Origin of the sequence: Phosphitispora fastidiosa (genome assembly GCF_019008365.1) — a bacterium.
Lineage (GTDB): Bacteria > Bacillota > Thermincolia > Thermincolales > UBA2595 > Phosphitispora > Phosphitispora fastidiosa.
The window spans coordinates 57672-115342 of record NZ_JAHHUL010000008.1 but is presented as its reverse complement, the minus strand read 5'-3'; the positions used below and the strand labels follow the sequence as shown (position 1 = coordinate 115342).

The 57671-nt window shown below is 46.9% G+C and carries 54 protein-coding genes and 2 pseudogenes (2 of these 56 cut by a window edge); 24 read left to right on the top strand and 32 right to left on the bottom strand.

The features are described from left to right. Positions 1–1223: the 5' portion of a class I adenylate-forming enzyme family protein gene (locus tag Ga0451573_RS09425; RefSeq protein ID WP_231683681.1), read on the bottom strand. It extends 412 nt beyond the left edge of the window; the window shows 1223 of its 1635 coding nt (coding positions 1–1223); it begins with the start codon at positions 1221–1223; the stop codon falls past the left edge of the window. Positions 1224–1413: 190 nt separating this feature from the next. Then, on the bottom strand, positions 1414–2502 hold the full coding sequence (locus Ga0451573_RS09420) for a cytochrome c3 family protein (protein ID WP_231683679.1): 1089 nt from the start codon (positions 2500–2502) through the stop codon (positions 1414–1416). A gap of 282 nt (positions 2503–2784) precedes the next feature. On the opposite strand from Ga0451573_RS09420, the gene Ga0451573_RS09415 reads away from it, so the two are divergent. Both Ga0451573_RS09415 and Ga0451573_RS09410 read left to right on the top strand, forming a co-directional pair. Continuing rightward, positions 2785–3786, top strand: a complete 1002-nt coding sequence (locus tag Ga0451573_RS09415) for an RNA-guided endonuclease TnpB family protein (RefSeq protein WP_231683678.1) — start codon at positions 2785–2787, stop codon at positions 3784–3786. 87 nt (positions 3787–3873) lie between these two features. Continuing rightward, a pseudogene (locus Ga0451573_RS09410) lies at positions 3874–4035 on the top strand (zinc ribbon domain-containing protein); the annotation flags it as partial. Positions 4036–4187: 152 nt separating this feature from the next. Here Ga0451573_RS09410 and Ga0451573_RS09405 read toward each other — a convergent pair. Continuing rightward, a complete protein-coding gene (locus Ga0451573_RS09405; protein ID WP_231683675.1) occupies positions 4188–4793 on the bottom strand; it encodes a hypothetical protein in 606 nt (201 codons plus the stop codon). A gap of 192 nt (positions 4794–4985) precedes the next feature. Here Ga0451573_RS09405 and Ga0451573_RS09400 point away from each other — a divergent pair, with 192 nt between their 5' ends. Continuing rightward, the gene (locus Ga0451573_RS09400) at positions 4986–7019 is read left to right on the top strand and encodes a thioredoxin domain-containing protein (RefSeq protein ID WP_492207354.1); all 2034 of its coding nucleotides are present in this window, start codon (positions 4986–4988) and stop codon (positions 7017–7019) included. A gap of 70 nt (positions 7020–7089) precedes the next feature. Here the strand turns inward: Ga0451573_RS09400 and Ga0451573_RS09395 are convergent, their stop codons facing one another. From Ga0451573_RS09395 to Ga0451573_RS09380, 4 genes are all read right to left on the bottom strand, one after another. Next, complete coding sequence (locus Ga0451573_RS09395) at positions 7090–8424, bottom strand: hemolysin family protein (RefSeq protein ID WP_231683673.1); 1335 nt, start codon at positions 8422–8424, stop codon at positions 7090–7092. 218 nt (positions 8425–8642) lie between these two features. Further along, the gene (locus tag Ga0451573_RS09390) at positions 8643–11327 is read right to left on the bottom strand and encodes an FAD-binding and (Fe-S)-binding domain-containing protein (protein WP_231683672.1); all 2685 of its coding nucleotides are present in this window, start codon (positions 11325–11327) and stop codon (positions 8643–8645) included. A 184-nt stretch (positions 11328–11511) separates the two neighbouring features. After that, a complete protein-coding gene (locus tag Ga0451573_RS09385) occupies positions 11512–12162 on the bottom strand; it encodes a response regulator transcription factor (protein ID WP_231683671.1) in 651 nt (216 codons plus the stop codon). A gap of 12 nt (positions 12163–12174) precedes the next feature. After that, positions 12175–12810 (bottom strand): TetR/AcrR family transcriptional regulator, encoded by a 636-nt coding sequence (locus Ga0451573_RS09380; protein ID WP_435052289.1) that lies wholly within the window; start codon positions 12808–12810, stop codon positions 12175–12177. A 231-nt stretch (positions 12811–13041) separates the two neighbouring features. Here Ga0451573_RS09380 and Ga0451573_RS09375 point away from each other — a divergent pair, with 231 nt between their 5' ends. After that, positions 13042–14547 carry a methyl-accepting chemotaxis protein gene (locus Ga0451573_RS09375; RefSeq protein ID WP_231683669.1) on the top strand — a complete coding sequence of 502 codons (1506 nt, stop codon included), beginning with the start codon at positions 13042–13044 and terminating at the stop codon, positions 14545–14547. A 263-nt stretch (positions 14548–14810) separates the two neighbouring features. On the opposite strand, the gene Ga0451573_RS09370 is transcribed toward Ga0451573_RS09375, so the two are convergent. Next, entirely contained in the window at positions 14811–15476 is a 666-nt protein-coding gene (locus Ga0451573_RS09370) for a hypothetical protein (protein ID WP_231683667.1), read from the bottom strand. 154 nt (positions 15477–15630) lie between these two features. On the opposite strand from Ga0451573_RS09370, the gene Ga0451573_RS09365 reads away from it, so the two are divergent. The 4 genes from Ga0451573_RS09365 (at position 15631) to Ga0451573_RS09350 (ending at position 18428) form a co-directional block, all read left to right on the top strand. After that, entirely contained in the window at positions 15631–15963 is a 333-nt protein-coding gene (locus Ga0451573_RS09365) for a hypothetical protein (protein ID WP_231683666.1), read from the top strand. 245 nt (positions 15964–16208) lie between these two features. Further along, positions 16209–16991, top strand: a complete 783-nt coding sequence (locus Ga0451573_RS09360; RefSeq protein ID WP_231683664.1) for an ATP-binding cassette domain-containing protein — start codon at positions 16209–16211, stop codon at positions 16989–16991. 62 nt (positions 16992–17053) lie between these two features. After that, positions 17054–17764, top strand: coding sequence for a GTP-binding protein (locus tag Ga0451573_RS09355; RefSeq protein ID WP_231683662.1), 711 nt, complete (start codon positions 17054–17056; stop codon positions 17762–17764). Position 17765: 1 nt separating this feature from the next. Further along, complete coding sequence (locus Ga0451573_RS09350) at positions 17766–18428, top strand: (Fe-S)-binding protein (protein WP_231683660.1); 663 nt, start codon at positions 17766–17768, stop codon at positions 18426–18428. Positions 18429–18533: 105 nt separating this feature from the next. Here the strand turns inward: Ga0451573_RS09350 and Ga0451573_RS09345 are convergent, their stop codons facing one another. From Ga0451573_RS09345 to Ga0451573_RS09330, 4 genes are read right to left on the bottom strand one after another with little or no spacing between them, the layout of a single operon-like run. After that, the gene (locus Ga0451573_RS09345; protein ID WP_231683658.1) at positions 18534–19055 is read right to left on the bottom strand and encodes a 2-oxoacid:acceptor oxidoreductase family protein; all 522 of its coding nucleotides are present in this window, start codon (positions 19053–19055) and stop codon (positions 18534–18536) included. Next, positions 19052–19903 (bottom strand): thiamine pyrophosphate-dependent enzyme, encoded by an 852-nt coding sequence (locus Ga0451573_RS09340; protein ID WP_231683656.1) that lies wholly within the window; start codon positions 19901–19903, stop codon positions 19052–19054. Before Ga0451573_RS09340 ends, Ga0451573_RS09345 begins: the two co-directional genes overlap by 4 nt. Further along, a complete protein-coding gene (locus Ga0451573_RS09335) occupies positions 19903–21027 on the bottom strand; it encodes a 2-oxoacid:acceptor oxidoreductase subunit alpha (RefSeq protein ID WP_231683654.1) in 1125 nt (374 codons plus the stop codon). The genes Ga0451573_RS09340 and Ga0451573_RS09335 overlap by 1 nt, the downstream gene beginning before the upstream one ends. Positions 21028–21029: 2 nt before the next feature. Continuing rightward, positions 21030–21230, bottom strand: a complete 201-nt coding sequence (locus Ga0451573_RS09330; protein ID WP_231683653.1) for a 4Fe-4S dicluster domain-containing protein — start codon at positions 21228–21230, stop codon at positions 21030–21032. A 199-nt stretch (positions 21231–21429) separates the two neighbouring features. Here Ga0451573_RS09330 and Ga0451573_RS09325 point away from each other — a divergent pair, with 199 nt between their 5' ends. Then, entirely contained in the window at positions 21430–21813 is a 384-nt protein-coding gene (locus Ga0451573_RS09325; RefSeq protein ID WP_231683651.1) for a YckD family protein, read from the top strand. Between the two features lie 1229 nt (positions 21814–23042). On the opposite strand, the gene Ga0451573_RS09320 is transcribed toward Ga0451573_RS09325, so the two are convergent. Together Ga0451573_RS09320 and Ga0451573_RS09315 are read right to left on the bottom strand one after the other, a co-directional pair. Next, positions 23043–23777, bottom strand: a complete 735-nt coding sequence (locus tag Ga0451573_RS09320) for a class I SAM-dependent methyltransferase (RefSeq protein WP_231683649.1) — start codon at positions 23775–23777, stop codon at positions 23043–23045. 108 nt (positions 23778–23885) lie between these two features. Beyond that, positions 23886–25220, bottom strand: a complete 1335-nt coding sequence (locus Ga0451573_RS09315) for a B12-binding domain-containing radical SAM protein (RefSeq protein ID WP_231683647.1) — start codon at positions 25218–25220, stop codon at positions 23886–23888. A gap of 240 nt (positions 25221–25460) precedes the next feature. On the opposite strand from Ga0451573_RS09315, the gene Ga0451573_RS09310 reads away from it, so the two are divergent. Next, entirely contained in the window at positions 25461–27413 is a 1953-nt protein-coding gene (locus tag Ga0451573_RS09310) for a beta-propeller domain-containing protein (protein ID WP_231683645.1), read from the top strand. Between the two features lie 86 nt (positions 27414–27499). On the opposite strand, the gene Ga0451573_RS09305 is transcribed toward Ga0451573_RS09310, so the two are convergent. From Ga0451573_RS09305 to Ga0451573_RS09255, 11 genes are all read right to left on the bottom strand, one after another. Beyond that, positions 27500–28570, bottom strand: a complete 1071-nt coding sequence (locus Ga0451573_RS09305) for a uroporphyrinogen decarboxylase family protein (protein WP_231683643.1) — start codon at positions 28568–28570, stop codon at positions 27500–27502. A 289-nt stretch (positions 28571–28859) separates the two neighbouring features. After that, a complete protein-coding gene (locus Ga0451573_RS09300; RefSeq protein WP_231683641.1) occupies positions 28860–29666 on the bottom strand; it encodes an ABC transporter permease in 807 nt (268 codons plus the stop codon). After that, complete coding sequence (locus Ga0451573_RS09295) at positions 29653–30681, bottom strand: ABC transporter ATP-binding protein (protein ID WP_231683639.1); 1029 nt, start codon at positions 30679–30681, stop codon at positions 29653–29655. The genes Ga0451573_RS09300 and Ga0451573_RS09295 overlap by 14 nt, the downstream gene beginning before the upstream one ends. Before the next feature lie 154 nt (positions 30682–30835). After that, the gene (gene nikC, locus Ga0451573_RS09290) at positions 30836–31747 is read right to left on the bottom strand and encodes a nickel transporter permease (RefSeq protein ID WP_231683638.1); all 912 of its coding nucleotides are present in this window, start codon (positions 31745–31747) and stop codon (positions 30836–30838) included. A gap of 11 nt (positions 31748–31758) precedes the next feature. After that, entirely contained in the window at positions 31759–32763 is a 1005-nt protein-coding gene (locus tag Ga0451573_RS09285) for an ABC transporter permease (protein ID WP_231683635.1), read from the bottom strand. A 200-nt stretch (positions 32764–32963) separates the two neighbouring features. Beyond that, the gene (locus Ga0451573_RS09280) at positions 32964–34571 is read right to left on the bottom strand and encodes an ABC transporter substrate-binding protein (protein WP_231683634.1); all 1608 of its coding nucleotides are present in this window, start codon (positions 34569–34571) and stop codon (positions 32964–32966) included. Positions 34572–34649: 78 nt separating this feature from the next. Beyond that, complete coding sequence (locus Ga0451573_RS09275; protein ID WP_269438188.1) at positions 34650–35621, bottom strand: ABC transporter ATP-binding protein; 972 nt, start codon at positions 35619–35621, stop codon at positions 34650–34652. A gap of 7 nt (positions 35622–35628) precedes the next feature. Then, positions 35629–36615: an ABC transporter ATP-binding protein gene (locus Ga0451573_RS09270; RefSeq protein ID WP_231683632.1), complete on the bottom strand. Its 987-nt coding sequence runs from the start codon at positions 36613–36615 to the stop codon at positions 35629–35631. 110 nt (positions 36616–36725) lie between these two features. Beyond that, positions 36726–37337 carry a response regulator gene (locus Ga0451573_RS09265; protein WP_231683631.1) on the bottom strand — a complete coding sequence of 204 codons (612 nt, stop codon included), beginning with the start codon at positions 37335–37337 and terminating at the stop codon, positions 36726–36728. Next, positions 37318–38694 carry a HAMP domain-containing sensor histidine kinase gene (locus Ga0451573_RS09260; protein ID WP_231683629.1) on the bottom strand — a complete coding sequence of 459 codons (1377 nt, stop codon included), beginning with the start codon at positions 38692–38694 and terminating at the stop codon, positions 37318–37320. The genes Ga0451573_RS09265 and Ga0451573_RS09260 overlap by 20 nt, the downstream gene beginning before the upstream one ends. Before the next feature lie 13 nt (positions 38695–38707). Beyond that, complete coding sequence (locus Ga0451573_RS09255; protein ID WP_231683627.1) at positions 38708–39295, bottom strand: DUF6305 family protein; 588 nt, start codon at positions 39293–39295, stop codon at positions 38708–38710. 280 nt (positions 39296–39575) lie between these two features. Between Ga0451573_RS09255 and Ga0451573_RS09250 the strand changes: the two genes are divergently transcribed. The 4 genes from Ga0451573_RS09250 to ablB are packed head-to-tail and all read left to right on the top strand — an operon-like array spanning position 39576 to position 42659. Beyond that, a complete protein-coding gene (locus Ga0451573_RS09250; protein ID WP_231683626.1) occupies positions 39576–40022 on the top strand; it encodes a MarR family winged helix-turn-helix transcriptional regulator in 447 nt (148 codons plus the stop codon). Next, positions 40012–40413, top strand: coding sequence for a hypothetical protein (locus Ga0451573_RS09245; RefSeq protein ID WP_231683625.1), 402 nt, complete (start codon positions 40012–40014; stop codon positions 40411–40413). The genes Ga0451573_RS09250 and Ga0451573_RS09245 overlap by 11 nt, the downstream gene beginning before the upstream one ends. A gap of 56 nt (positions 40414–40469) precedes the next feature. Next, entirely contained in the window at positions 40470–41729 is a 1260-nt protein-coding gene (kamA, locus tag Ga0451573_RS09240; protein ID WP_231683624.1) for a lysine 2,3-aminomutase, read from the top strand. 12 nt (positions 41730–41741) lie between these two features. Beyond that, on the top strand, positions 41742–42659 hold the full coding sequence (gene ablB, locus Ga0451573_RS09235) for a putative beta-lysine N-acetyltransferase (RefSeq protein WP_231683623.1): 918 nt from the start codon (positions 41742–41744) through the stop codon (positions 42657–42659). A gap of 84 nt (positions 42660–42743) precedes the next feature. On the opposite strand, the pseudogene Ga0451573_RS09230 reads toward ablB, so the two are convergent. After that, positions 42744–43457: pseudogene (locus tag Ga0451573_RS09230) on the bottom strand (alcohol dehydrogenase catalytic domain-containing protein); the annotation flags it as partial. A gap of 211 nt (positions 43458–43668) precedes the next feature. On the opposite strand from Ga0451573_RS09230, the gene Ga0451573_RS09225 reads away from it, so the two are divergent. From Ga0451573_RS09225 to Ga0451573_RS09215, 3 genes are all read left to right on the top strand, one after another. After that, positions 43669–44064, top strand: a complete 396-nt coding sequence (locus tag Ga0451573_RS09225; RefSeq protein WP_231683621.1) for a hypothetical protein — start codon at positions 43669–43671, stop codon at positions 44062–44064. A gap of 196 nt (positions 44065–44260) precedes the next feature. After that, positions 44261–44950, top strand: a complete 690-nt coding sequence (locus Ga0451573_RS09220; RefSeq protein WP_231683619.1) for a manganese catalase family protein — start codon at positions 44261–44263, stop codon at positions 44948–44950. Between the two features lie 306 nt (positions 44951–45256). Continuing rightward, on the top strand, positions 45257–45766 hold the full coding sequence (locus tag Ga0451573_RS09215; protein ID WP_231683618.1) for a stage V sporulation T C-terminal domain-containing protein: 510 nt from the start codon (positions 45257–45259) through the stop codon (positions 45764–45766). A gap of 137 nt (positions 45767–45903) precedes the next feature. Here Ga0451573_RS09215 and Ga0451573_RS09210 read toward each other — a convergent pair whose 3' ends face one another. Further along, complete coding sequence (locus tag Ga0451573_RS09210) at positions 45904–46632, bottom strand: demethylmenaquinone methyltransferase (protein WP_269438187.1); 729 nt, start codon at positions 46630–46632, stop codon at positions 45904–45906. A gap of 233 nt (positions 46633–46865) precedes the next feature. On the opposite strand from Ga0451573_RS09210, the gene Ga0451573_RS09205 reads away from it, so the two are divergent. The 3 genes from Ga0451573_RS09205 to Ga0451573_RS09195 are packed head-to-tail and all read left to right on the top strand — an operon-like array spanning position 46866 to position 50328. After that, positions 46866–48056, top strand: coding sequence for a spore germination protein (locus Ga0451573_RS09205; RefSeq protein ID WP_231683616.1), 1191 nt, complete (start codon positions 46866–46868; stop codon positions 48054–48056). Positions 48057–48071: 15 nt separating this feature from the next. Next, entirely contained in the window at positions 48072–49196 is a 1125-nt protein-coding gene (locus Ga0451573_RS09200; protein ID WP_231683615.1) for a GerAB/ArcD/ProY family transporter, read from the top strand. Continuing rightward, complete coding sequence (locus Ga0451573_RS09195; RefSeq protein ID WP_231683614.1) at positions 49189–50328, top strand: Ger(x)C family spore germination protein; 1140 nt, start codon at positions 49189–49191, stop codon at positions 50326–50328. Before Ga0451573_RS09200 ends, Ga0451573_RS09195 begins: the two co-directional genes overlap by 8 nt. A 254-nt stretch (positions 50329–50582) precedes the next feature. Here the strand turns inward: Ga0451573_RS09195 and Ga0451573_RS09190 are convergent, their stop codons facing one another. After that, positions 50583–51119 carry a YeeE/YedE thiosulfate transporter family protein gene (locus Ga0451573_RS09190; RefSeq protein WP_231683613.1) on the bottom strand — a complete coding sequence of 179 codons (537 nt, stop codon included), beginning with the start codon at positions 51117–51119 and terminating at the stop codon, positions 50583–50585. 3 nt (positions 51120–51122) lie between these two features. Then, positions 51123–51644: a YeeE/YedE thiosulfate transporter family protein gene (locus Ga0451573_RS09185; RefSeq protein ID WP_231683612.1), complete on the bottom strand. Its 522-nt coding sequence runs from the start codon at positions 51642–51644 to the stop codon at positions 51123–51125. A gap of 176 nt (positions 51645–51820) precedes the next feature. Here Ga0451573_RS09185 and Ga0451573_RS09180 point away from each other — a divergent pair, with 176 nt between their 5' ends. The 4 genes from Ga0451573_RS09180 (at position 51821) to Ga0451573_RS09165 (ending at position 56107) form a co-directional block, all read left to right on the top strand. After that, positions 51821–53224 (top strand): Gfo/Idh/MocA family protein, encoded by a 1404-nt coding sequence (locus Ga0451573_RS09180; RefSeq protein ID WP_231683611.1) that lies wholly within the window; start codon positions 51821–51823, stop codon positions 53222–53224. A 95-nt stretch (positions 53225–53319) separates the two neighbouring features. Next, positions 53320–54669: a peptidoglycan DD-metalloendopeptidase family protein gene (locus Ga0451573_RS09175; protein WP_231683610.1), complete on the top strand. Its 1350-nt coding sequence runs from the start codon at positions 53320–53322 to the stop codon at positions 54667–54669. A gap of 153 nt (positions 54670–54822) precedes the next feature. After that, positions 54823–55530 carry a hypothetical protein gene (locus Ga0451573_RS09170; protein ID WP_231683609.1) on the top strand — a complete coding sequence of 236 codons (708 nt, stop codon included), beginning with the start codon at positions 54823–54825 and terminating at the stop codon, positions 55528–55530. Between the two features lie 274 nt (positions 55531–55804). Then, the gene (locus tag Ga0451573_RS09165) at positions 55805–56107 is read left to right on the top strand and encodes a zinc-ribbon domain containing protein (RefSeq protein ID WP_231683608.1); all 303 of its coding nucleotides are present in this window, start codon (positions 55805–55807) and stop codon (positions 56105–56107) included. Between the two features lie 242 nt (positions 56108–56349). Here the strand turns inward: Ga0451573_RS09165 and Ga0451573_RS09160 are convergent, their stop codons facing one another. The 3 genes from Ga0451573_RS09160 to spoVAD form a co-directional block, all read right to left on the bottom strand. Continuing rightward, complete coding sequence (locus tag Ga0451573_RS09160; protein WP_231683607.1) at positions 56350–56901, bottom strand: GNAT family N-acetyltransferase; 552 nt, start codon at positions 56899–56901, stop codon at positions 56350–56352. 73 nt (positions 56902–56974) lie between these two features. Further along, positions 56975–57328, bottom strand: a complete 354-nt coding sequence (gene spoVAE, locus Ga0451573_RS09155) for a stage V sporulation protein AE (RefSeq protein ID WP_231683606.1) — start codon at positions 57326–57328, stop codon at positions 56975–56977. Between the two features lie 30 nt (positions 57329–57358). Further along, positions 57359–57671: the final stretch of a stage V sporulation protein AD gene (gene spoVAD / locus Ga0451573_RS09150; protein WP_231683605.1), read on the bottom strand. The gene runs 692 nt beyond the window's last position; 313 of the gene's 1005 nt are visible here — the last part of the coding sequence; its start codon lies off the right edge, out of view — the gene reads right to left on this strand; it ends in the stop codon at positions 57359–57361.

Below are 57671 nucleotides of genomic sequence, written 5' to 3'. Positions count from 1 at the left end.
GCGGCTGCAGTCTCTTCCGGGTCATTGTAGTAGCATTTCATCACACCCGGTCCCCTAACAGCCAATTCTCCAACCTGTCCCGGGGTTAAAGAGCATCCATCCTCGTCTGTAATCTTGACTTCCCAATTATAGCCCGGTATTCCGATAGCGCCGACTTTATGAATATTCTCGATACCTAAATGGACACATCCGGGACCGATAGATTCGCTCAGGCCATAGTTGGTATCATAGAGATGGTCCGGAAAATACTTCTTCCAGCGATGAATTAAGCTGGGCGGAACCGGCTGGGCGCCGATATGCATGAGTCTCCACTGGGAAAGGTGATAATCTTCCAGTCTCAAATCTCCACATTCAATGGCATCCAAAATGTCCTGTGCCCAGGGAACCAAAAGCCAGACAATGGTAATTTTTTCTTCAGAGACCGTTTTGAGTATCCATTCAGGCTTAACTCCACGAAGCAACACGGCTTTGCTTCCTGACAACAGACTGCCGAACCAATGCATCTTGGCGCCGGTGTGGTAAAGGGGTGGAATACATAAAAAATTATCTTCACGCGTTTGACCATGGTGCTTATTTTCCGTATAACATGCTGACATCAGACTTAGATGTGTATGTAAAATTGCTTTGGGGAATCCTGTGGTTCCTGAGGAGAAATATACTGCCGCATCATCTTCATCTTTAAGCTCAATATGTGGAGCTTCACTGGAACAATTGGCAGTTAAGCGGTCATAGTTTTCAGCAAAAGTCGGGCGGTTTTCTCCGGCAAAAAAAAGTGTTTTCACTTTAGGTATTTGATCACAAATCGCTTCCACCCGGCCGATAAATTCCGGCCCGAAAATCAAGACAATGGTTTCAGATAAATCTAAACAATATTTTATTTCATCAGCCGTATAGCGGAAATTTAGCGGCACTGCAATTGCGCCGGTTTTTAATATTCCGAAATAAATCGGCAGCCACTCCAGGCAATTCATTAAAAGAATAGCTACCTTATCCCCCTTTTTTATACCCCTCTTCAGAAGCAGGTTGGCCATTCGATTTGCTTTCTCGTCAAAAACACGCCAGGTCATTTCCCGCCGGTATTCACCTGCCGGGTTATTTTCAATCAGCTCATACTCACGCCAGGTGACATTGTGACTTTCCTGGAGATCCAAATTAATCTCTGTCAGGCATATTTCCTGTCCATACATTTCGGCATTCCGCGCCAGAATTTCTGTGATAGGCATTTTCTCTATCCTCCCGTTCTGCAATTATCGTGCATTTACCGTACTGGTTTTTATCTATTAACCCTAGTAAATTATAAAACTATAAAGGCATATAATCAACCATTGACGAATAAGTCACGAATTTTTATAAGAAAACAGGCAACCCGATTATTCGGATTGCCTGTTTTTCGGTGTACCTGTTTTCTCTTATTTACTTTGCCAGGTCTGGAAATTCCTTCTCGATTAAATCAACATATGCCGGGTTTGTAATTTCAATCTCTTTTGTCGCCGGATCGTCGCCCAGGTCTTCATACTTCATAGCCCCGAAGCTGTGATCAGCAGTAATATGGTCATGGGGGTCTGTTGGATTTTTCCACATCAGCTTATCCAAATCAAAATCTGCCCCTTCATGACAGGTCGCACAAACATCCTCAGCGCTGTCTTTTTGCAGCAGCTGACCATTGGCATTTGCTTTATGGGAAGTGTGGCAACTCATACAACCGGCAAGCTTTTCACTCTGCGCATGTTTGCTGGCAAACCAGTTGCGTGTGCCATAGTGGTTATTCGCAATCAGAGTTCCATCATCGTCTTTATCCGGGTCAGACCTGTGACATCCCAGACAAATCTGGGTATCAGGCAGGTCGCTGTCCGCTGATGCCTTAATTGAGCCCTTCTTCTTATCTGGCGTCGCATCCACGTGGACACTGCCGGGCCCATGGCAGGATTCACAGGAAACTCCCTTGGCGGGTGATTCAGCCAAAATACCGGGTGCATGGCACTTGGCACAACTCGTACCGTCTGCAGCCTGCCAATCTTCTTTTCCATCTTTGTCCACATCTACAGATTTGGCGGCTTGGACATCATATTTATCGCCGTTTTTGACAAGCTTGGCAACCCGGTAAATCTTACTTTTAAAGTCCGGAACTTCAGCTAATAGATACTCATCCACCATTACACCGTAAAGTTTTGCTTCAGACAAATCCAATTCGGTAGGTTTTGTGTTATCCGGATCTGCTCCATCGTACAAGGTGACGTTCGGCAGTTCGCCGGTCAGCTGATATTCCGAAATGGGCTTCAATGCTTCTGCGTGTTCCGTTGCCTGGAAGTCGGTGATCACATTGCCATGGCAGGATTTACAGGCATCGTCTCCGACAAAGGTGGCTTTTGCTTCTGTTTTTGGAGCTGCTTTTTCATCACCCTCTTTCTTGGTATCATTTTGATCTGTTTTACACCCGGCCACGCTAAATAGAAGCATCAACAGCAGGCCAGCACTTAAGATGAAGCGCCAAAATCTTTTCATGGTTTCTTCCCCCTCCTGTTTTTTTGCGAAGACCAAGCAGTGTTGATCTCCTCTCCTTGTTTCAAGGTTAGTATGCTACTGTTTGCTAATACATATTAAAATTTAACTTCGGGCGGCAAGAAGTCTCCCGCCTCTAAGCTACCTTGCTCACGCTAGTGAGAGCGTAGGCGGGTGATGAATTGCCTCCTTTTTCTCCCTGAATTTGTTGATAGATTGCTCAAATTATGGTAAAATACGAACATAGGTTCGCGGTTTATATATTGGAAGACAGGGTGAAAAGCTGTGATTAAAGCATACAAATATCGTCTTTATCCAAAAAAAGAACAAGCTCTTCTTATAAATAAAACATTTGGCTGTGTTCGGTTTGTATATAATCAAATGCTTGCAAATAGAAAGGCCATCTATGAGCAGTATAAAGACGATAAAGAAGCATTAAAACAGCAAAAACATGCATTGCCGGCTGATTACAAAGAAGAATTCCCCTGGCTCAAAGAAGTGGATAGCCTGGCTCTGGCCAATGCCCAACTAAATCTCAATAAGGCTTACAATAACTTTTTTAGAGACAAGACGGTAGGATTCCCGAAATTCAAAAGCAAACATCATAACAGAAAATCCTATACCACCAATAACCAAAAAGGAACCATAAGGCTTATTGACAGCAAAACTATTCGATTACCCAAATTAAAAGATGTGAGGGTTAAAATACACAGGCAATTGCCACCAAATGTTATAATCAAATCAGCAACAATAAGTCAAACACCAACAAGGAAATATTACATATCTATTCTGGTAGAATATGAAGCCAAGATAAAGCCAATAAAACCGACGGCAGAAAAGGCTATCGGGCTTGACTATTCTTCAAAGGCACTATTTATCGATAGTGAGACAAACAGTCCGGATTACCCGAAATTCTACCGCCAAGCTGAAGCTAAGTTAAAAAGAGAACAGCGAAAACTATCGAAAAGGGAAAAAGGCGGTAAGAATAGGGAGAAACAACGCCGTAAAGTAACGAAACTCCATGAGAAGGTTGCCAATCAGCGAAAGGACTTTTTGCATCAATTGTCAAGGCAGATAGCCAATGCCTATGATGTTGTTGCTATTGAGGACCTAAATATGAGAGGCATGGCCCAAAGTTTGAATTTAGCAAAATCAACCAATGATAATGGGTTTGGGATGCTAAAAACTTTTTTAGCATATAAAATAATGGAAAAAGGCAAATATCTGGTCATTATTGATAAAGGAAACTTACTTCAGATGGAGTTTTATACTTCATCTGAAGTTTAGTTGACTTATCCAGGGGCTTAGCGCCACTTATCTCCCACTTATGAAATAGAGAATCTTAGTGGCGCTTAGCCATCGGACAAATGGTATCCATCCAGCAAACTTTGCCATTTATGCAAGCATGAAAACAAAGAATTGACACTGGCAGACAGAACCTGGACATGCCCCCGTTGCGGAGCAGAACTGGATAGGGACGTGAACGCTGCCATCAATATCAAAAATGAAGGCTGCCGGATACTTGGTATAGCCTGAGAATAATCAAAGAACCGTTGGGCGAACGGGGATAGCTTGGTAATTATACTGACGTTGGTCGGTACGTCCCAAGAAGCCCCCACCTCTTAGTGCTAGCGTAGGTGGTGGGAGTACGTCACAGCATAATCTGCTTTAGTAGTGGTATCACACACCTACCTTGTTCTCTTAAACGAAGTCACTTTCAGTTTTTTTGCAGGGTTAGGGGTTATGGTGAATACTCTTTTGTTACCGTATGTTGGTGGTAAACTAACCTCATCCCTTGTGAATTGCCGAAAACCGATATTCTCTGTTAATTCGTTTATAGGTACTCCGTACCTTCCAATAATAAAAGCCGATACTGTCAAATATACAAGATGAGCACCATAAAATAAAACTGATGACAGTAAGTCAGGGTTATTCCCGGAAGCGACGCCTAGAGCACGAAACAACATACCAACTCCTACTAGCCAACCAAGAGTGGTAACTGCGAAACTTTTCAACCAAAAGTATCGCCATCCCGTTATATCAAGGATTGCCACAAATGCTAAAGCGTGAAGTCCTCCCATTCCGAAACTCATTAGGTTTCCGAATACAAAGCCTAATATTGTATGGATTTGCTTTGGACGGACAAATAATTCCGCGGCAGCTTCAGGCATAATTACTGTCAGTGGATAAAAGCTCTTGGAAATATACCCAAATGTATTTGCAACTGCCGCAGAAACAGTTCCCGATAAAAGCACTAAAATTACCCGGTCACTTATTCTAAATTTATCCATCATTAATGAACTCACCCTTATTTATTGTTTTGTCCCACCAATCCTTACTCCATTCCAATTCTTTAATAAAGTTCCCCGGATTTACAAATAGAATTCAATTCACAAATAAATATCACTCTCAGTATGTATTTAATTTTTACATATTTAAGTTCAAAACTTGGACATCCTATCAACAAATAGAGACTTAAGGAGGTGATGCCCATGAAACTCACCAAGACACCCAATAGACTTATAAATGAAAAGAGTCCTTATCTCCTGCAACACGCCTACAACCCCGTGGATTGGTTCCCTTGGAGCGATGAAGCCTTTGAAAAGGCAAAAAATGAAGATAAACCCATCTTCCTCTCCATCGGCTATAGTACTTGCCACTGGTGTCATGTCATGGAACGTGAATCCTTTGAAGATACCGAGGTTGCCGAAATTCTCAATAAAAACTTTGTATCCATTAAAGTTGACCGCGAGGAGCGCCCTGACATAGACACTATCTACATGGCAGTCTGCCAGGCCATAACAGGGCACGGCGGCTGGCCGCTGACAGTTATTCTGACTCCCGGGAAAAAGCCGTTTTTTGCCGGGACATATTTCCCCAAGCAGGATTCACGAGGGATGCCTGGGTTGATAAGCATATTAACCCGGGTTACTGAGCTATGGCAAAATGAAAGGGAAAAGCTGCTGCAGACGGTTGATGACATAACAAACGCCATCGAAAAAAACTTTTTCACCCACGCCACGGGCTCAATCACCGAAGACACCCTGTCCGGGGCATACAGTTATTATGAGAACTCCTTTGATCCGGAATTCGGCGGATTTGGCAGGGCGCCCAAGTTCCCTACCCCCCACAACCTATCCCTCCTGCTGCGCTGCTGGAAGATGACAGGCAGGGAACAGGCTCTGGAAATGGTGGAAAAGACCCTCGAATCCATGTACCTGGGCGGCATGTATGACCACATCGGTTTTGGTTTTTCCAGGTATGCCACTGACAGGCAATGGCTGGTCCCGCATTTTGAGAAGATGCTTTATGACAATGCCCTGCTGGCAATAGCATATCTGGAAACTTATCAGGTCGGAAAAAAAGAAAAATGGGCCAAAATAGCGCGCGACATATTCACATATGTGCTCAGGGACATGACCTCACCGGAGGGCGCTTTTTATTCTGCGGAAGATGCTGATTCCGAGGGGGAGGAAGGCAAATTCTACATATGGACACCTGATGAAATCAAAGATGTTCTTGGGCAGGAAGATGGAGAAAGGTTTTGCCGGCAATATGACATCACCCCTGAAGGTAATTTTGAAGGAAAAAGCATTCCTAACCTGATCAAGACGGGTTACCAAAATGGAGACCCCCAACTCCTGAAACAACTTTTCCTTTACAGGGACCGACGGGTGCACCCCTTTAAGGATGACAAAATACTGACCTCATGGAATGGTTTGATGATTGCCGCTTTATCCTTGGGGGCGCGTGTACTGGATGCGCCTGAATATGCGGCAGCAGCCGAAAAAGCTGTACAATTTATCAGGCAAAACCTGAGGAGAGAGGATGGGCGTCTGCTGGCCCGGTACAGGGATGGTGAGGCCGCATTCCCCGCTTATGTTGACGATTATGCCTTCCTGGTTTGGGGTTTGATTGAATTATACCAGGCAACCTTTAAACCTGACTATCTCTCACTTGCTCTGGAGCTTAACCGCGATATGTTAAAGTATTTTTGGGATGAAGCCAATGGCGGTCTTTTTCAGTACGGCTCTGATGCAGAAAACCTCATCAGCCGCCCCAAGGAGACTTATGATGGCGCTATACCCTCGGGAAACTCGGCAGCAGTCCTCAATCTGCTTAAATTGGCCCGGCTTACCGGTGACCGTGACCTGGAGGAAAAGTCCCGGCTGCAGTTGAAGGCATTTGGGGGTTCTATTAATGAGACCCCAATGGGCCACTCCCATTTCCTGATGGGCGTTTGGTTTGATATAGTGCCACCTATCGAAGTAACTTTGGCTGGAAACCCCAATTCCGGTGAAATGAAGGAAATGCTGCGGGCAATCAACAGCGTTTTCCGGCCTGAACTGCTCCTGATAGTTAAGGCACCCGGCGAGGAAGGAGAACAGCTTTCAGATATTATTCCCTTCATTAGGGACAGGAATCCTCTAGAGGGAAGGGCTGCAGCATATGTATGTACCAATTATGCCTGCCGGCAACCCATTACAGATGTGAAGAAGCTCAAGGAACTGCTGGGGTGAATATTTTTTCGTAATAGATTTCAGCAAAAAAATAGCGGGCTGCAGTTGTTCCGGCTGCAACCCGCGGTATTTATTCGGTGATTTCTTCTTCCCCCGGAGAATTTCCAGGATTATTTTCTTTGACCACTTCTACCCGTTTTACCCGGTTTCCCTGCATTTGCATAACTTTAATGGAAGCACAATCCACACATACCCCGTCACCGGCCTGAGGCTTATTTCCCAGTTGATGAAAAACCAGTCCACCTATAGTTTCATATGTATCCTCAAGAGGCAGGTCAAGGCTCAGGTTTTCATTGACTTCTTCGACCCTGACTCTGCCATCAAAAATACCGTGATTTGGTGAAATTATTTCCACTCTTTTCACCTCATCTTTGTGTTCATTATACTCGTCATCAATATCACCGACTATTTCCTCCAGCAGGTCCTCTACGGTCACAATACCCGCAGTCCCCCCGTATTCATCCAGAACAACAGCCATATTCATTCTTCTTTTCTGGAGTTCCTTTAATAATTCAGCTACATTTTTAGACTCGGGGATAAAGTGTGTCTCACGTTTAATTTCCCTGACCTGCATCTCACCATGGCCTCGTTTTACAGCCTTCAAAAGGTCCTTGATGGTTGTGATTCCTGTGATGTTATCTATATTATCCTCAAAAACCGGGTATCTGGAAAATCCATGCCTGATTATCTCCTCCAGAGCAGTATTTACTGTCAGACTGCACTCCAGTGAAGCAATCTCAGTCCTCGGTATCATCACTTCCTTGGCAACAGTGTCCCCAAATTCGAAAATACCTTCAATCAGCTCTTTTTCACCTTCATCAAGAGCCCCCTGTTCAGAAACCATCAGCCTGATTTCCTCTTCATTAAGCTTCTGCTCCCTATGCTTAACCTCACCGCCCAGCATCCTTACCACCAAATTGGTTGATGCCGTCAGAAACGCTATGAAGGGCCCGGCAGCTTTCGCCAGAATAACGATAGGCTGGGCAATTACCAGGGATATCCGCTCAGCCTTCTGCATGGCCATTCTTTTGGGAACCAGTTCCCCGAGAACCAAAGTAAAATACGAAATAATAATGGTGACTATAATTACTGCAGTCAGCTGAGCATATTTTTCCAGCGCCGGGATCTTACTGATAAAATCCGCCAGCACTCCGGATATACTCACAGCAGCAGCGGCGCTCGCCATAAACCCGGCTAAGGTTACTCCTACCTGAATCGTTGCCAGCAGCCGACTGGGGTCCTTTAGCAGGTATTCTACCGCCATGGCGGACTTGCTGCCCTGCTTTGCCAGCTGCCTGACCCGGCTTCTTCTGAAAGTCACCAGTGCAATTTCAGACCCGGCGAAAAACGCATTTATAAGAATTAAAATGAAAATTATTAAGAACTCACTCCAAAGCTCTGCCATTTAGCCCCCCGGCAAAATTAATATTTTTTGACATTATTCTACTATTATACGTTATTTCCTTTTTTAATATCTGTGCTTTTCACCAAATAATCTGCCGGGTAAGTTACAGCCCTTTTACTTGAATAATTTCTCAAGTTCAGGGTTCATCCCTAACGAACAGAAGCTGCAGTAGAAAACTGCAGCTTCTGTTCTTATACAGGCTTTGCCTGACAGACATTTTACCTGACCTTCTTCATGTAGCTGGTCTGCAGCATCTCTACCGCAGCCCTCATGAACCTGCCAGCGTTTTCCGTGGGATCCTCAAATTCAATCCCCAGGGCTTCGCCCACCAGGGTGGTAAAATCCTTCTGACGCACCTTTGTCTGCATGGCACAACTGGTTGCATTAAACTGGGAGCCACAGCCGGCACAGTTTGTTACCAGATAGTCGGCTCCAGTCCCCTCAGCTTCATTAACTCGCTTAATGCCTGCATGGGAGACAGTGGGCAAAGAATCAAAGGCTGAAACAAGTCCGCAGCACAGGCCTTCTTCCCTGGTACTGGGCATTTCCAAAAGTTCAATACCCGGTATTGACTTAAGGACATTTCTCGGTTCATCATAATGGCCGAACCAGCGCCCCACATGGCAGGAATCATGATATGTCACTTTGGCATTCAACTTATCTGTAAACTTGAGCCTTCCCTGGTTAACCAACTCACTGAGAAAACAGGTCACATGCTGGAATTTAATATTGCAGTCCATTCCTAATTGTTCCGCTATCACAGGGTAATTTTCCGAAAAAGTCGCATAACATCCGGGACAGGAAAAAATCATTGTCTCAATCCCGGCCTCTTTAAACATTTCCAGGTTCTTTTTCACCAGAGCGGCAAAATCATCATTGTATCCTCCCAGCGCCAGATACAGGCCACAGCATGATTCTCCTTCCCCGAAGTGGACAAAATCCACACCTGTCTTATTTAAAATTTTGGTTATACTTTGAGGCATATTGCTCATGACAACATTGGCCCAGCATCCTGCCCAGTAGGCAATTTTACCCTTTTTCAGAGTGGGCACATCCAGCCATTTAAACTTATCTTCTTTGGGCACACCCCAGAAGTTGCCGGTATTCAGGACATTTTCCCTGATTGCCGCCAACCCTGTATTTTCAATTCCGCCGGCATGGAAACAAGGCCGCAGTGACATCCAGTTGTGGGCATTATGAGCCTGAATCTGACAGACCAAATCACACTTCTTGCATGTGGTGCATGAATACAACGCCTTGGAAACTTCCTCATCCATAGGAATGTTCCCCTTAATATACTGGGTCAGCAGGAAGTACTTGCCTCTGGGGGAATTGCTTTCCCAGGGAACAGCGTCAAAAACCGTACAGGTATTGCGGCAGTAGCCACACAAGGCGCAGGCAAAAGTATCTTTGGTAATTTGTTCACTTAAGGGTGAACTGAAACTGTCACTCTGAACCTTATCCATCAGTTTCCCTGCCAGGCTGAATAAACCTTTACCGGCATTGGCCATGGCCATTGCCGTGCTTAACAGTTTGGCGGGCGAACTCTTATCCAGAGAGCTGGGTATAACTTTTCCGGGATTCATAATCCCGTTAGGGTCAATGCTCCTCTTGTATTTCCAAACCCGCTCCAACAGCTCTTTTCCCAACACGTCTTTGGCCCTGTCTGCAAAATACAGCCCCAGAGTAAATACTCTGCCGCCTAGTTTTTCACCCATTTCAATAACTGTCAGGGAATTGGCATAGGCCATAGGGAATCCTGCTTTACGCTCATCTGATAACATAAAGCCCAAGATAGCCATTTTATCATTATGAATCATGGTTCCCTCAAGAGCAAATTCACCCTTGTATTTCTTTTCCACTGCAGTTACAAATTGGTCAATTTTCTCCATCGGAACAACTACTTCGGTGGCGACCAATGTAGGACCGAGTTTCTTGAAGCGCATTGGGTAAAAGCGCTCTGCCCACTCCGTATTAGCCAGGCTGTCCTTCATAACTTCTCCGTTATGTGCCTTAACCAGATTCTTCACGGCAGTCTCTACACCGGTCCTTCTTTTCTTGGGATAAACCATGGTCAGGAAATACCTGTCTTCCGGGAGAATCACATGCTGGGACGCCCTCTGTTTAAGTCTGATATATGCCGGAGTAGACATACTTAACGACCACAGAGGGACTTTTTGTGCTTTTAGCGCCTTTAGCATACCGGACACATCTGAAAGGTTGTCAAACCCTGCCAGAAGCGCAACCTCTTCATCATTTTCCTTTACCTTCACGGTGACCCTGACAATTGTTCCCGTCACCCCGCACAGGGTGTTGACCATTTCCAGTTCTGCCCCGGAAAATGTCTTCACAGTATAGTCAGGCTGTACCACTTCCACTGATTCAATATTTTCGCCACACCAACCGTACTCATAACTGCCATACCCGCTTCCGCCCTGGGCCACCCATCCGGCAACACTGGCCGATGGCGCACTTGATGGGTACAAGCGTAAGCCATAACCGCGTTCATTGAGGTATTTCTGCAAATCTCCCCAGACAACCCCTGGCTCCACGGTAACAGTGCCGCTCTCCTCTTCAAATTCAATAATATTATTCATCCGCACACAATCAAGTACGATTCCCCCGCGGGTGGGTAGGGCGCCGCCGAAACCGCTTGTACCACCGCCCCGCGGTATCAACGGGATGTTGTATTTGGCAGCCAGTCTGGTTATTGAAACCACTTCATCCACTGATACCGGCTGAACGACAGCATCGGGCATATTTCGGATAAGTTTCATGACCTGGGATGGCAGTACACCCATATCGTGGGAGTATACCAGCCTCTCTATGGTGTTGAAACGAACCCGGTCCTTGAATAATTGCTCAAGTTCAGATTTCATCCCTTCAGGAATCTCTTTTCCCATAACAAACCCTCCCTGATTTTGTTTTACGATTTGTGAAATTAATAACATAAAACCGAACGATTATTCGCTCGGTTTTATTATACATTGTTATATGCTCGCCGTTAATAAATCTTAATGTCTGTTTTATGATGAACCAAAAGAACTATCAAAATGTTCCTTCACGGCATTCATCCCAGCCCCGCATTTACCCTACCAAGCCCCTGGCAAGTGCATAAGATGTCAGGCGGGTCCGGTTGTCAAGGTCCAGTTTGTCAAGAATACTATGAACATGGTTCTTGACAGTATAAACGCTGATCACAAGCTTTTTGGCGATTTGCCTGTTGGTACACCCGACCGCCAGCAGCCGCAAAACTTCAACCTCTCTTGGGGTGAGGATATCCAGCCCGGCCCCAGCCCCCGCAAACCCGGCGGGCGCTGCTGACAAATGCTTCGCCATTTCCGAAACAAGACTCTCATCAATTACCGTCTCGCCCGCCGTCTTTACCTTATCCAGCAAGGCAAAAAATTCCCCGGAAGTAATCCTGGTGGTTATATATCCGTCCGCCTTTAAAGGCAGCAACCCGATAAGCCGTTTTTTATCAGTCCCGCTGCTTAAAAGGATAATCCTGTTTTGGCCTTGCCGGGCAAAATCTATCACAGCAGAAATATCGTGTTCAGGAAGGCCCGCATCAAGAATCAGGATTGAGTCAGTAATGGGTTTTCCCCTTTTAAATACTTCCTGTGCAGCCTTGTATTCCGCAACTTCCCGGCAACCCGGAAATGAACTCAGCAGGCACGCCAGGGAATGACGCAGCAGCGCTTCCCGGCTGACAATAAACACTGCGTAAAAATTCATCCGACCACCTCCCTAGGCTTTGACTGACAGCCAGATATTGTTTGCAGCAGCTTCGATGTACTCTACAAGGGAGTGCTCAATCAACCCGTCAATCCGTAATTCGAGCATCCTCATAAGAATTCCGGAAATAGAAGCCGCAGCAAGAGTCGGGGACATAGGCCGGACCTCTCCCCTGCTGATTCCGTTATGCACAATTTCCATAGTTGCCTTAAGACCTTCCTCAGAACAGACACTCAGGCATTTATCCAGGATTTCCTTCGGTCTTCCATAAAGCAGGTATCGGACCATTACCGGGTCTTCCTCCACCCACCTGAACAGCAGAGCTGTATATGCGCGTATTTTTTCATAAGTGGCTTCCTTGGAAGCTACTTCTTCCGCATACTTTTTCAGAAACTGCCCGACCGTAACCCGGTGAATTTCCCTGGCCAAATCCTCTTTGCTGGAATAGTGGTGGTAAATGGCTCCTGTGCTCACACCTGCTTCTTTGACAATATCCGGAATGCTCGTTCGGTGATATCCCTTTTCTACGAAAAGCTGCTGAGCCACCATGAATATTTTGCTTTTTACTTCGGTTTCAGAAACTTTCCCATTATTATGACTTGCCCTTGATTCACCTGATACAATCTCTGGCCTCAGCAATATAGTCACCTCTCTTTATAATACCGAATGATCTTTCTAATTTATAATATACTACATCACACCTGCTATCGCAAGTATGATTGCATAAATAAGTATGTGAAATACTACTCAATACAATTTTCCGTCGAAAAATGCAGGAAAAAGATATTTTTTATGGAATATTTTTATGGAGTATAGTGTTACAAATTCATACAGAAAGCCTGTTGATATAAAAAAATCGAAAACAGAAAGGTGTTATTTATGAAAATTAAGCTGGCTTATAAGATTTGTGCCGCCTTTGCAGTTATGTTCTGGCTGCTGGTTATTACAGCGATAGCAGCCTATATTAACATCTCCGGGCTGGAAGCCTCCCTCACAAAAATAACTGCGGAAAATCCCGAAATTGGCCGGATAATTGATGACCGGCTGCAGAATTTTGCCCTGGAAACCGGCATTCTGATAGTTGCTGCCCTCATTATTTCCCTGGCATTTACCGTCTACATAATTCGAAATGTTAACAGACCGGTTAAAGTGCTGGAAGAAATGATACGCCGGATTTCCAAAGGAGATCTCTCCAGACCGGTAAAAGATATCACCATTATTAAAACCGGAGATGAACTGGAAAACCTCGGCGTTTCGTTTAAAGAAATGTACCAAAACCTCAAGAAATATATGTATGATGTATTTGTCGCCACTGATCAGATGGTTGATATCAGTGATACCCTAAATACAAATGCAGCTAAAAACCTGGAAACAATTGAACAGGTAACCCTGGCTATTGAACAGATATCTGTGGACACCCAGGAGCAGGCAAAAGACATGCAGAAGACTACTGATATGACCAATAAGCTGAGCCAGGTAACAGCTGCCATTCAGGAAAATGCCGTTAAGCAAAATGAAAGTGTTGCTACTACTGTTCAGCTGATTAACCAGGTCTCGGATGCAACTGATAATGTTGTGGAGAACACTAAACTTATAAATAGCGATATCAGCAATTGTTACGGCGCCGCTAATGAAGGTAAAGACCTGGTTGATGAAACCATAGATGATATGAAATCAATCAATGAAATTGTTAATAACCTGTCACAGAAAGTAGCCTCACTGGGTGACCGCTCCCAGCAAATAGGGGAAATCATCCAGGTGATAGATGATATTGCCGAGCAGACAAACCTGCTGGCTCTAAATGCAGCCATAGAAGCCGCGAGGGCCGGAGAACATGGCAAGGGATTTGCCGTAGTAGCGGATGAAGTCCGCAAGCTGGCGGAAAACAGCAGAAAATCAACTGAGGAGATCAGAGAACTGATTACAGGTATACAGGCAGAAACTAAGAACGTAGTCGACGAGACAGGCAGAGCCACTCTAGACGTGGAAGAGGGCAGCAAGGTTGCCTATAAGGCCGGCACAGCCCTGAGAAATATCATCAAAGCGGTCAACCAGGTCGTCAACCGGCTGGATGAAATTAATGACTCAATGGAAAACATGAAGACCCAAAGCCTGGAGATTGCTCAGGCCACAGACATAATCTCCGGGATTACAGCGGAAAATACCCGGATTACCGGCGAACTGGCAATAGAGACCGGATCGGCCAGTGAGGCAATCATGAATATTTCCGCCATCTCGCAGGAAAATGCAGCATCTACGGAAGAGGTCAGCGCATCAGCCGGGGAAGTCACCACATTCACAAAACATATTCAGACTGAAATCAGCAACCTCAACCAACAGCTAAAAAGCCTTCAGGAAGCGTCAAAATTTTTCAGACTAAGGTGAAAGCGCCCTTAAGTATGCTTATAGACAGAACCAACTTTCTTTTAACTATGAAAGCAAGGAGGGGCAGATACATTCCTCCACGATGGCAACGATTCCGCTTGTTACCGGCTCCCGCATCCGCGGCTCACCGACAAGCGGACATCAGACTCATCGTTCCGGAACATATCTGCCCCTCCTTATTTTTAGTTAAAGATAATTATGTCTATCTTCAAGCATTTAGCTTAGGGCGCTCCCACATTATCCTTGGATCCTTTATAGACTACTCATGGACCGGGAGTAGGCAGTTCAGATTCTTGTTCCGGTTGAGGCGCCGGCTGTTCAGGCTGCCGTTCCGGCTTTTGTTCCGGCTGGCGCTCCGGTTCCAGCTGCGGCTGGCGCTGCGGCGCTGCTTTCTGTTCCTGCTTTACCTGCGGTTGTTTAGCTTTAGTTTCCGGAGCTGCTTTTTCATCCTTGTCTTCTTTTCCAGCAGCTTCACTCCCTGAACGGTATCCGGCCAGGGGGTATTTTTTTATCCCTGATACACCATTGGTTTCTACTGTATGACAGGCATAACAGCGCCCTTTCTGCTCATTGTAAAAAGTCTCGCTTTCCCAGTGGACCTTATGAATTCCCCGGTAAAATTTTTTATAGAGGGAATAGTCCTTTTCGGCTTCATGGCACCGGTAGCATTCATTGACAGTCGCCTCTCTGACTTCCGGGTGTCCGGAAATTCTGGTTACATAGGCCGGCAGTGACTGGTCCACCTGAGCGGTCTTTTTATGGCAGGACACACACCCATCACCATAGGGATCGGCGGCGGCAGCATCCAGCATTGTCTCTTGTGCAGGCTCCTGTTCTTGGGGGAGTGGTTTCTTTTCCGGCTCCTCACCGGCACAACCCATTACCAGCAAAAGCAGCACCAGCATAAGGTAAAAAATGCGTTTAACCATTCAAGTACCTCCTTTAACATTTTACCTAGTTTCCCCAGTCCCTGCCGGTAAAATTCCATTATTTTTTACGGCAATCCTGGAATAATTAACTTTAATCTTGAAATAATAATGTTCAGGTTCACCAATATATTTCCTTGGAGGTGTTGTTACACTAATGTATTCACAAGTCAGCCAGATTCAAAGCAGCCTGAACCAAATTGCTCAAATCTGTCAGCAACTCAGTCAGAGCGAGAGCGCTAATGTAAACCAGCTGCACCAGATTGAGCAGGCTGAACGCAATGCCGCTCAGCAGTTGCAGCAATGTGCCCAGCTTTGCCACCAAGCAGCCTCACAGATGAATTCCATGATGAGCAGTGTTCAGTTTAGCACCGTGGGACAGCAGTTTGGCTCCCCGTATCAGGGTTCAATTACCACCGGCAGTTGGGCTAACCGCCCAATTAACACCAGCCAGTTTGGACCGACCGGACAATATGTGAGCACTTACTAGCATCCAGTTTAATAGCTACCTGACTAAGGGAACGCCGCCTTCAAAAGTCTGATTTTGAAGGGACGTTCCCTTAACCGTTCTATTCGGGAGCTCCCGGATTAGAATGTATTTTCATGCCACTTCCCCAGGAAACCCCACCCATCTTTTCTAAGCAGCTTCAAATTAACTGCCATTTAAAGTAACCTTTCGAATACATAATTCATAGTTTAGACTGCAGGAAATAAATTGTTGAGAGGAGAGAACTTATGCTCAGTGAAATCACAATTCTTCCCGGCACAGACAAACTTGATGTCAGGGAAAACTTCGCTGAAATTACACTAAGGGCAGGAGAAACCGTATCTATTGTCGGCCCCACCGGAAGCGGGAAAACCGCTTTTATTACTGATATTGAGTTGCTGGCCCAAGGGGATACCTCCACAGGCCGAACTATCTTGGTTAATGGAAGTAACCCAACAGATGACATCAGATATAACCCCTCGCTTAAGCCAATTGCTATGATTACCCAGAATACCAAATGCTTCGCAGACCTTACCACTGAAGATTTCCTGGAAATTCATGCCCGCGCCCGTGGTATTAATGATATCGGCGTAATTGCGGAAACTATTAAGTTAGCTAATAGTTTTACGGGTGAAAAAATCCATAAGGATCACAAGGTAACTATTTTATCGGGAGGGCAGACAAGATCCCTCCTGATTGCAGATGCAATTATGATTGGGGCAGCTCCTATTATTCTCCTGGATGAAATCGAAAATGCCGGCATCTTCAAGCAGGAGGTTATCGACATAATTAAAGGCACCGGGAAAATTATTGTTTTCGTAACTCACGACCCCGTGATTGCACTTCTCACCAAGATGCGGATCATAATCGAAAACGGAGCCGTAAAAAAGGTTCTTCATCAAAATGAAGTTGAAGTCATGGCTGCCCAGAACCTTCTGGAAGTCGACCGCAGAGTAGGCAGCATCAGGGAGCAGCTACGAGCAGGAGATGTAATCACAACTGATGTGTTTGCTGTAAATTTCGCATCCTGAGCCAATATCTTATCTGAACTAAAACTGATATTTAGTCTAATAAAAGAGGCGGTGAATGTTTTTTGAAGCTTTTGGTTATTGCCGGCCCCCCTTCCGCAGGCAAAACCGCACTTACCAAACAAATTGTAAAGCACTTTAATAACGAACTGCGGATAGCCTTTCTTAAAATTGATGTTGTCAGGGCTTATGAGGATATTGAATTAAGCAAGGAGTTCAATATTCTGACTAAAAAAATATACTCCGGCGACCTCTGCCCTGACCATGCCGGAGTTATGGTTCTTGGTGATGCCGTAGAATGGGCTGATAGTAATGGTGCAGACCTGTTTATAGTAGAAAGCGCCGGGCTTTGCCTGCGCTGTTCACCATACCTTAACCAGGGACTGGGGGTAATTGTTTTAAGTTCAATCTCGGGGATTCATGCTCCGGAAAAAATGGGCGCCATGGTCAGCCTTGCCGATATAGCTGTAGTCACAAAAATCGACCTGGTGAGCCAGGCCGAAAGAGAGGTGCTTATTCAGAAAATCAAGGAAGTCCATCGCAAAATTGTATTAATGGAAACCAATGCCCTGCAGGGGACTTCACTGAACCGGTTATATAAGCTTATCAGCGACTCTGAAGATATCGACAAAAATAATCTTTTCCTGAAAGGTAACCCGCCCCTCGGCACCTGCACAATCTGTATCGGCAAAAAAGAAATTGGCTGGAAGCACCATTTTGGCGTGATTCAAAAGCTTAACGGTCAAATCGCTGATTACCTATACAGGGGGGAGTAACGTGAATGCAGTAAGGGCCTGGCTGCCCCCCGGAAAAAACTGCGGTTTATGCGGAGAAGACAGCTGTAAAAGCTTTCTGAAAATGATAAATTCTTCCCGGAAAAGCTATTCGGACTGCCCCTACTATAGCGAACAGCAAAGGTCTGCAGATCCCAACGAATTAACCGGAATAGAAACTAAGGCCATTTATCCCCAGAGAGATGTCTTGGGGCATGAATACGACTTTGTTCTGGAACCGCTCCCAGGTGAAATTTCAGCCAGAAAAATTGTTCTCCCATTCCGGCCTGATATGGTGGAAAAAATGGACATCAAAAAAGGGGACTATGTCCTGGGCCGGCCCATGGGCGCCGGCTGCCCCATCCCGCATGTGCTGCAGGTAATAGAGGCTGAACAGGTTACCGGGCTTCTGTACACCTGGGTTGTTGGGCCCAAATACTCCCGTGATCACCAGGTCAAAGATGTAGTCGCTTACCACATGATAGGCTTCGAAGGCATCGCCTCACATATTAAAAATGAGCCGGCTTTCGGCTGCCGCGTAACATTCCTGCCGGGTTTTTGCATGATGTCACTGAACCATACGGGACTTGTCAACATGGTTCTGGAGAAGAGCTGCGGACTGCATGTACGGTTGGAAGATATCCGGATTCTGGCGGGAAAAGACTGATGCAGCCAAATAGGTCCATGTGACCAAATGGTTGCATATTAAGAAGGTAGTGTTCCCTGGTAAGGGGCCACTACCTTCATGCTTTTGGGCAATTCCTGTTTTACTTTACACTAAATCCATGCCAAGACTGAGACAGCTGCTGTTTACAGCCAGGGTTTCTCCCTGGAAGTGACTGTTCAGGGCCTGGTCAAGCATGTCCTCAGGAACAATAGCGGTTAGCCGTACCGCAGCGCCAAGAGCGGCTATAGAAATACCCAGGGAGCTGCATGCCCGGCGGGAAGTATCACTAAAAGGAAAGCCCCTGATTAGCCCTGTCTCTTTTCCCTGTACAAGTTCACTGTCAAAAATCATCACCCCGTCAGGAGCCATCAGGGGCAGATAAATATCATAAGCCCTCTGCGATAAGGCAATCACCAGGTTGGGTTGCTCAACAAAGGGATAAACAATTTCGTTAGAGCTGATGACCACAGATGACTGGCTGTAGCCTCCCCGGGCACGGGCGCCATAACTTTGGTTATGGGCTGCGTGCATCCCCGCAGACAGAGCAGTCTCTGCGAGAATCCGGCCGGCCATACCAAGGCCCTGGCCCCCGGAACCCGCTATGATAACATTCCATATTTTTCTCATAGGCTTTCACCCCCGCCGGTAATAGTCTCCGCATCAGGTGTCATTTCCTCCACCTGATGTCCTGAACGCTCCAGGAAGCCTGGTTTGCTGCGGTCAGCGAGGCAGCCCCGCCAGAAGAATTTCACCTGTTCTTCAACAGGCAGCTGCCGATGTTTTTCCAAGGGAATCACATTGTGTTTAAACCAATCCATCATTTCCAGAGCTGCCCCCAGCCTATTGTAACGACCGTAATAGGTCGGGCAGTTACTGATTATTTCAACCAGTGAGAACCCTTTTTTCTGCAGAGCCTCCCTGAGAAAACGCTTCGATTCTGTAACATGGTATACGGTGGACCTGGCAACATAGTTGGCCCCCGCCCAGTTTGCCAGGGAACAGATATCCATAGGTGCATCAACCGTGCCCTGACGGGAAGTACTCGAAATGCTGTCAGCAGGCGTAAGCGGCGAGTACTGCCCCCCGGTCATCCCATAGTTAAAATTATTGGAAACCACCGCTGTCACGTCCATGTTCCGCCGGGCAGCGTGCAAGAGGTGGTTTCCACCGATGGCTGCAGCATCGCCATCACCCATCACACAGACAACCTTCATTTCCGGTCGGGCCAGTTTCGCTCCGGTCGCAAAAGCCAGGGTGCGTCCATGGGTCCCCTGGAACCGGTGGCAGGTCACATAGTCTCCGCTGCGCCCCGCACAACCGATTCCGGTTGCCAGCAAGGTCTTTTCCGGAGGCAGGCCGAGTTCTGCCAGCGCCCCTGCCAGGGCCTTAAGAATGATACCGTGACCGCACCCGGGACACCAGAGGTGAGGCAGCCGCTCCCAGGCGATATAATCACGGTAACTGTAACCGGCCATTATACCACCTCCCGCAGTTTTTGGACAATCTGTTCCGGAGTAATTATTCCGGCATCTGTGCGTGAAAGCAGGTGAATCTCTGCTTTTCCTTCATTAACCCGCCTGACTTCACGGACCACCTGACCCAGATTCATTTCAGGAACAAGCGCCTGCTTAACTTTTCCCAGGTATCCGGCAACTGCCTGGTCGGGGAATGGCCATAATGTCCGTAACTGCAGGAGACCTACAGAAATACCCGCTTCCCGGGCTTTTACCACAGCAGCCCGGGCTGCCCTGGTCACAACACCATAGGCAACCAAGAGTATCTCCGCATCCTGATCACCCCAATACAGAGGCTGTGGCAGCTCAGCCGAATAATTCTTTATTTTGCCTGCCAGCCTGCGCAGCAGGTTATCAGCAGTCTCATTGTCTGCGGTGGAATAACCTCTTTCATCATGAACCAATCCGGTAACCCGCATAATGTGGGGACTGCCATAAGCCGCCATGGGCGGTATCAGATTCGGCCCCGGACCGTATGGAAGGTATTCCCCGGGAGGGCAGCCGGGTTTATTGCGATCCACAACCATCGGGTCACCTGGTATTACTACCTGTTCTCTCAGGTGAGCCAACGCAGCATCTGAAAGAAGTATCACCGGGGTACGGAAACGCTCTGCCAGATTAAAGGCCTCCAATGTCAGTTCATAACACTCCTGTACTGAGCTGGGCACCAGAACAATGATTTCATAATCCCCATGCGTCCCATAGCGGGACTGCATCACATCAGCCTGTGCCGGCTTGGTGGCAATACCTGTCGCCGGCCCAAAACGCTGGACGTTTATAATTACACAGGGTATCTCTGCCATAACCGCCATCCCCAGGTTTTCCTGCATTAGGGAAAACCCGGGGCCGCTGGTAGCAGTAAAGGCTTTCATCCCTCCGAGACTGGCCCCGATAACTGCAGCAATTGAAGCAATTTCATCCTCCATCTGGATAAAAACACCTCCATGTTCAGGAAGCATTTGAGAACAAAGTTCCGCAATTTCAGTAGACGGGCTGATAGGGTATCCGGCATAAAAGGCAGCGCCGGCGGCAAGGGCTCCCCGGACGCAAGCCTCGTTACCCTGCAAAAACAGTTTTTCATCCAAATTCAAGACCCCTGCACCTCCACTTCGATGGCAAAATCAGGACACCTATCGAAACAAGCCAGGCAGCCGGCGCATTTTTCCACAGCTTGAACTTTAGGAAGTTCTCCCGGCGTCCCTGTGAGTACTTTTTGCGGACAGAAACAAACACATAACCCACACTTTTTACAAAGGTCAGGGTTAATTTTAATTGACGCTGGCGACATAAATTACCTCCTTCCGGCGGTTTTTCTACTATTTCTACAATTACTGCATCATTACCTTCCGGCAGGTAATGGAAACAATTATTCACAATTTCTTAACAATTTCAACCCATTTTGCACACAACATTTGGCTATACTTAATATATAAGAAACATAAAGTTTATCCGGTCTCGTATTAGCTGAAAAGGAGGTGACAACAAACATGAAAAATAAACTTCTTATTGCCTTAACCGTTGTTTTAGTCCTGGCTTTTGCTGTACCGGCTTTTGCAGCCCTTACGGATACCCAAAAGCAGGACGTTCTTGACCTGCAAAAGCAGATGGTCGAATTGAGGAAGCAGTTGGTTGACAAGTATGTGGAATCAGGAGAGATCACCGCTGACCAGGGTCAAGCCATTAAAGACAGGATGGACCAGGCTGAACAATACCGCCAGGAAAACGACATCCTGCCGGGAGCCGGTTTTAGAAACGGTGGCGGCGGCTGCGGCGCTTATGGTGCCGGCGGCGGCTGCGGTGGCGGAGCAGGCTTCAGGGGCGGCTTTGGCGCCAATGCTAATCTTCAGGGTTCTGGCGGAATCCTTAATTAAATACCCGGATTGTGTACCAGAAATAATTTAGAACCGGCAGTCTCTGCCGGTTCTTTGTTTTTTACCAAACTTTGTTATCCGGAATACGTGGTGCTGCTGCCACCTGACACATTTCAGTTTTACACCGCTATATATCAAACAAATATCCGCCTCACTAAGGAAGCGGATAAAAAAGGTTATTACCAGCAGCCATCAACTCCTGACCATAAAAGAATCAGAATCAGGAAAAGGAAAATCGGGAAATTATTGCCGCCTATTCCACACCCGTCAGCCATTAACATTCACCTCCTTCGTAAGAATTGTAAACCCCGGAATGGCTCCGGGGCTTTAATAACCGGTTTAGCCTATGACATGCTTGATATCGATATTACTTTAATGATCCGTTTCTACCAAAAACCGCCATCTACTCCTGCCCACAGGAGAATGAGGATCAGGAAGAGAAAAAACGGTGCGGTTGCCCCCCACTGCTGGGATTTTAAATCAGCCATTCCTTTGCCTCCTTTCAGGAATAATCTTAAATTGATACCCTATCGACCTTTGCTACATACTATGTTTAAATTTCTTAAAAGGTTCATCGACTGCACATTCATGATCAGGCCCGCTTAACAATAAGCGGGCCTGATCACTGGGATATAAAATATATCAGTTTAACAGGCGGTAATTTTACCAGAAACCGCCATCTACTCCTCCCCACAGGAGTATCAGAATCAAAAACAGGAAAAATGGAAATGTAGCGCCTCCGCCAAAGATTCCGTCTGCCATTTTACGTCCCCCTTTGCTAAATAATTATTTTAATTACCGACCTTTGCTACTATACTATGAGCATATCTTGAGAGTGTTCCTCAGCCTGCCTATTAAATTAAGCAGTTTTTACCAGAAACCACCATCCACCCCTGCCCACAGAAGAATCAGGATCAGGAAAAGAAAAAACGGTGCGGTCCATCCCCATTGTTGAGATTTCACATCAGCCATCTAAATACCCTCCTTTCTGCTTGATATGTTCACAAATGTGTTTTTTTGGTAATTTTACCAGCAACCACCGTCTACCCCTGCCCACAGAAGGATCAGGATCAGGAAAAGAAAAAACGGTGCGGTCCATCCAAATTCCTGGGTATTAACAGACATTTGATTACCCTCCTTCAAAGAATTTAATAAATTTGGGCTAAGTTGTTTCAGTTCTTCACTAAATATTATGTTAAGGTTTTACGAAAGGTTACATTTCAAGTATTTTACAAGTGCTTTTTCCTGAACACCATGCAATATAACTCCCATTCCTCTATCTCAGAAACATTTGCCGGGGATGCCGAGCGGGGTATCAGATCCAGGGGAACACCACTCCTTTTCTGGTCTGCAATGAGGATTCTCGCTCCAGGTTTAGCCACCCTGACCATTTCTCCCATAGCCCTTGATTTGTCATTAAAAAGTCTGAAGCCACATACATTAAACACGCAATCAAATACATTGTCCTTAAAGGGCAGGTATTCGGCTGCTCCTAAAACCAAATTGCCTGAAATTCCGTGTCTTTTCAGCAGCTTAGCGCACTGCCTGAGCATTGGGAATGAAATGTCCACCCCATAGTAATTGGCATTTGGCGGAAGGTATGGTAGGTTACTGCCTGTGCCCACTGAAACCTCCAGGACTTTGTTGCCCTCACCTATCTCCAGGGGACTGAGGATCTTTTGACGCAGTTTCCTTTCGCCCCCTTTTCTACGGCCCTGTAGTTCATGAAGCACATTGTAAAGCGGGGCTATTACATTGTAAAAGGCGCGGGTCTTTTTGCCTTCTCCGGTAATCTGATCATCTTTTAATAAAAGGGGGATACCCTCGCGTACCACAAACTTCTTGCCTGTCCCGCTGTCCACCAGCGCCTCCCGCCCCCTCCTCCCTGGAACCTCCTCCGAGACCAGTTGCAGTCCTGCCCCGGTCTCAGGGCTGCAAAGTATTGATACGGCGTCTTTTTCCATACGGATCTCCCTTCCAAATAACTATCTTTTTCTCCCATAATACGAAAAAGGAGCTGAAATGCCCCTTATTCTGAAACATTTTTTTTTTTACATCTCCACCTAAATGATTTAAGGCTTTTCTTTAGTCCATTCCTTATCAGCTTCTCCCAGCCTTCTCCCGATCCTGGAAATGTCCTCTTTAACCTTTATAGCGCCATAAAATAAATTCAGTTTGGGGTCATCCATTTTATAATCAAATTTGAGGGAATTCCCAATCAAGATTCCTCTATTCTTCATGTTTTTTTCGGCGTCTGTGCCGGCCAGGGGGAGAAGTTTGGTTCCCAGGTCATAAAAAAGCGCGTTTTGCGGAATCAGCTTTTTAGCTTTTTGAATGAAGGCAATGTTTTCTCTGTATTCCTGCATAGTTGATCTATCATCAAAGGTTATGAATCCCATATATGTGATTAGATCCAGTTTACCCAGAGTTTCCAGGGCCTTCAGGTTTTCTTCAACTGTAATGTCCTTCTGAAACCGTTCCAGCATTGCCTGGGAACCTGATTCTATTCCCACGAACACTTTACTGAGACCCGCTCTTTTTAAAATGCTGAACAGTTCCAGGTCGATTTCATTTGGCCTGCACTGGATTCCGAACTTCAAATCCATGTTTTTGCTCAGGATTAGTTCCGCTATCTCCCGGGCCCGGCGAAAGCCACGTCCCTTCCCGCCAATAAAATTGGCATCATTAAAATCCACATTTCGAACCCCGTAATTGTGATACAGGAATTCCAACTCCTCAATGACGTTGGCGCTGCTGCGCATCCTCAGTGTTGTGCCGAATTTTTTAAAGAAAGGCACCACACTGCAAAAAGTGCACCTGCCATAGCAGCCTCTAGAAGAAAGCACCGGCGCATGTTCCAGTTTCTCCAATACTTCCGGAAGGGTATCACGTTCCGGAAATGGCACGGTATCCAGATCCTCAATGAGGGGGCGTAACTCTGTTGTCACAATGTTTTCCTGCCCACGGAATGCTATCCCTCTTATTTTCTTCCAGTCACTGTTCCTGATTATGGCTTCTGCCAGCTCTACTATGGTTTCTTCACCTTCACCGATAACAACCGAATCCACAGCGGGAAATTGATCCAGAATCTCTTCATAAGCAAAGGATGGGTAGATACCACCTACCGCCACATGTGCCGCCTCAAAGCCCTCCCTTTTGAGGCGGGAAATAAAACTAAAGGCCTGTCGTGCGCTCCTCTGGAATGGAATACTGACCCCAACCAGTTTGCAGGAATACTTTTTAACTTCCTGTAAGGCCCGGGGAGCCATCCAATGAGGCATATTCAGAATTTTAACATCAACATTCTGTTTTCTGAGACAGGCTGCCAGATAACCTAAGCCAAGATGTTCATAAAACTCTCTTTGCCTTGACGGCGGGTTAATCAGTAAAACATCGTGATATGACATAATTACACCTCTGAAACAATCTATTTTTACTTTACATATATAATTTATGCAAACCCAAAACAGAAGGTAACTCAAATAATATCACAGCAAGAATTTACATAAAATTAGGGCCGCTCTCTTATTTGAACGGCCGGAAGGATTTGGTGAAACAAATATAGGGTGAATAACGTCAAATAATTAACTTTACTGCAATGGTTGGTTCTGGAAATGACCGTTAGCAAATTGGTGGGAGGGATTTAAATGAACAAAGTACTGCTGCGAATTTACCCTGTACTGGTGATGCTGGTATTTCTGATGTTCACCGCAACCCTGACAAATGCCGGAGACCAGTCTGACCCGCTGGGAGAAGAACCTGCTGCCGAGGTGACTCCACTCCCTGTGGTAGGGTCACTGGAAAACCTCAGGGAACTCCTCAAAGATAAGCGGACTTTCAGCGAGTATTTTTATAACGGCATGAAGAGTATGAAGATGAGCATTTCTGATGATGCAATGCAAAACACAGTGGCTGCGGATCAGGCAGAGAGCGTAAATAAGGAGTATTCCGGCACCAATGTCCAGGTCCGGGGGGTGGATGAGGCAGATGTCATTAAGACAGACGGAAGGTACATCTATCAGGTCAATAATCAAAAAATAATAATTGCCCGTGCTCACCCTGCAGATAAGATGGAAATAATTAACACGGTAAACTTCGATGATGAAAATTTTATGCCCCAGGAACTTTATGTGGATGATAAGCACATGGTTGTCATCGGACATACACAATATCTGATACCATTTCCTGAAGGACAGTCCTATAATACAGTAAAAACTATAATTTACGATATCAGTGACCGGGAAAATATTCAGAAACTCCGGGAAACAGAGCTGGAAGGGCATTATATATCTTCCCGGAAAATTGGTTCCGCCCTTTACCTGGTGGCCAATAAGCAGATTGACTATTACTATATCATGGAACAGCAGGAAGCAAACCTGGACACTAATTATCTGACTCCTGCTTATCGGGATTCTGCGGGCACTGACAAACTTACAAGTATAGATTTCCCTGATATCAGGTACTTCCCGGAAGAACCGCAGCCCAATTACCTTATGGTTGCCGGAATAAACCTGGATGAACCTGACAGGGAAATGGAGGTCTCCACCTACCTGGGGAGCGGCGAGAATATTTATGCATCAGATAAAAACCTCTATGTAGCCTTAACCCGGTCACAGCACAACCTCAAAATGAATGAATTGGGGACCATGGTTTATAAGTTCCAATTAAATGACGGGCACACAAAGTATCTGGGCAAAGGTGAAGTTCCGGGCTCGATTCTCAACCAGTTTTCCATGGATGAACACAATGGTTACTTTCGTATCGCCACTACCAAGGGGGAAGTTTGGCGCAATAATGAATATACCTCAAAAAACAACCTGTATATCCTGAATGACAGCCTCCAGATAACCGGGAAAATTGAGGATATTGCCCCTGGGGAAAGGATTTATTCTGTCAGGTTTATGGGAGACCGTGCCTATATGGTAACCTTTAAGAAAGTAGACCCGCTGTTTGTGCTTGATCTGAAGGAACCCCTGTCGCCCAAAATACTGGGCGCCCTGAAAATACCGGGCTATAGTGACTACCTCCACCCCTATGATGAAAATCACATCATCGGCTTTGGAAAGGATACCGTGGAAATGGGGATGAAAGACCCGAATGGAAATGAAACAAATACCATGGCTTTTTATCAGGGCATGAAAATAGCCGTTTTTGATGTCACCGATGTGGCCCACCCGGTGGAAAAATTCAAGGAAATAATCGGTGACCGGGGTACTGACTCCGAACTGCTGAGAAATCATAAAGCCCTCTTGTTTTCCAGGGAAAGAAACCTCCTGGCATTTCCGGTAACAGTTATGGAACTGGATAATACCGGTTCAGTTTCAAATAAGAAAAACGGTTGGCCCGAATATGGCCGGTTTGCCTTCCAGGGCGCCTATGTGTATAACCTTGACCTAATCAACGGGTTTACTCTAAAAGGAAAGATCACCCATATTCCCGAAGCTGATATCATTAAATCGGGACATGGGTGGTATGACAGTGAAAGTAACGTGGAACGCGCCATATATATCGGCAACACCCTGTACACTGTCTCCAGGGCGGCAATTAAGGCACATGACCTGAGTTCTATGGAGGAAATCAACACCCTGAAAATTAATTAATCAGAAACAATTTAAACCTCCTTCGCTGCGTTAAAACAAGCAGCAAAGGAGGTTTATTTTCATTCGCCTGCTATTTTACTTCATAATCAATCATAAAACCCAAAATCACGCAGGGCTTTCATCATGTAATACATGTTAACCGGTGGGGCCAGCACAGGTACTTCACACCCGGCCATGAGGACAAACCCGCTTGGTGAATCTTTGCCTTCAAGGATGCATTGTTTGGTAACTTCATATACTTCCTCCGGTGTGCCCATCTGGATTATGGTTGTATTAATATTACCGGCAACCACATTTTTATCACCAAACATCTTTTTCGCAGTTTCCAGGCTCACCTCATGACCGACACTGACTATGCCCGGAGTACCACAGTTAACCTTCTGCCAGTGGGGCAGGTTCAGGTTCTGTTCCCCGCAGATATGGGTTAAGAAATGCCTTACCCCCATGGCAATTGCCTTATCGTGAATTTCCGCCACATATGGCAGGGCAAATTCCTCAAACTGCTTGGGGGAGATCAACTGGTTGGCCTCAGTCGGTCCCCCGTCAAAGGCCATCATTTTTTCCGCCCCGTAGCGTTTCACGTACAACTCTATTACTTTGAGCAGGAAATCGGTTACCTTCCTGAGGGTCAGGTGTACCAACTGCGGCTCTCTTCTCATCCATTTCAGCATGGTTTCTTCACCAATCGCTGCACCGGCACAGGTGAAAGGGGTTCCAGCCTGCACGATCACCGGCATCCCGTACTGGGCCTGAAGGTCAGAAAAGCGAAGCATCAGCGGTACCGCACCACACTGGCTGACATCATCAGGAACACGGTAACTTTCTATTGCCTCCGGAGTACTTAAAGGATGCCGGGTCACATTTGGGGCCTGTTCATACTTGCCATAGGGAAAATGTATGTCACCACCAAGCTCCCAGCCTCCGAAGGATGCATAACCATAGAGTGGTGAGCCGTCATAACCGAACATTTCCTGGGTAAGCAGCTGAGCGCGGAAGCTCTTCTCCGGCTCTGCATAAATATCACCCACCTTGTACCCTGTTGTCACAGCAGTATAGCCAAATAAAAATGGAATAAAGGGAACCCTGTCAAGTTTTTGCCCGGTAAGAAGCGCCTGCATCCGTTCCGGAGGGGACATAACATCCTGGCGTGCTGTCATCGAAACACCTTCCTTCCAAACGTTTTTGTTAAGTTAGTGAATCAGCCTGCCCCCCTTTCTATATTGTTGTTTTAGTCTCCTCTCCACGAAAAAAACAAAAAGGACCAGCATAATGTGCAAGTCCATTTTATCGAAAAGCTGCCTGTTTTTTTGCTTTTTGACTGGCAACCCCAGTGTGTACTGGTAGGTGATTTTTGCATAAAAACCAATATAATTTTTCCATATCTAGAATAATACTTATTATACCATAGTCAGGTTTACTTTTAAATAGCATCTGCCCAAAATGAATTCAATTAATCAGCCTGTTTTTCACCATCACAAGCGGTACTCTCAGGGGCAGCAGGGCAAATGCCGTCAATACTCCCAGATGTACCAGCATAGTTGTAGTCAATTTGCCCAGAATCAACGGACGGACCACTTCGACAGCATGAAAGAGCGGAGTTGCCCAAGCCACATACCGGACTCCTACCGGCAGGCTTTCCACAGGGAAGAATACTCCTGAGAAAAGAAACATCGGGGATATGAACAGGGTGAAGAAATATCCAAAGGAATCATAACTCGGGGCCACACTGGTCCAGATCAGGGAAAGGACGGAAAAAGTAAGGGCCAGGAGTATCAGCGGCACCGGCAGTAACAGCGCAAAGGGTGATTTCACCAAACCAAACAGGAGGGTCACGGAAAAAAACACCCCACCGTACAGAAGCCCTTTAAAGGTTCCGAAAATCATCTCTCCCATGACCACATCATCCATGCTCACCGGTGTGGCCACCATAGCATGAAATGTCTTATGATAGTTCATCCTGGTAAAGCTGTCATAGGTCATTTCATAAGAGACGGCAAACATAGTTGAAGAAGCAACAAGCCCGGCAGCCAAAAACTGTATATAGGGCAAACCCTGGATATCAGTGACATAAACCCCCAGCCCGAATCCCATGGCCCAGAGGTAAAGGACCGGCTCAATGAAATGAAACATGATATTTGTCCTCCAGGTTTTCCGGAACACCTTGAAGTTCCGGGAAAAAACCCTTCCTACCAGAGGCCACGAAATATCAGGAGCAGTGAACAGGCCTTTAAGCAAACGCCTAATTTTCTTCAAAGCTGCCACTCTCCTTCCCCTCCAGAAGCCCTTTCCCCTCCAGGGTCTCACCGGTAAGTTTAAGAAACACATCTTCAAGGTTGGAGGGTCTCAGCCGGCTGTAAGACAGCAGAATATTCATCATAGCTGCCCTCAGGGGAACCTGTTCGGCCAGTTCCTTGCCCCTGTTGGTAAACAGGAGGAGGCTGTCACCCAGGATATGGTGGTCCTTAATCAGATTCCCGGCAATCTCAAGGATGTTTTTCCGCCATTCTGCCCCGACCCCTATTTCCATCACTTCTTTGCCCACATGAAGGTCAATCAGCTCCTGAGGAGCGCCCGCCTCAAGAATTTTACCCCTGTGGAGAATAACCAGGCGGTCACACAACTGGCTGGCTTCCTCAAGGTAATGGGTCGTCAGGAGCATTGTGGTCCCTGAGTCCCGCAGCCTCCTAAGGCGTTGCCACAAAAGATGGCGGGCATAGGGGTCCAGACCGGTGGTAGGTTCATCAAGGATAATCAAATCAGGGCTGTTTATCAGAGCCCGCCCCATGGTGAGCCGTCTTTTTAAGCCTCCGGATAGTTTACTGACCTCCGTATCGGCTTTGTCGCTCAGTTCCATAAACTCAAGGATCTCATCTGCCCGCTTTCGGGCCTCATCCTTCTTTAAGCGAAAATAGCCGGCATATGTAATCAGATTTTCTTTTACCGAAAGCTCGGGGTCAAGGTTATCCTCCTGTGAGACTACCCCGATTTGGGCTTTAATCTGCCTGGCACAAACGGCCACATCCTGCCCGAAAATCTGCAGCTCTCCGGAGGTCACCGGAGAAAACCCATATATCATCTTTACTATTGAAGTCTTCCCGGCTCCATTTGGACCGAGCAGGCCAAAGCACTCGCCGCGGTTTATGGAAAAACTGACTCCCCTGACAGCTTCAAAATCATCAAACTTCTTCACCAGGTCGCTGGCGGTGATAACAGCGCCGTTATCACCGGAATTGACCTCAGCAGAATTCTTTAATGTGTCACAGTTCATTTTTACCTCGCAATATTTAAAAGTTATGTTAACTTAAAAGCCCATACCATGCTATATTATTATATCACACCTATTGCTGTGAAAATACCTAAAAAGACCGGTTAATGTGCTCAGAGAAGTCTCTGCGCTCACTAACCGGTCTAATTCATTATCTTTACTGTTTCAGGCGCGGGTCAAGGGCGTCACGCAGTCCGTCACCCAACAGGTTGAACCCGAGGACAACAAACATAATCGCCACACCGGGAAATATCATCACATGGGGGGCCTTCTGGAGGTAACTCCTGCCATCACTCAGCATGGCCCCCCATTCGGGGTCCGGAGGCTGTGCCCCGAGACCCAGGAAGCTAAGAGCTGCCGCATCCAGGATAGCAGTACCCACACTGAGGGTGGATTGCACGATAATCGGCGCCATACAGTTTGGCAGCACATGGCACATGATAATTCTCAAATCACTGCACCCAATCGCCCTGGCAGCCTCAATATACTCCGTTGCCTTTACACTGAGGACAGTGGAACGGACTATCCGCGCAAAATGCGGAGTATACACTATGCCTATGGCAATCATGGCATTCCTCAGTTCAGGGCCCAGCACCGCCGTAATGGCAATAGCCAACAGGACACTAGGGAAAGCCAGCAGGATATCCATCAGCCTCATAATGATACCATCAAGCCACTTTCCATAGAATCCCGCAACTGCACCCAGGGTAACCCCCAGGACCAGGGCAAATCCCACCGAAATCACACCTATTTTAACTGAAATCCTGGCTCCGTAAACGAGCCTGCTGAAGACATCCCTGCCCTGACTGTCACGGCCCATGATATGGTCACCGCTAGGCGCCTCCAGTCGTTTAACCAGATCACTATCTTTAATAGGGTCATAAGGGGCTATCACGGGAGCAAACAAGGCCACCAGCAGAAAAACCGCCACAATTATCAGGCCCAGCAGTGATATTTTGCTCTTAACGATGCGCTTCAGGGCATCAGCCCATAACCCTTTACTTTCTTTGTCATTACTTTGGGGCTGCGGTCCATTTGCCTTCAGTTGCAGTGATACTATGTCACTCATGTCCTAACCCCCTATTCCAGCCTGATTCGCGGGTCAACAAAACTATAAAGGATATCTACAATCAGGTTAATGAATACAAATATCAGTGAAATTATCAGAATACCGTTCTGCACCACGGGATAATCCCGCTGCATAATTGCTTCATACATCAGCCGCCCTATCCCGGGCCAGGAAAATATGGTCTCTGTAAGTACCGCTCCGCCCATCAGAGTCCCAAACTGGAGCCCCATAACAGTCAGTATAGGTAAAAAGGCATTTTTCAGGGCATGCCTGAAAATCACGGCATTGTCCTTAAGGCCTTTGGCCCTGGCAGTCCGGATATAGTCCTGTTTGAGAACCTCCAGCATACTGGAACGAGTCATCCGGGCAATAATCGCCATAGGAATGGTAGCCAGGGCAAGACTGGGCATAACCAAATGCTTCAGGGCATCCTTCAGCGCCACCCAGTTCCCTGTAAGCAGGGAATCCAGGACATAAAAATTGGTAATCGAATCCAGGTTAATCCCCACACTGAGCCGGGCCGAAGCATCCAGAAGACCCAGTTTGAATGCAAACAGCCACTGCATCATCAATCCCAGCCAGAAGATAGGGAGTGATACCCCAATCAAGGCGCCCACCATACTTACATTATCAAAGACCGAGTACTGCCGGACAGCGCTGATAACTCCGGCCAGGATGCCAACAACAACGGCAATCAGCATTGCGGCAGCAGAGAGTTCCAGGGTAGCGGGAAACCTGGCGGCAAATTCCTCAATGACCGTCGAATTGGTAATCACGGAACGCCCGAAATCGCCCTGCAGAATCTGTCCCATAAACCGCCCGTACTGAATATACAGCGGATCATTGAGACCAAGCTGCTCCCGTAGAGCAGTAAGGGCCTGCGCGGTCGCCCGCTCCCCCAGGATGGCTCTTGCCGGGTCACCGGGAATCAGGTGGATAAGTAAAAAGGCAAATATGGAAACTCCTATGATAACCGGTATCAGTCCTATGAGTCGTTTGATAATATATCTGGTCATTTAAGGCGTACCCTCCTCAAAGCTCGGGGCAAAACTTTAATCTGGGAAAAGCTGCAGGCCTCCGGTGAAGGTCAGTAAGTGAGCGGAACCGGGCCCATCCCCGGCTCCGCTCAGTTGATAACTAACTGCTATTTGAACTTATTGCATCCTGGCGCTGTTTAGCTATGAGTCCTGGCGCTGTTTAGCTATGAATCCCGGTATTATTCAGCCTTGTCAACACCTACGAAACCCTCGGTTCCGGTAGCATGGGGCAGCCAGCCGCTGATTGATTTCTTGGCTGCAATGGGTGGAGTCGAGTGTACCAGGGGTACCCAGGGAGCATCTTCGTTGATAAGAACCTGGGCTTCCTTATATAGCGCATCTCTTTTTGACTGGTCACTTTCCTTCTGGGCATCAACCAGGAGTGAAGAAACCCTATCATTCTTGTAGAAAGCCACATTACCTGCTGTACCCTTAACTGTGTTGCTCTTATCCAGGAGTACATAGATGAAGTTGTCGGGGTCACCGTTGTCTCCGGTCCAGCCAAACAGGTAAAGGTCATGTTCGCCGTTTTCACCTTTTTCAATATAGGTCTCCCAGTCATAGGTAACTATTTTTGTCGTTATCCCTACCTTAGCCAGATCCTGCTGGATGGCCTGGGCGATTTCCTTGGGCTGGGGCATATACGGCCTGGCTACAGGCATAGCCCACAGAGTTGTTTCAAAACCATCAGGATAACCTGCCTCTGCCAGCAGCGCTTTGGCCTTGGCAGGGTCATATTCATAGCCTTTCACTTCATCATTATAGCCCCAGAGTGAAGGAGGCATTGGGTTCTTGGCGGGCTTAGCCAGCCCTGCATAAAAGGCGTCAATAATAGCCTGCTTATTAACTGCATGGTTAATTGCCTGGCGGATTTTCTGTTCCTTAAGGAAATCCTTTTCGGTGTTCATTGCCAGGTAACCAATGTTCATACTGGGTCTCATGAGGAGCTGCAGATTAGCATCATTCTTGACAGTCTCCACATCATCAGGGTTTAGCCCAATCATGCCGTCAATGGTGCCTGACTGCAGCTCCATCAGGCGGGCTGAATTGTCCGGGATAGTCCTGAAGACAACTTTGTCAACCTTGGCTTTAGCGCCCCAGTATTCGGCGTATTTCTCAACAACTATCTGCTGGTCTTTCTCCCACTTGACAAACTTGAAGGGGCCGGTGCCAACAGGGTTCTTAAAGTAGTCTTCGCCATGCTGCTTAATGGCCTCGGGGCTGGAGATTCCGAAGGTGGCCATGGCCAGGTTGGCCAAAAACGGCGCCTGTGACTGAGTCAGGACAAACTTTACAGTATACTCATCAACAGCAGCTACATCCTGGATAATTCCGGGGAAACCGCCAAACATATAAGTATAGTAGCTGAAGTCCCCCTGGTGATACGGGTTTTTCTCATCACGCCAGCGGTCAAAATTAAATTTAACCGCCTCGGCATTAAAGGGGGTGCCATCGTGGAACTTAACACCTTCTCTCAGTTTAAGGGTCCATTCCTTGCCATCCTTGCTGCTTTCCCATTCTGTTGCCAGTCCGGGTTCGACATCAGTACTGTCTTCCGCATACTCCAGTAGTGTGTCAAAAATCTGCTGAGTCACATAAAGACTTTCACCATCGGTAACATTAATGGGGTCCAGGCCTGAAGCGTCACCACTCCTGGCAAACACAAAGATTTTTTCTTTGTCTCCCCCTGCATCTTTTGCCGCATTATCCCCGCCGCCACAGCCAACGATGTTGACCATCATGGCAAGGACAAGGAACAGTGCAGCAGCCAGTCTTTTCACTTTCACCTCGTAAACCTCCTTAATTTAGAATATTAATTTGTATGGTAACTCCCGCAGGAATTCATACCAGGATAACCAGAACTCTTAGGGGTTAACCAGGTGACAGGCAGCGCTGTGTCCTGTCCCCATCTCCTTCAGTTCAGGGGCCTCCTCCCGGCACCGGGGAACAGCATAGGGACACCGGGTATGAAAGTTACAGCCCGGAGGCGGGTTCAGTGGGCTGATAACATCACCCTTAAGCATAATTTTTTCTTTTTTTGCATTGGGGTCAGGAACCGGAATTGCTGAAAGAAGGGCTTTGGTATAAGGATGACGCGGGTTTTGGTAAAGTTCCCGGCAGCCCGCCATTTCCACGATCCTGCCCAGGTACATTACGGCAACCCTGTCACTGATATGGTGCACCACACTCAGGTCATGAGCAATAAAAATAAAGGTCAGGTCAAATTGTTCCTGCAGGTCTTCCATCAGGTTGATGACCTGTGCCTGGATGCTGACATCCAGCGCTGAAACGGGTTCATCACAGACAATCATTTTAGGTTCCACAGCCAGGGCCCTGGCAATACCGATTCTCTGCCTCTGCCCGCCGCTGAATTCATGGGCATAACGCTCAGCATGGTAGCCGGCAAGCCCGACCACATCCAGGAGCTCGTTTACCCTCTCCCTGGCTTCTTTTCCCCTGGCAATCCCGTGCAGCAGGATCGGCTCCATAATGATGTCCCCTACCTTCATCCTCGGGTTCAGGGATGCATAGGGGTCCTGGAAAACCATCTGCATATCCTTGCGGATGCGTCTCATAGCACGGCTGTCAAGTGTTCTCACATTTACCCCGTCAAAGTGCACTTCACCTTCAGTTGGTTCAATCAGTCTCAGAATACACCTGCCGGTGGTGCTTTTGCCACAGCCGCTCTCCCCCACAAGCCCCAGTGTTTCTCCCTTATAGACATCAAAGCTGACACCGTCAACCGCCTTGACCAGGCCAACCTGTTTTTCCCTGATGATTCCCTTGGTGACAGGGAAGTGTTTTTTCAGATTTCTTACTTTGAGTAATGCTTCCATCAGTTTATCACCTGCCTAGTTTGCTGCCGGTCAGATGGCAGGCAACAGAATGTCCCTGAACAATTTCCCTGCTGACAGGCTGCTCCCGGAAACAAATCTCCACAGCCTTCGGGCACCTCGGCGCAAATGGGCATCCGGGGGGCATATCCCTCAGGTCGGGGGGGAGCCCCTCAATAGCCTCCAGGCGCTGCCTGTTTTCTCCCTCAATCTTGGGAAGTGAAGCCAAAAGTCCACATGTATAAGGATGCTGCGGAGATGCAAAAATGGTCTGCACATCCGCATATTCGACCGGTTTACCGGCATACATAACTACAACATCATCACATATCTCAGCAATGACCCCCAAGTCGTGGGTAATCATCATAATAGACGTATTCAGCTTTGCCTTCAGGTCGTTCATGAGCTGCAGGATTTGTGCCTGGATAGTCACATCCAGAGCGGTGGTGGGCTCATCAGCTATCAAAAGCTTCGGGTTACAGGACAGGGCCATGGCAATCATGGCTCTCTGCCTCATCCCGCCGCTGAATTCATGGGGATAGGCTTTAAGCCGTTTATCAGGATCAGGAATCCCAACCAGACCCAGCATCTCGGCAGCTTTTATCCGGGCTGCCTTTTTGTCCAGCTTCTGGTGCAGTATGATTACTTCCATGAGCTGTTCCCCTACTGTCAGGACCGGGTTCAGTGAGGTCATCGGGTCCTGAAATATCATTGAAATTTCATTGCCCCGGATTTTCCTGATTTCCTCAGGAGACTTTTCCAGCAGGTTAACTCCTTCAAATATAATCCTGCCGCCGGCAATCCGCCCCGGTGGTGTTGGAATCAGCTGCAGAATCGACATGGCTGTAATAGATTTACCGGAACCCGACTCCCCGACAACTCCCAGGGTCTTGCCTTTCTCAATACTGAAGCTGACCCCGTCAACTGCCTTGACCACACCCGCTTCTGTATAAAAGTATGTTTTTAAATCTTCAATTGAAAGTAAAGTCTCCGCCAACTTTTTATCCCCCTGTCAAGCCTGCTCTTTTATTTTAGACGAATATAATACAAAATCCTATTTTATCTCATATTTCTCTTGAAACCTGTCAAATAAACCTCCGAGAGCCTCTAAACAAGCCTGTACCGGTTCTTGGGCCTCCCTACCTTGCCGTAGTCACAGATGGTGACCACTTTCCCCTCCCTGACCATATTCATCAGATAGCGGTGTACGGTCTGATAGGCGAGTTCCACACCCTCAGTAATCTCTTCAATGGGCAGCGGCTCACCTTGTTTTTTCATGAATTCAATAATAATTTTCTCGGTTGCCCCGCTGATTCCCTTAACATAATCTTCCGCCAGACCGGACTCTATTTTGAGCAGTTGGGCAATTCTCAGGTTTACTTTAATACGAGCTATCAGGTCAGGGGCCTTTATCGGTTTCAGCGCAAAATCCGTCGCCCCCATAGCCAGGAACTCATCAGCAATCTCCTGGCGCTCATCTACCGTGAGGACGATAATAGGAACCTTACGGTCAGTTTTCCTGATCTGTTCAACAGTCTCCATACCATCCAGCATGGGCATATGGTAATCAACAACCACCAGGTCCGGCTTTTCCGACTTGAAGAGTTCCGCACCCTCAAAACCATTTTCTGCCGTTACCGGGGTCCATCCGGCAAAATCACATATCTCGCTGACGGTAAACCTGATATCCTCATTATCATCAATTATGAGTACTTTCATCGTCCTTTGCCCCCTTTAAGCTGATTGTCATCGTGGTCCCGGCGCTTTCGGAGCTGCTGATTTCAACAGTCCCGTGGTGATTTTCCACTATCTGTCTCACAAAGGCCAGTCCCAGACCGGCAGAATTCCCCCTGGTACTATACCCCCATTTCCAGACCTGTTCCAAATGCCCGGCAGGGATACCCCTGCCATTATCTGAGACCTCAAAACAGACCCGGTCTCCCATTTCTGCGTAAGCCCTGATGACAATTCTGGCATTGCTCACCCCTGCTGTGGCAGTAAATGCATTTTCGATTATATTTATCAGTACCCGGCTCATCCGAATAACATTTATTTCCAATAAAGGCAGCCCTTCGGCAATATCAAAGACCACCTCCTGTCCGGCCTTTTTTACCAGGACATGGGCTCTTACATAGGTAATAAGTTCTTCCACCGTAATTTTCTTGCGTACTTCATCATACAGGATTTCGGAAACCATAGCATTGACCTTATCTACAGAGCCGTCAATTCTGCGGCAGTATTCGACAACCTTTTCATTGGCAGCGCTCATTTCCACCAGTGAGTTGAGACCTCTGATAGTCATCAGGGGGGTTTTCAGGTCATGGACCAGTGTATGCATTTCCTGAAGCACCCTGGCCTGCCTGGCCTGAATCTCCATTTCCTGAAGCTGCATCTCCTTGACCTTGTTTTCCTCTACCAGACTGATCCGTCTCAGATATACTGATATCAGCAGTGTAATCACCAAACTGATGAACATAAAGAAAACCGAAAAGAACAAGCCCAGGTTAAGCACACTTTCACCCTGCAGGAAATCGGCGGCAAGCTTTATCCCTACATCCAGGTCACCATGGCTGATAGGAATAAAGGAAAACGCCGGGACAATATTCAGCCAGTCAACAGCCATCCCAATCCCGAAGACAACCAGAGCCACGGCAGCAAAACTCTCCCTGGCTTCACCCATTTCAATCACAGCCAGAATTGCCAGGATGACCACAATAAATCCTCCGATAAAACTATATCCCGACCCCTGGATGGCCAGTACCAGATGAATTACACCGACCCAGGGCAGCACCAGGAAATAATTAACCCACCACCTGAAGGGAAAACGGCTGCGCCATACATCTATAAGGAGGAATCCGCTTAAAATCCCCGGAACCAGCCACAGGGTATCCAAGACTACCAGTTCAAAGGATGCCAGGACCAAAAGCCCGGTATCGCTCCTGGTAACGGCTGTCTCCAACAGTCCCCCGATTACGCTGAAGGATTCCATCCGGTAAATTCCGTCATATGCGCTGATACCGGCCAAAATAAGGGCACAAACCGTATACATGATTTTTCTAAATTCGGTTCTACTCATCCCATAGGTCCTCCTATCTAAACACAGAGTTCAGAGGAACTTTTACTGCCGTCACTCCACTGACTATCGTTACAGGTATGTTATTCTTATCAGCCAAAGCGGTAAAAAAACCGTCCCTTTCACCATCCTGGGTGACAATTATATAGTCTGCCGCCACAGCCAGGACCTCTGCCAAGGCATCATTCACAGCGCCTCTGCGGTCCGGTCCGCCCAGATGAATCAGGACAACCGGAATATTCTGCCGCTCCGCAGCCTGTATCAGCCGGCTGACCCTTTCAATTTCCTCTTCCTCTTCTTTATGCAGTGAATGAAGCCCCTGTTTGCTGAATCCCAGGACAATAATCAGGCTGTTGAAACCCCGCAGGTCCTCGGGCTCAGCCCAGTACATGAAACTATTGTTAATGTTCAGGGCATCACAGATTTCGCTTACAATCAGTCCCTCCGGTCCCTGCCCGGCTGGAGTAACCAGAGCCTTTTCAGCTGCAATAGGGGCCGGCAGATGCGGCATTAGTGACCTGACCCTGCGGCTCTGGGGAAAAGAAGTCAGACCAAGTATTACAACTAGAATCAGCAGCAGGTAGCCAATAACTCTCTTTTTCATGTCCTCTCATCATTCCTTTTATTTATTCACATTCCTGATAAGATTCCTGATATTTTTCAGATTCCTGATATTTTTCTACATATTTTTTCCAACACAATTACTTCGCTGCCAGAGCCCGCTTAACCTTCTGTTGAAAGCTAACAGGAGCAGGTATTATTTAGTCTGCTGGACAGATAATATTAAGTACACAGATAATATAAGTTGACCTAAACCAAATTAATTGCTAAAATATAATCAGTATACTGATGATTAATAAATTATACCTTTAAGGATGATGTGCTTGTTTGATATTGAGGAATGGCTGCCGTTCCTGCTGGCTAAAAGCCACCAGGAAGCCCATGGTATGATGAAAGACGCAGTCACGGAGTTTGGTCTGACACCGCCGCAGTTTGCCACCCTGGCTTTTCTCTGGAAGTGTGACGGCTTCAACCAGCAGGAGCTGGGCTGTCTGATGCGGGTTGACCGGACCACTATCGGAGGAATTATTGACAGGCTGGAAAAACTGGGATATATCAGGCGGGAGCCTGACCCTCAGGATCGCCGTTCCTATGTATTGTTTGTCACTCCCAGAGGAAAACTGGTTCGTGATGATATCCTCAGTTCCCTGGAAACAGTGAGCAGTATTATTAACGGAAGACTTACCCGGGAAGAGCAGCAGCAGCTGTATGTTCTGCTGCGCAAATTCAGGATGCCAAATCCTAAAGAGGAGGAAAAAAATGATTTGTGACAGGTGTAAAGAAACAATTCCGGATGGTGAAAAATGTGAACACATGGGCCAGAACTTGTGTGAGGATTGCTATATTGAAGCAATCGAACCCCCGCGCACATGTGATGTCACCGCAGTTTACAGCGCCAAGGTGGCTCGCAAAATGGCCGGCCAGACAGGCACTGAGGGACTTACGGAACTGCAGACAGATATCTATAACTACGTCAAACAGGATGGCCCTGTCACCCATGAACAAATAATGAAAAAGTTCCGCCTCCCCAAGTGGCAGCTTGATAAACAGTTCGCCACTCTGAGACACTGTGAACTGATGCGGGGTTTTAAAGGTGAGGACGGAAAGGTCTATGTTACCATATGGGAAGAAGGCGCGCCCGGCGAATTGAAAACCAACTAGGATAAAATCTCCCCTGCTTTGAGAAAATAAGAAAAAAGCAGGGGAGGTTTTCTTTTTTGCGCAGCTACCGTGAAACACCAATATGGCAAAACGTTACAGATGACCAGTGGAATGACTGGCGCTGGCAGGTTGCCAACCGGATTACTAAAGTAGAAGAGCTTAAACAGTTAGTAAACCTGACAGGTGAAGAGGAAGAAGGTATCAGAAACTGCCTGAAAACCCTAAGAATGGCTATCACACCCTATTATGCCCTGCTCATGGACCCGGATGACCCGGAATGCCCCATTCGGAAGCAGGCTGTCCCGGTCACCTGGGAACTGGATGAAAGCCCGTGTGACCTGGAAGACCCACTTTCAGAAGATGTGGATTCCCCGGTACCCGGACTTACCCACAGGTATCCCGACCGGGTTCTGTTTCTGATTACAGACCAGTGTTCCATGTACTGCCGTCACTGTACCAGGCGCCGCCTGGCCGGCAGCACCGATATGTCAATGCCCCAAGATGCTGTTGAACTGGCCCTGGACTACATAGCCGGGACGCCTGCTGTCAGGGATGTCCTGATTTCCGGCGGAGATGCCCTGCTGGTAGATAATGAACGCCTGGAGTACCTGCTTCGCCGGCTGAAGCAGATACCACATGTGGAAATAATCCGCTTCGGAACCAGAACCCCGGTAGTCCTGCCACAGCGCATCACTGAAGATTTATGCAAACTGCTCCGGCGTTTTCACCCGATTTGGCTGAATACACACTTCAACCATCCCAAAGAAATTACCCCAGATGCAGAACTCGCCTGCAGCATGCTGGCTGATGCCGGAATCCCACTGGGCAACCAAACCGTGCTGCTAAAGGGGGTCAATGACTGCCCGTATGTGATCAGGAAATTAGTCCATCAATTGGTGAAAATGAGGGTACGGCCCTATTACCTGTACCAGTGCGACCTCTCCGAGGGGTTGGAACACCTGCGGACTTCAGTTGCCAAAGGCATCGAAATAATAGAAATGCTCAGGGGCCACACCTCCGGACTGGCGGTTCCTACCTATGTCGTGGATGCTCCCGGCGGCGGCGGCAAAATTCCGGTCTCACCCCAATACCTGATATCCATGTCTGATGAAAAAGTAATCCTGCGAAACTACGAGGGTGTAATCTGTGCCTATACGGAGCCGGCGGACCGCGGCAGCAGCTGCATGGAATGCGGGATATGTGAAGACCAAATACCCATCAGATCAGGATTGGCAAAGCTGTTTGGCAATCGAAAAATCAGCCTGGTCCCCAAGGGGAATATCAGGGAAAACAGGAGAAAAGACTATATCCAATAAAGGAGTCTGACTATGCGGATAGCTGAAATCACTTTTGACAAAGAAACAACCACAACTATTTATGGGACTATTTACGGTCTGTCTTACCTCAAGCAGAGGGAAGATTTTACGGTTGAGGTGTTTATCGACTGTACTAATGAAAGAATCAAGGTCCTCGACTATCAGGGCACAAATGTTCCGGCAATGGCCGAATACCTCAATTACCTGGCCAGGGAGAACGGATTTGGCAAGGTTGTGCTAGTCTCCAGGGAAGCAGACTGGGAGACCTTTCTTTCGCGCGGGTACGTCCTGGAAGGGTTTATCAAAAACTATTTCAGTGGGAAAACCGGTTACTGCCTGTCCCGGTTTTTTGGGCAAGAGCGCCGCATCAGCCAATTCGTTGAGGATGAAGACGAAATACTGCAGCAGATACTGGCCCAGCCTCCTTCAGTCAACTTGAAAAAACTGCCTTCGGACAGCTGTCTGCGTTCAGCAGGGATTGAGGATATTCCTGCATTGGTAGAACTTTTCACAGCTGTTTTCCCAAGTTACCCTACACCGCTAAACAGGCCCGAATACCTGGAGCAGGTTATCGGGAAAAAAGCACATTTTAAAGTGATTGAACACCAGGGCAAGATAATCAGCGCTGCTTCGGCAGAAATCAACCGGACCAATATGGCCGTAGAGATAACTGATTGTGCCACCCTCCCTGATTACAGGGGCCACGGACTGATGTCCATCCTCATTAATGCCCTTGAAGATGAAATGAAAAAGGAGCAGATGCAGACGCTCTACTCCCTGTCGCGGGCAATTTCCCACGGGATCAACCTGGTGTTTCACCGCCACGGTTACACCTATGGGGGGCGGTTGCTAAACAACTGCAATATCATGGACAAGTTTGAGGACATGAATCTCTGGGTCAAGCATCTCGATACCAAACCACTAAACTAATCATACAGGGCAACACTAATTGTGCAGAAACATTAATTATACAGGACTACCTTAACACAGTTGTCCTTCTTGGCATCAAAAATTAAGGTGCCTGCCGGTGTCATGGGTTTCGGTAAAGTTGACTGTTTCCACCCCATTGTACTTTCGGGCAGGTTCCAGCCTGTAGTCAATATAATCAACTGCAATTATCCTTTCGGCCCCCTTCAGAGCCACAAACTTCTGAGCCAACAGTCCTACAGGACCGCAGCCCAGCACAATTACCGTATCCCCGGGCTTAACCCCTCCAATATCAACACCCCAATATGAAGTTGGCAGGATATCTGTAAGGAACAATACCTTTTCATCAGGTATGTCCCCTTCAATCACAAAAGGCCCCACATTTGCATACGGGACTCTCAGATACTCAGCCTGGCCTCCGGCATAACCTCCAAAAGTCTCACTGTAACCAAAAATACCCCCGGCATCTCCGTGGGGATTGGAGTTGTCACACTGGCTCCAGAGGTCGTGTTCACAAAACCAGCAGTGCCCGCATGATACCGGAAACGGTACTATCACCCGGTCTCCTTTTTTAATTTGGGTTACATCAGGACCTGCTTCTTCGACAATTCCCATTGTCTCATGCCCAAGAATAAATCCTGCGGGCATATTAGGAACCATCCCGTGTATCAGGTGCAGGTCGGAGCCACAAATAGCTGTTGCCGTAACTCTGATAATGGCATCATCCGGCTTTTCAATCCCGGGGTCCTTGACCTCAAGAACCTTTACATCTTTTATTCCCTGGTAGGTCAGTGCTTTCATCGGTGTCACTCCTGACAATTAAATATTTTGTTAATAAGTTTATCCGCAGAATTGGCCCCCTATTCTGCGGTTGACCTCCATTAAACAAAGCTGCCGGGCAGCCCTGAGAAGGCAAGCCTGGCAGGACATTCCCCGGTACATTAACCTTAATATTAACATAATATAGATGGAGAATGACCTTGACCCAGGTTATGAAGGAGGTAAATGATACATGAATTACGGCAGTACCGGTTTCTTTGGTCCGGGTTCCGGCAAGAAGCAAGGTTCTGGTAAAAAGCCGGGTTTTATTTTTGGCAAAAAGCGGCGCCCCGGCTTTAGCGGAGGACTATTCGGTCCCGGTTTTGGCGGCGGCTTTGGTAAGGGTTTTGGCGGCGGGCTTTTCGATTCCGGCTTTTGGGGCGGACTCCTGGGCCCTGGGTTTGGCGGTGGTTCCGGTGGCGGGCTGTTTGGTCCCGGTTTCGGTAAGGGCTTGGGAGGCGGGTTATTCAGCCCGGCCTTTGGAGAGTTTTTAGGAAGTCTCCTGGGCGGCCTGTTTGGTGTCAAACCAAACAAAAACCGGGCCAGGTATAATGCCCGGAGGATACCCGGAAGGAACCGGCGCTATTAACCTGTAATTACCAACTATGATTCATAAGGTGCGCACCCGATTGTTTCGGGATGTGCACCATTCTTTTTCTCCGATACTTTTGATATTGTCATTACTTACCTGCTTCACCTGTATATGAGTCAGGCATTTTATAGCTGAGACTGTAAATACTAGAATAGATACTGTTGCAATATAAAAATAAACGGAGGGGACAAATATGTTCAGACACGAAAAACAGTTGCTGCAGATGGTTCGGGTGGAACGTCCCAACCCAAATTACGCTGCAATGCTTCAGGAACAGCTGGGTGGTCCCCAGGGTGAACTAAAAGCAGCCCTGCAATACATTTCCCAGAGTTTCAGAATCAAGGACCAGGCAATTAGGGATGTCTTTTTGGATATCGCCGCAGAGGAACTGAGCCACATGGAGATGGTGGCCACCGCGATTACCCTGCTTAACGGGCATGACCCGATGGCTAATCAGGCAACAATTGGAAATATTGAAGCCCATGTACTGACAGGGTTGAACCCTATGCTGACTAATGCTTCCGGCCAATTATGGACGGCAGCCTATGTAAATGTAACCGGAGACCTGCCTGCAGACCTTCTTTCAAATATTGCCGCTGAACAGAGGGCAAAGGTCGTTTATGAATATCTGCACAGGCAGATAAATGACCAGTATGTCAGGCAGATGATTGACTTTCTGCTGAATCGGGAGGAGGCTCACAATACCATGTTCCGGGAGTGCCTGCAGAGAGTCCAGGATACCGGATCAAACCGTGACTGGGGTGTGGACAAGGATTCCCGGCTTTACTTCAACCTCTCCACACCAGGCAATTATGTGGGTTCTCAACTGCATAATCCCAGTCCGCCGCAGTTTCAGAACCCGCAGCACCCGTCACAGCACTAAAACAACGTATACATTAACTGAGAGGGGAATTTTCTTCCCCTCTCTCACATTAACCTATGACGAATAGTTAAATATTATACCGGATTCGTCTTGAGTAATCACTGAATGAATTCTTCCACCATATGGATTTATTTCGACATTTATCTATAGTATTCGACATCAAAATCATATTTCCTGCTTTTGGTATTATTGTAAAATAGAAGTGAAAAAGCGTAAGTGTGAATTTCTTTGGTAATTTTGCCAATACAAAAAGATACATATAATCCTTACTTTTAATACAACATATATTGAGAGGAGGTTAACAACATGAGTGATATTGGTATTGTCAGAAGGATGGATGACCTCGGCAGGATGGTAATTCCCAAGGAGATCAGGAGAAACCTGAGATTTAAGAACGGTGACCCTCTGGAAATCTTCATTGACAAAAATGCCATTGTGTTTCGCAAGTATGACCCCACTCCTGACCCGCTGGGCAACCAGGCAGATAATATCTCCAAGGTTCTTGCTGAAACCCTTGGAGGTGAGGCCGTAGTCACCAGGGAAGATGTGGTGATATCCGCCCCGGGTAACAAGTCCCTGCTTAAGAAGAGTCTTTCAGAGGATATCCATGATAAAATTAAAAACGGGGAATCTTATTTCGGGCGTAAAGGTGAAGAACTTATGGAAGGATGGGATAGCAAGTCCAATTTCATCTGTACCCCGTTAAACCATGAAGGAAACATTGTCGGCTCAGTAATCCTGTTTAAGGAGAAACCAACCAATGTGGAAGAAAAAGTCATGCTGGCAATGACAGCCTTCCTGGAGAAACAGTATTGACAAGGTAATTAATCACAGAACATATGATTACAGAACAGCAAAGGGAGCAGTCCTCGGTGAACTGAAACTGATTAAACCCAGTTTCGTCAAAGAGCCGCTCCTTTTTGTTGTGGCTGTTATTACCATCCGGGACTGTGCTAATCCCGAGGCTTCCGCCCCTCAACCACTGCCACAATACCGCCGGCCAGATTTCGGTAACCTGTTTCTGTAAGCCCTGCCCGGTCAAATATCCCGGCCAGTTCCCACTGAGGCGGGAAAACCTTTGCCGAATCATGAAGATAGCCATAGGCCCCCTTATTTCCAGCCCACAGCCTACCCATGGCAGGAATTATCTTTTCAAAGCACAGCCAGTAACACTGCTTAAAGCCAAGGGCAGTGGGCTGAGCCATATCGAGTGAAACAACTTTTCCGCCGGGCCTGACAACCCGGGTCATTTCTTTAACAGTTATCAGAATGTCAGGCACATTTCTGAGCCCCCAGCCTACAGTAACACAGTCAAAACTGTTATCATCAAAAGGAAGTTCCATGGCATTCCCCTGGATAAACTCAATATTATCCCTGAGTTTAAATTCCTTTATATTCTCCCTGGCAGCTGCCAGCATGTTTTCCGAAAAGTCCAGGCCCGTTACCCTGCCCTTAGGCCCGGCAGCCCTTGCCTGTTCCATTGTAATCATCCCGGTCCCACAGCAGACATCCAGACCGTGGCCGCCGGGCTTCACTTCCGCACGCTTAACGGTATATTTCCGCCAGGATCTGTCCATCCCTGCGGTCATTAGTGTATTCATCAGGTCATAGCGCCGGGCAATCGAATTGAACATATCCCGGACAAACTTCTCCTTGTTTTCCTTTGAAGGCAAATCAGCCAATTCAGTTTCCTCCCAATATTTGCTTATTGTCAGCCAATACCTATATTTTACCCTAAAAAAGCTGTTTTGCCCAATGTAATTTCATCAAATTCGCTGTACCTTCCTGCCATCATACATAATCAAGTGTCCCTGTGAACATTATAGATTGTAGAATCAAAAATTCAATTTTTATAATTAACAGTAATTAGTTTCGACATTGATAATCTAACTCAGTAGGAAGGCGAGACCAAACAATGATCAAGTTCCTGAAGGCCCGATTCCAAAAAAAGCAGCATGACAGCCATACAGAATCCAATATTTCCTCCAGCGAACAGGATTCCTGTATCTCTGCAGACTTCCCCGAAGTGTCTTTTGTAGATGCAGTTCCCTGGGACAGCCAACAGGTATTGAAGGGCAGCAAAAAACGCTTTCACGAAAATCCGGAATATAACCTGTCCCTGCTGGCGGAGAGAATCCCAAATCCCCAGCTGGTCTGTGAAAAATTTACCATAGGTTCTCTGGCGCCAAAAAAAGTAACGGCAGTTTACCTGAAAAATCGGACAAACCCGGAGATCATAGCAGAAGTGAGAAAGCGCATCCTGGCCATCAGGGCAGAAACGGTCCTGGATTCCAGCTACATAGAACGCAACATCGAAAACTCGTCATGGAGCCCCTTTCCCCAGGTGGAAATAACCGAAAAGCCTGATATCGCCGAATCAGCCCTGCTGCAGGGCAGGGTTGTAATTATTACAGATGGCAGTCCCCAGGTCCTGCTGGCGCCGGTCACCTTTTTTGATCTTCTGGACACCCGTGACGATACATATATGAGGTGGTTTGTGGCAGCAAACTTTTTCCGGCTGGCCCGTTATGTAATGTTTATTTTTGCCGTTTCCCTGCCGGCTTTTTATATTGCCCTAACCTCTTATAACCCGGAACTAATTCCCACCAGACTGCTTTACCTGATTCTGGCCGCCCGGGAAAATAGCCCTTTCCCGGTCTATTTTGAGGCTTTCTTTTTGATGGGGATCATTGAAGCTGTACGCATGATGATGGTCAGGATGCCGTCACAGGTTGGGACAACGATTGCATTGATGTCAGGTATCACTCTGGTTATCGCAGGATTATGGTCCAATATAATAGCCGCGCCAATTGTAATTGTCGTGACTCTTACAATGGTGTCATCATTTGGGATTCCCAGTTATGACCTGAGACTGGCCGTAAGGATTCTGCAGTTTTTCACTATGGTAATGGCATCTTTTTTTGGAATTTTTGGGTTTGCGGCTGCCTCCTTCTATATTGCGATACACCTGGTGACCTTAAAGTCCTTCGGAATTCCGTATATGGCCCCGGTAGCCCCGACGGATACCGGCAGCATGGGACATACTGTGTTCAGAGAAAATACGCCTGTAATGGCTAAAGATAATACCTATAAACCGCAAGAATAATGAAGGATGATATAGATGAATGCATTTGGAGATAACTCCGGAGATGACTCCAAACACAAACTGGATCCAAGAGTATTAACTGCCGGGCTTATCGTAGGCATAATAGAATTTGAACTCTTTTCCCTGGTTGATGGGATTATCCGTATTGCCAAGCAGGATGCCTGGATTTGTATAATTTTGGGGAGCCTGATAATCAGCGCAGCGGCATACCTGCTTATCAAACTGGCAGCAAGGTTCCCCGGGGAATCCCCATTCCAGTACGGCAAAAAAATCTGGGGAAAGCCAATCGCATTTCTTTTGGGTATACTATACCTTTTATACTGGGGTGGATTCCTGGCCCTGATTTCCCAGGATGCCAGTATGGCCAACCGGGTATTTTTTCTTAAAAGCACTCCCCCGGGTATCCCCATGCTCATCCTGGCCATCGCCGCAGTATGGCTGGCAGCTTATGGCCTGACAGCCATAATCAGGTTTTTTCAGTTAAATCTGCCATTACTGATTCTGCCGCTAATCCTTGTTTTTTTAATGGCCATCAGGAATATAGACCTGCACAATTTCCAGCCTGTCCTGGCCAATGGAGTCATGCCTGTAATTAAAGGGACCCTGTATTATCTTGGGGCCATGCAGGGCTTTGAGATTATCTTATTTTTGGGTCCGTTCCTGAAGAATGTGAGAGCTGCCGTTAAACCGGCCTTGGCAGGCATTTATACCATCAGTGCCCTAAGCCTGGTACAGCTGCTTACAGTGGCAGGAGTTATGGGGACAGAAAATGTCGAGGCAGCTATTTGGCCGGGAATCAGCGCCATATCTGTGATCCAACTCCCAGGCTTTCCGGTGGAACGGTTCGAGCTGTTCCTGACAGTGCCCTGGATAATCGGTGTTTTTACTACAATATGCCTGTATACATATTTTCTGGTGTCCGGGATAACAGGGATTCTTGGCATAAAAAAAGGGCGGGGGATATCATATTTCGCCGCTGCTATCATTACCCTGGCGGCATACATGTTTCCCAGTTATGCTGCTGTCCTCCAGGTCAGGAGCTACTATAATGCGGTAACCCCAGTTTTTCTGTATCTTCTGCCCATAGCCGCATTATTAACAGCCTTTTTAAGAAAAAAAAGAGGTGACAGGAATGGGTAAAAAATTGGCATCATTAGGGCTTTTGCTGCTTTTCATGTTAATCCCTGCAGGCTGCTGGGATGTAAAGGATATCAGCAACCAGGCCTTTATAACCTCTATCGGGCTGGACGCCGTAAGTGCCCCTGATCTTAAGGGCTCCCAATATGAGGCCAAATATAAGGTAACATTTGAAATCATAAACCAGGCAAAATTAGCCGGCCCTCCCGGTGAGCCGGCAACTATAATAGAAACAGTAGAAGCGCCCAGTATTGGAAAGGCTGTTGAAGCGCTCCAGGCCAGGATATCAAAACAGCTCACCCTGTCACACCTGAGGGTACTGCTGGTGGGAGATAAACTGGCCCGGGAAAAAAACTTTATGGACCCGGCAAGCTTTTTTGAGAAAAGCGCCGAAGTGGAGCTCCGTATCCAACTAATGTTCGTTCAGGATAAAGAGGCCCGTGATGTACTTAAAATTAAACCCCGGCTGGGAAAATTCATGTCAGATGAACTGGTTGCCCTCACAGAGATTGAGACTAATACCTCACTGGCACACGAAAACCCTTTTAATGGCTTCCTGCTGGATTTGAGGAATACCGGCGGCCGGGCTCTGGGAAGCAGGGTTATAGTCCATAAAGACAGGCAAATTCTGATTCGCAATGGAAGCGCCATTTTTGACAACTGGAAACTGGCAGGCTGGCTTGGGTGTGTAGAGACACAGGATGCCAACTGGGTAACCCAAGAAGCGCCGGCTGTGGTTCAGGGCCAAGCAGAGGATTTATTTTTCACCTGCCAAACAGAAAAGGTGAAAACTGAGATTGTGCCTGAAATCAAACAAGGTAAACCGGCTTTCAGGCTTAATATTGAGATGACAGGGACAGTCCTGGAAGAACAGGGGAAATTCATGGACCTGACACGTCCTGAAAATATGGAAAAGATTACACAGACAATTTCAGAAGTGGTTAAACAAAGCGCTGCCAGAGCGATATCCAAATCTCAGAAGGAACTGGGTATTGATTACCTGGGTTTGGGACAGGCGCTGAAAAGACGTTATCCCAGGGAATATGAGAAAATGAACTGGGAAAAGGTTTACCCTGGTGTACCAGTGGAGATTAACGTAAAATGTACTTTTGGCAGGTCAGGACTGGCAAGGTAGGCGGAAGTGGAAAAGGTATCACAATTAAATGGCCACCCTGTATTTTCAACCATAAATGAACGAAATGACCGGTAAATTCCGTCGGGATGGCTACAACTCAGCCGGCTAGCCACTCGCGCAAAGCGCTCGTGGGCCGGCTGACGTCAGCCTCATCCCTCCGGAACATACCGGCCATTTCTCTAATAATGGTCTAAAACTATGAAGATGGCCTATTTAATTATGAAGATGGCCCATTCAATTGTGCTATATCATACTTACCTTGTTAACTTATTTATCAGGAGGATGGAACCTCCGAACACAGCTACCAGCACTATCACTCCTACACCATAGCTGACTCCCAGGAGGCTGTGTACAGTCATATTGCCCAGGTTAACGGGTGCAATAAACATCTTATCCATTGCCGGGTATATCTGTGCATAAACCGCTGTTCCCAGCAATCCCCCCAGTATACCGTACCAAGAGTCCTTTTTACCTTCACCGAAGGATACCAGTACGGTTCCCGGGCAGGCTCCCAGCAGGGCAAAACCCACTCCGAAAATGAGTCCTCCGGCTACTAGTCTGAGTATCTGGGCCGGCGCAATATAGATGACACCATCCATCAGAAATATCCCTACTGAAGCAACCATAACAGCAGTCATCATAAACTTAAGCAGACCGAAATCCTTCAGGCGAAGCATGTTAAGGATATTATCATAACGGGATGCCCCATACTTAAAAATAACAAAACCAAAAGCAATACCGGTAATAAGTCCAAGAAACAATACACTAAAAGGACTACCCACTAATTCCATTATTTAGTCCCTCCCTTTGAAAAGAAGTTTAGCGGTTACAATTCCGGAAGCAAACATTGCTCCGGCAAAAATCAGCGCCGCTATCGCCAACTGACTGCCCCCGCTGATGAACAGGCCGCTGGTGCAGCCGCCGGCGAGACGGGAACCGAATAACAGCAGAAAGCCTCCAATAAATGAAACCACAAACCTCTTGGCAGTACTGCTGCCAAAGACCTCTGCCCACATTTCCGGCACATCCTCACCCTTACGCTTCACAAACAAGAATCGTCCGATGACCCCGGAAAGCAACATCCCGATAACAAATAGGGTCTGCCATTCGGCAACAGGTGCGGCTTCCTTGAAGTAATGAACAGTGCTGGTAACATATTCCGGGGAAAAGAACCGGAGAATATGCCCCGTTATACGTTCATAAGTAGTAGCTGTCCCCACAGGATGGCCGGTGAAAAAGGAGAAAACCACCACTAATCCCAGCAGCGCCCCTCCAATGTACCAATCCCGGTCACTTTTTGCGTTTTTTCCATTCATGCTGATTTACCCCTTTCCATACCCCTTACAGGTATTAGTATGATAAATTGTATTATACCCCGGTGGGGTATTTTTGTCAACAACATTTTGGTGGGAAGCAGACAACTGCTTATGGCGGTTATCTTAAGGTGAAGCAGTAAAAAATAAGAACAAATATTTTGGGAGGTCTGTTCAAAATGAGCATACATAGAGAACCCCCTGTAACAGCTGTATTAACAGGCGCCGGGCTGCGCGGTCGTGAAGCATATGGCGAATACGCCCTGAAAAACCCTGGAAAATTGAAGTTTCTGGCAGTTGCTGACCCTGATTTCGAAAGACGCCGGGCATTTCAGCTAGACCACAATATCGCGGACAACCTGGCCTTTGAATCCTGGGAGACCCTGTTTTCTCCTGGAAATGGCAGGCTTGCTGATGCTGCCTTTATCTGTACCCAGGATAACTTGCATTACCACCCTGCTCTGGCTGCATTAAACAGCGGCTATCACCTGGTACTCGAGAAGCCGGTTTCACCCAACCTGGAAGAATGCCGCGCCATAGCAGCGTTGGCAGAAAAAGAACACCGCAAAATCCAAGTCTGCCATGTACTGCGCTTTACGGCCTTCTGGCGTAAAATCAAGGAACTGGTAGACTCAGGCCGGATTGGCCGGGTAATTCATTATGACCACTCAGAGAACGTTTCTTACTGGCATTTCGGTCATTCCTACGTACGGGGCAATTACAGAAATGAGGCCTCCTCTTCCCCGGTTATACTGGCCAAATCCTGTCATGACCTGGACCTGATGTACTGGGTTATTGGCGCTAAACCCCTTTCCGTCCAGTCAATGGGAGACCTGACCCATTACCGTCCCGAAAATGCCCCTGCAGGGGCTCCGGAAAGATGTACCGACGGGTGTCCCGAAGCTGAAACCTGCCCCTGGTATGCACCCCGCACCTACCTGACGGGAGAACCTCTGCTGCGCATAGGGCTGCACGCCCCATCAAGGACGACACGCTTTTTAGCGCATTTCGCCCTTAACCACAGAAGGGCTCTCAGCCTGCTCAGCCATTTTAATAAAGGCCTCCGGAGCATTTTAAACTGGAACAGGTTTCCGGCTACCGTTATTACCACAGATCTCTCCCCCGCCGGAAAAATGAAGGCCCTCAAAGAAGGACCCTATGGGAAGTGTATCTTTAAAGCCGTCAATGATGTTCTGGACCACCAGATAACCACTTACAGGTTTCCCGGGGGCGTAACAGGAACCCTTACCCTGCATGGGGTTTCGGAATTGGAGGGAAGAGAAATCCGTATCTTTGGCACTAAAGGTACTATCCGTGGTTATTTCCGCTACAACGGTGAACAGATAACAGTAACAGACTTTCGTTATTCTAAGACAAATATAGTCCACAGGGCTGGACTGTCTATGGGAGGCCACGGCGGCGGCGACTTTGGCCTGATGGATTCATTTGTGAAGGTAATGAGAGGCGAAATAAACCCTCATGAAGCGGGAACCGATATCGATAATGCTCTGGAAGCCCACTATATGGCCTTCGCAGCTGAAGCTGCCCGTACCGCGCAGAGGGAAATGCAGCTGGCAGATTAATTGGTACAAATAACCATATAAAATTGGCAGGATTAGAGATATTTACCGTTGAAGTAATAGTTTGTCGAAAATTGTCAAAGGGGGATGGAACTCAAGTGGTTAATAAATTAATTCACAGCAAGAGGGCTGTTTTTATAGGCATAGTTTTAGCCTTGTTAATTTCATTTTCATGGTACCAAAAAGCAGTTGAAGCCTATAATGTGGTCATTGACGGTAAAATTGTGGCACAGGTGAAGGATAAAGAGGATTTCCTGAACGCCGTGGCGGCATTTCAGGAAAATGCCGGAAAAGAACTGGGCCATTCAGTAAAAAACCTGAGTGATATTGAACTTCAGAAAGCCCGCCTTAACCCAGAACTCCTGGAAACAGATGTCAAAATATTAGCCCAGGATGTAAATCTGGCCATTGATGGTTACAGGTTTTTGATTGACGGTAAACAGTTATTTGCCGTCTATGATAAATCAGTTTTGGAAAAACTCCTGGAAGAATATAAAAATGAATTTATCAAGGGTGTTGATAAAAATGCCACTATCAAAAGTATTGAATTTAAACAAAAAATAGAAATAAAAAAAGACCTGATTGAGCTGACAGATCTTGTTGACGGTAAGAGAGCCGGGGAACTGCTAAACGAAAAAGAGCAGGAAGCAGCTGTAATTGAGGTAAAAGATGGTGAAAATCCCTGGACTATAGCACGTAATCACGATATCGCAGTTGCAGATCTGGAAAAAATGAATCCCCAGATGGATATGGAAAAAATATTTCCCGGAGACAGGATAGTTGTCAGCCCGTTTAAGTCCCGGCTTGATGTTATCATTAACCTGGAAAATTCCGTTCTGGAATCAATGCCTTTTAAGACCGAAACTGTGAAGGATAATCAGATGTACAGCAACCAGAAAAAACTAGTTGCACCCGGAGTCCTGGGAGAAAAGAAAGTAACTTACAATATTGTCCTGGAGAACGGCCTACAGGTGTCCATGAACCCAGCAAAGACCGAAATAATCAAAGAACCGGTCGACCGTGTGGTCAGGATAGGCATCAAAACAACAGTATCCCGCGGTGGTTCCCGTAATTTCGGTGTTGTATCAGGCAAAAGAGTATCCAGCAATTTTGGCTGGCGAACCCACCCTATATCAGGCAAAAAAACCTTTCATGACGGTGTTGATATTGCCGCAAGTCATGGAACCGGTATCTATGCCTATTCGGCAGGAACAGTATCTTTCGCCGGATGGAACGGAGGCTATGGCAAGGTAGTCTATATTGACCATGGAAACGGATTACAGACCCGCTATGCTCACATGTCGGCCATTTCCGTAAGAGTTGGTGAACGAGTTTCTGCAGGAGAAAAGATAGGAGCTGTAGGCTCCACTGGATACAGTACGGGCGCTCACCTACATTTTGAGGTTCTGAAAAACGGGTCTCTGAAAAATCCTTTTGATTACATATAGATTTTGCACACTTCGGCATGATTGTCTCCTGTGATTCCAGGTTCGATTCCTTTCCATAATATTTGTATCTTTTTACTGTCAATTTTCACTGCAGCTTGAAAGCACATGTAGTGTAAAATTAAAGCAAAAGACAAATATTCGGAGGGAAGAACCGTGAAGGACCCGGAAGTAAAAAAACTCGTGAGTGCGACCAGCTATGAACTGATCAATTTTGTGTACAACTACTTAAAGGAATGCGGCTGGAAGTCTACATTTAATTATTCCAGGCGAGCCCCCACACAATTCATGGCCAAAACATTGGAAATTCCCAAAGGAAGCGTTTCCGGCTTTATAAAATATGTTGATTACTGTTATCTGCTTTCCAAAAACTTTACCGAAAAAGACGAGGCCGCCAGGTACAGTGAAAATCATGGGACAAGTATTTATTTTTCGGTGGTCCTCTATTGGCTTCTTGTTTATTTTGGCGTCCTCAGTGAAAAGAAGCTGCAGTTATGCCAGGGTTATTTTCGCTACAAAACGCGCGCAGACAAGGTTCCTGAACCCAGATACCGGGTGGGCCTCCATGCCTGGCTGAGCTATAATGATGCGGTTATGGATGTCACCATCTGGCAGCAGGGAGAGCTTTTTGACTTTGAGAGACGCGGCTTTACCATTCCTGTGATAACTGGAAATATTCCCGAAGGTATGAAGCTTATCGGATTTGAAGAAGACCGGACCCTGGCCAAAGAATATGCCCGAAAATTTGCCAGGGATTCAGAGCTCACCTTCTGTGAATGGGTTAATTACCACGGGCAGCAGGCAGACCTGCTTTATAATGCCCGCAAACTGGAGCAGGAGCCAGACCATTTTGCAGCAGGGTGAGCTGGCTGTAATTTTTTTCCTGTTACGATAATGAATAAATTGCGCAAAGATTGGGTATTCTGCATTGGAACTGATTTTCCTTCAGCGAACAGGCTGATGGTGGTCGACAATAATACTTTACTTTTGGTTTGACAGGTGCTAAAATTAATTTAAAGCTCAAGTTAACAGGTTTAGTGAGATTCATTTTTCCCTTCTCAGCTGCCTTGAATGGGTGAAGGAGAAAGAGAGTGTATCCCTATTCCATTCTGGGCCAAAATTATGAGGAGGATTCAATATGTTTGAAGACAAGAACCTAACCTGTAAGGACTGCGGAGCTGAATTCGTTTTTTCAGCCTCAGAGCAAGAATTTTATGCTGAAAAAGGATTTGCCAATGAACCAGGACGCTGCCCAACATGCAGAGCAGCACGTAAGCAGCAAAACCGTGGCGGCGGCTTCGGTCGTGGCTCCCGCCCCCAAAGGGAAATGCATGAAACCACATGTTCCGCCTGTGGCGTGACTACTCAGGTACCGTTTCGCCCAAGCGGTGACCGCCCGGTTTATTGCAGCGACTGTTTCAGCAAAAACAGAGGATACTAATTTACAAAAAACAATGGAGTACCCCATTATTGTGGGGTACTCTTTTTTGTTTTAACCTATGAAAGTAGGGGGAGGGCCGGAAAATATCTGCCCCTTCCTAATTCATGGGCTTAAAATGCAATGCCCCAAATTAATTCGTAAGGCACTCCATTATTTTGTTTTGGCAAATATTAGCCTAATAGTGTGCAATTTTTCACATACTCAGCAATTTTTTGCATGTAACTATTTTCACATTTATGTCGCTAATGAATAATATCTGAATTAATTTCTTTTAAGATATTTTTCATCAGGCCCAAAGAATATCGCTGGTCTATCCTGTAAGGATGATAGAGCATTCTAATTTGGTTAACCTCGGGATCTTTCATAAAAAAACCGAGGTCCAGAGGAATACTTCCCTGTCTCAGAAAGAACCTCTTCCTCTCCAGGAAATTGGCTTCATCCTGGCACATTTCCAGGACATGGCCAATACACTCGGGGTGTTTTTCTCTTAACATTTCAATCATATTCCAATAAAGTTCCGCTCCAATGCCCTGATTACGGAACTCGTCCATAACCACCAAGGCTTCCAGGAATCCTACCTTGTTTTGAGGGTAGTAGCAAAAAATGATAAACCCGGCCATCTCTCCAAGGCATTCGGCATAAATGACATGTGACTCCAGCTTTTGTTCCTCACCAGCCAGCAGCCTGCCTACCAGAGATTCCATATCCTTGCCGGAGTAATGAAAAACATCCCTGCAGTACTCCGCCAGTGCCATCAGCGAATCCCTGTTGTGAATTTCGTGAATCTTTAACATACTGCTCCCCCCAAGAACTGTGTTGGCATTATATTAATTATATATGCAATATCTGTGCCAACTTGCAGGGGATTCACCCTTTAGGTTTAAATAATAATGAACCCATGAACCCAAAAATAATGGCTGCCGAAACACCCGCACTGGTCACCTCAAATATTCCGGTAAGTACTCCAATGACACCGGTGCTTTCAGCTTCCATTAAAGCTCCCTTGACCAGTGAATTACCAAAACTACTGATAGGAACAGTTGCCCCTGCACCGGCAAATTTTATCAGCGGCTCATATAGTCCCAGCCCGCCCAATACCGCACCGGCTACTACCAGAGTGCTCATGGTATGTGCCGGCGTCAGCTTGAGAACATCAAACATCAATTGACCGATGACACATATACCGCCACCGATGATAAAAGCCCAAATAAACTTTTCCACACTTGGTCACTCCTTCTGCGTGTAATCCCCTCACTGTATTTCAATAGAGACAGCATGGGCAATACCGGGTATAGTCTCTTTTTGCTGATAGGACAGCGGTGATAATAAGGCGCCTGTAGCAACAACCAGAATTCTTCCTAATTCACCTTTCCGCATCCGCTTCAGTAAATGCCCGTAGGTAACTGTTGCCGAACAGGCACAACCGCTCCCCCCTGCCAGTACAGGCTGGCCTTCTTTATATATCAGGATACCGCAGTCGGTAAAAATTTCCGGCGGGATATTGATTTCATGCTTGTTTAAAAGGTCGCCCGCTATTTTATGTCCTACACGGCCTAAATCTCCC

Excerpts from the sequence above, each read along its gene's own strand:
- Ga0451573_RS09420 (WP_231683679.1), bottom strand. The coding sequence starts at position 2,502 with ATGAAAAGATTTTGGCGCTTCATCTTAAGTGCTGGCCTGCTGTTGATG.
- Ga0451573_RS09405 (WP_231683675.1), bottom strand. The coding sequence starts at position 4,793 with ATGATGGATAAATTTAGAATAAGTGACCGGGTAATTTTAGTGCTTTTA.
- Ga0451573_RS09400 (WP_492207354.1), top strand. The coding sequence starts at position 4,986 with ATGCCCATGAAACTCACCAAGACACCCAATAGACTTATAAATGAAAAG.
- Ga0451573_RS09395 (WP_231683673.1), bottom strand. The coding sequence starts at position 8,424 with ATGGCAGAGCTTTGGAGTGAGTTCTTAATAATTTTCATTTTAATTCTT.
- Ga0451573_RS09390 (WP_231683672.1), bottom strand. The coding sequence starts at position 11,327 with ATGGGAAAAGAGATTCCTGAAGGGATGAAATCTGAACTTGAGCAATTA.
- Ga0451573_RS09385 (WP_231683671.1), bottom strand. The coding sequence starts at position 12,162 with ATGAATTTTTACGCAGTGTTTATTGTCAGCCGGGAAGCGCTGCTGCGT.
- Ga0451573_RS09375 (WP_231683669.1), top strand. The coding sequence starts at position 13,042 with ATGAAAATTAAGCTGGCTTATAAGATTTGTGCCGCCTTTGCAGTTATG.
- Ga0451573_RS09370 (WP_231683667.1), bottom strand. The coding sequence starts at position 15,476 with ATGGTTAAACGCATTTTTTACCTTATGCTGGTGCTGCTTTTGCTGGTA.
- Ga0451573_RS09365 (WP_231683666.1), top strand. The coding sequence starts at position 15,631 with ATGTATTCACAAGTCAGCCAGATTCAAAGCAGCCTGAACCAAATTGCT.
- Ga0451573_RS09360 (WP_231683664.1), top strand. The coding sequence starts at position 16,209 with ATGCTCAGTGAAATCACAATTCTTCCCGGCACAGACAAACTTGATGTC.
- Ga0451573_RS09345 (WP_231683658.1), bottom strand. The coding sequence starts at position 19,055 with ATGAGAAAAATATGGAATGTTATCATAGCGGGTTCCGGGGGCCAGGGC.
- Ga0451573_RS09340 (WP_231683656.1), bottom strand. The coding sequence starts at position 19,903 with ATGGCCGGTTACAGTTACCGTGATTATATCGCCTGGGAGCGGCTGCCT.
- Ga0451573_RS09330 (WP_231683653.1), bottom strand. The coding sequence starts at position 21,230 with ATGTCGCCAGCGTCAATTAAAATTAACCCTGACCTTTGTAAAAAGTGT.
- Ga0451573_RS09325 (WP_231683651.1), top strand. The coding sequence starts at position 21,430 with ATGAAAAATAAACTTCTTATTGCCTTAACCGTTGTTTTAGTCCTGGCT.
- Ga0451573_RS09320 (WP_231683649.1), bottom strand. The coding sequence starts at position 23,777 with ATGGAAAAAGACGCCGTATCAATACTTTGCAGCCCTGAGACCGGGGCA.
- Ga0451573_RS09315 (WP_231683647.1), bottom strand. The coding sequence starts at position 25,220 with ATGTCATATCACGATGTTTTACTGATTAACCCGCCGTCAAGGCAAAGA.
- Ga0451573_RS09310 (WP_231683645.1), top strand. The coding sequence starts at position 25,461 with ATGAACAAAGTACTGCTGCGAATTTACCCTGTACTGGTGATGCTGGTA.
- Ga0451573_RS09305 (WP_231683643.1), bottom strand. The coding sequence starts at position 28,570 with ATGACAGCACGCCAGGATGTTATGTCCCCTCCGGAACGGATGCAGGCG.
- Ga0451573_RS09295 (WP_231683639.1), bottom strand. The coding sequence starts at position 30,681 with ATGAACTGTGACACATTAAAGAATTCTGCTGAGGTCAATTCCGGTGAT.
- nikC (WP_231683638.1), bottom strand. The coding sequence starts at position 31,747 with ATGAGTGACATAGTATCACTGCAACTGAAGGCAAATGGACCGCAGCCC.
- Ga0451573_RS09285 (WP_231683635.1), bottom strand. The coding sequence starts at position 32,763 with ATGACCAGATATATTATCAAACGACTCATAGGACTGATACCGGTTATC.
- Ga0451573_RS09275 (WP_269438188.1), bottom strand. The coding sequence starts at position 35,621 with ATGGAAGCATTACTCAAAGTAAGAAATCTGAAAAAACACTTCCCTGTC.
- Ga0451573_RS09265 (WP_231683631.1), bottom strand. The coding sequence starts at position 37,337 with ATGAAAGTACTCATAATTGATGATAATGAGGATATCAGGTTTACCGTC.
- Ga0451573_RS09260 (WP_231683629.1), bottom strand. The coding sequence starts at position 38,694 with ATGAGTAGAACCGAATTTAGAAAAATCATGTATACGGTTTGTGCCCTT.
- Ga0451573_RS09255 (WP_231683627.1), bottom strand. The coding sequence starts at position 39,295 with ATGAAAAAGAGAGTTATTGGCTACCTGCTGCTGATTCTAGTTGTAATA.
- Ga0451573_RS09245 (WP_231683625.1), top strand. The coding sequence starts at position 40,012 with ATGATTTGTGACAGGTGTAAAGAAACAATTCCGGATGGTGAAAAATGT.
- ablB (WP_231683623.1), top strand. The coding sequence starts at position 41,742 with ATGCGGATAGCTGAAATCACTTTTGACAAAGAAACAACCACAACTATT.
- Ga0451573_RS09225 (WP_231683621.1), top strand. The coding sequence starts at position 43,669 with ATGAATTACGGCAGTACCGGTTTCTTTGGTCCGGGTTCCGGCAAGAAG.
- Ga0451573_RS09220 (WP_231683619.1), top strand. The coding sequence starts at position 44,261 with ATGTTCAGACACGAAAAACAGTTGCTGCAGATGGTTCGGGTGGAACGT.
- Ga0451573_RS09215 (WP_231683618.1), top strand. The coding sequence starts at position 45,257 with ATGAGTGATATTGGTATTGTCAGAAGGATGGATGACCTCGGCAGGATG.
- Ga0451573_RS09205 (WP_231683616.1), top strand. The coding sequence starts at position 46,866 with ATGATCAAGTTCCTGAAGGCCCGATTCCAAAAAAAGCAGCATGACAGC.
- Ga0451573_RS09200 (WP_231683615.1), top strand. The coding sequence starts at position 48,072 with ATGAATGCATTTGGAGATAACTCCGGAGATGACTCCAAACACAAACTG.
- Ga0451573_RS09195 (WP_231683614.1), top strand. The coding sequence starts at position 49,189 with ATGGGTAAAAAATTGGCATCATTAGGGCTTTTGCTGCTTTTCATGTTA.
- Ga0451573_RS09190 (WP_231683613.1), bottom strand. The coding sequence starts at position 51,119 with ATGGAATTAGTGGGTAGTCCTTTTAGTGTATTGTTTCTTGGACTTATT.
- Ga0451573_RS09185 (WP_231683612.1), bottom strand. The coding sequence starts at position 51,644 with ATGAATGGAAAAAACGCAAAAAGTGACCGGGATTGGTACATTGGAGGG.
- Ga0451573_RS09180 (WP_231683611.1), top strand. The coding sequence starts at position 51,821 with ATGAGCATACATAGAGAACCCCCTGTAACAGCTGTATTAACAGGCGCC.
- Ga0451573_RS09165 (WP_231683608.1), top strand. The coding sequence starts at position 55,805 with ATGTTTGAAGACAAGAACCTAACCTGTAAGGACTGCGGAGCTGAATTC.
- Ga0451573_RS09160 (WP_231683607.1), bottom strand. The coding sequence starts at position 56,901 with ATGTTAAAGATTCACGAAATTCACAACAGGGATTCGCTGATGGCACTG.